Origin of the sequence: Pseudomonas gessardii (assembly GCF_001983165.1) — a bacterium.
Lineage (GTDB): Bacteria > Pseudomonadota > Gammaproteobacteria > Pseudomonadales > Pseudomonadaceae > Aquipseudomonas > Aquipseudomonas gessardii.
On the sequence record NZ_MNPU01000037.1, the window covers coordinates 1 to 55,953 of the forward strand.

Here is a 55,953-nt window from a genome sequence, read left to right on the forward strand (position 1 = left end):
CCCTTGCCTCTGGCTAACACTTCCCCTTGCCGGGTGTGTAGAGGACTTTCACCTCCCAGTCACCAGCGTGGCCACCACAGCCAAGCTGGTTGCGCTTGCGCGCAACGCGCCATGCCTGGCGCACCAAAAAAATGGCGCCCCTAGGGGCGCCATTCTTTCGGACCTGAAACGTCGTATTACTTACGTTTCATCGACAGGAAGAACTCGTCGTTGGTCTTGGTGGTTTTCAGCTTGTCGATCAGGAACTCGATGGCAGCGACTTCGTCCATCGGATGCAGCAGCTTGCGCAGGATCCACATGCGCTGCAGCTCGTCGTCGGCCGTCAGCAACTCTTCGCGGCGAGTACCGGAGCGGTTGATGTTGATGGCCGGGAACACACGCTTTTCAGCGATGCGACGGTCCAAAGGCAGCTCCATGTTGCCGGTACCCTTGAACTCTTCGTAGATCACTTCGTCCATCTTCGAGCCGGTTTCAACCAGCGCGGTGGCGATAATGGTCAGCGAGCCGCCTTCTTCGATGTTACGCGCAGCGCCGAAGAAGCGTTTCGGCTTCTCCAGGGCGTGGGCATCGACACCACCGGTCAACACCTTGCCGGAGCTCGGGATCACGGTGTTGTAGGCACGGGCCAGACGGGTGATGGAGTCGAGCAGGATCACCACGTCCTTCTTGTGCTCGACCAGGCGCTTGGCCTTCTCGATCACCATTTCGGCAACCTGCACGTGGCGGGTTGGCGGCTCATCGAACGTCGAGGCAACCACTTCGCCGCGCACGGTGCGCTGCATTTCGGTCACTTCTTCCGGGCGTTCATCGATCAGCAACACGATCAGGTGAACTTCAGGGTTGTTACGCGCGATGTTCGCTGCAATGTTCTGCAGCATGATGGTCTTACCGGCTTTCGGCGGTGCGACGATCAGGCCACGCTGGCCCTTGCCGATCGGGGCGCACAGGTCGATCACACGACCGGTCAGGTCTTCGGTGGAACCGTTGCCGGCTTCCATCTTCATGCGCACGGTCGGGAACAGCGGCGTCAGGTTCTCGAAGAGAATCTTGTTCTTCGCGTTCTCCGGGCGATCGAAGTTGATCGTGTCGACCTTGAGCAGGGCGAAGTAACGCTCGCCTTCCTTCGGAGGGCGGATCTTGCCAACGATGGTGTCACCGGTGCGCAAGTTGAAGCGACGGATCTGGCTCGGCGAGACGTAGATATCGTCTGGGCCGGCGAGATAGGAGGCGTCTGCAGAGCGGAGGAAGCCGAAGCCGTCCTGGAGAATCTCCAGCACGCCATCACCGGAGATTTCCTCGCCGCTTTTCGCGTGCTTTTTCAGCAGGGAGAAAATCACGTCCTGCTTGCGCGAACGGGCCATATTTTCTATGCCCATTTCTTCGGCCAGTTGGAGCAGGTCGGTAATCGGCTTTTGCTTGAGTTCAGTCAGATTCATATAGGAATGACGTAATCATTTATAGAGGGGGGGAATTAAGCTTTTGGCTTAATGAGGCCGCGCCGCAGAGAAGGCGACAGGATCGCGTACTAATCGAAAGGAGTGCGTCGGCGACGGCTTGCAGGGGGCAGTGGAGAAACCAGTGCGGGGCCGAATGTACCACCTGGATTTCAGAGCGTCTAGCCCTGCTTCACGAAAAAGCCCCGCAAATTGCGGGGCTTTTTTACGACACTTAGATATTGGCGTCGAGGAATGCCGCCAGTTGCGACTTCGACAGTGCGCCGACCTTGGTGGCTTCGACGTTGCCGTTCTTGAACAGCATCAGGGTCGGGATACCACGCACGCCGTGCTTGGCCGGGGTTTCCTGGTTCTCGTCGATATTCAGCTTGGCAATGGTCAGCTTGCCTTCGTAGGTGGTAGCGATGTCGTCCAGGACCGGAGCGATCATTTTGCAAGGACCGCACCACTCAGCCCAGTAATCAACCAGCACCGGGCCTTCGGCCTTAAGTACTTCGGCCTCAAAGGTCGCGTCGGTGACGTGCTTGATAAGATCGTTGCTCATGGATGTCTCCGGGTTGTAAGCAAAAAAAACGTTACCCATCATAGCCGCCCTTCCTTCATTCAGGAAGCCGCCGCTGATTGACTCTTGCTATGGGATGCGCTCATTTTGGGTATGGCCCATTGCCGAAGCCGACGGCGAAGACCTCGACGCCGCCCATGCTGACCTGCGGCAGAAAGCCGGCATGGCGCTCCAGCAGTGCCTGACGCAACCGCGCACCGCTGAGCCGGCCAACGTCATTGGCTCGGTGGGGCAACCGGGCTGACGCCAACCCCACGCGGCAACCACTCGACCTGTATCTGCCCTTCGAGCGTTGTTTCACGGCGGACAGAAAAGGCATCGGACGATAGAGAGGGGTCGATCTCCAGTTGCACCGATAACCGACGGCCGGTTACCGGTACACCAGCCGCCCGGGCGATCAGAACCTGCCCGGGCACAAGGCGCTCGCTGGCCTCTGCCGGCGCCGAATCCTCGGCGACCAGGTCCACGGACCGGCCGTCAAGGTGGGCATCCCGGACACTCAGGGCAACGGCACCGGCGCCGCCAAACCGAAAGCCCTGCGCACCTCCTGGCGCCCCGCTGAACCGTAGCGCCATGGGGACCGGGTCGATACACACTACGTTCAACAGCACCGTACGCTTGCCCAGGGACTGCGGGTTGGCGTGCCCGTCAAACACCTGCCCTTGGCGCAATACACCGTAATCAACCCGCGGCTGGCTTAACGCCAACTGACAGCTGGCGGCGCTGACCTCACTGATCAACAACACCATCACGAACAACAGGCATGGATAGACCCTGCCTGGCGATTTACAGCGCACGACAGGTTGCCGAGGCGGTTTCATACAGTTTTTCATTGGAAGGCTCTGGCTCAAGGTTCAGTTGCAACAGGCAGGGTTTCGTGGAGCCCGGCATTTCCACCCTCAGGGTTTGCTGAGGCTGGCTGTCATTCAGGAAGATCAGGCCTTCACCCACCACGCTGGTCAGGAAGGCCTTGTCCTCGCCAAATACCGGGGCGCCCTGGGGTAATGCCCGCCCACTGGCGTCGCGAGCGGTCAACAGCACGCGGCGAGCGCTGATCACCTTGAACTCCACGGTATTGAACGAGCCGCGTGCGGCAGCGAGCGTCTGCGTGCCGTTCTTGAGGTCGACACGCTTGGGCAGGGACTGGGTCTGCACTTCGAGGTGACTGTTGCTGTAGGCCGGCAAGCCAGGAATGACCGCGAAGCCACGGTAATCGGTCCAGACGGGGCCCTGGGGGGTCTCGACTTTGGCGCCTGAGACATTGCCCACCGACAGCAAGCCGAAAGTGTCCTGCACCGCGTAGGGCGAAAAGGTCAGCCCCTGTTCATGGGCCACAATGGCACCCTGCAATTGCCCGGTGTAGCTGGTGCCCGATGCATCCCGGTTGATTCCCGCACCCACACGGGTGTAGCGCGGCATGACATCGACCCGGCCGTGTACCGCTTGCTGGCGATCCGTCAGGTCGCGCTCGGTTCCGACTTCGTAGTCCACATACTCGTTGACCCGTTCCGACAGGGTTGTACCGATATCGGAGCGGCCATTGCGGCGGCTGGCGAAGGAGGTAAGGCGCCGGCTCTCGCCGAAGGGCACGCTGACTTGCAGGCGCACCGACACGCCTTCGGAAGGGCGTTCCTCATTGGCGGTGTAACGACGCTTGCGCCGGCGTGACGGGCCGGTCTGCGAGTCGGCGATCAGGGCCACATCGACATCCCTGAAGCGCTGGTTCCACGACGCAAACACATGCTCGGCACCCTGCCCGTCAAACTGCTCACTGCGCGAATAGCTGAGGGAGAACCCGCCGAACGTCGGCCCACCCCAGCTCAACCCGGCGGTGTACTGGCGATGGAAGCGCCCATCCAGGTCATCCCTGGCCGATGCGCCGGCCTCCAGGACATCGCGATAGCCTCGACTCTGGGTGGTGGCACTCAGGTTGACCTCAACCCCGGCGCCCACTGGGCTGCTCAGCGACAAGGCATTGCGTGTGCCCCCCACGCCACGCACCTGATCCCGGGACACGTTGTGCCGTGCCGCCACCGAAACCCGCTGGAAAAAGACACGACTCAATGTCCCCCCTGCCGCGTGGTATTCATCCGTCCCCAGCAAGCCGAACCCCAGGGCCGTGCCCGCCCCCAGGCCCCAGGTGCCGCTGCCCATCGCCACCACCGGCGGCTCCCGGTCGCTGAGAAGCGTTTCGCGCACCTTGCCCAGGGCAAAGTCAAAGCCTGGCGCAACAGGCACCTGGGCACCGAAGGACGCAGCGGGCACCACGAAACTGCGCTTGCCACCCCGCATGTCGATGACGCTCACGTCCAGGTCACTGGTGCCATTGAGCAGCGGCAGGCCGGTGAGGCTGAACGGCCCTTCAGGCACCAGGGTCGAATAAATCAGCACCCCAGACTGGCGCACCTCGACCCTCGCCTGGCTATGGGCCAAGCCCTCGACCACAACGTCATTGGCGCTCCCCAGGCGTGAAACACCGTCGGGAAAGAGTTGGAAACCCGACAGTTGGAGCCCGCCAAACACCGGGCTCCGGCTGGAGATCTGGCCGACCTGGAAGGTCGATTGCAGGGGCGCGAAATCTCGCTGGGCATAGGCATATACATGCTCGCTGCTGCCCCGGCCATTATCAGAGATATAGAACTGCCGACTGCGCACCACCCAGTTACCAAGGTTGAACCCCGCCTCGGTATAGGCCGAGACAAACCGGCTGGAATCATTGCGCCCCTGGTTATCGAACCCCAGCACATCGTAATTGAGCAGGGCGGCCGTACCGCCCTGGCTGAAATTGCCCGCCTCCCATTGCGGCTCGCGAAACGACTGCGTGGGCACCACCAGGGACACTTCGTCATTGCTGGGACGCAACCTCACCAGCGTCGCCGGGAACTCGCCAAGGAAGTCATGGCACGCCTGGTCGGCCGTAACACCCGCCTGCAGGACCGTCGACGGCACCCGCAAGCCGGCCTTGTCCAGCAACCCGCGGGTAAAGCACAACTGGCCCTGATAGTCGAAACGGGCATCGACCAGCCCCAATGCGACGCCATTGACCCGCAGCCCGACCACCTGGACACCCTCGCGAAAGCGCGCAGCACTGCGGAAATAATCCGAGACCTTTGGGTCAATGCCGTGGGTGGTCAGGGCCGCCAGGTCAAAGCCGTCCCCCAATTCGAGGGCCAACGCCTCGCCATGAAACCCTGAAAGGGTTGCCAGGCCCATAAACAGCCCCGAACAACAGGCTGCACCGGCCCCCTTGCTCACCGCCCGGTCAAATCCCATGATCGGTCACATCAGCTTTGTAGCTGTCAACACTGAAGCCATACACCGTGGCAGGCTGCAAAACCACCGCGGTAACACCGGCCAGGGAACCCTGGGTGTCGACCGCCAGCACTTCACCCGGCAGGACATAGCTGCGCGGCAGGGTCGCCAGCCGTTTTTCCGGCAGCAACTGCAACTCCAGCGCCAGCCGTACCACATACGCACTGTCGTTGTGGACCGTCAGGCGACTGCCTTGGCGCTTCCACTTCAGCAACTCCCACGGTGCCTGGTGCTTGGCCAACCCCTTGGGGTGCAGAATCAGCGGCAGGTTCTGTCGCAGCGTGATCCCAATGGTCGCCCCTCCGGGGGTGCGGGCCTGGGGAATGCCTTCAAAGGACACACGCTTCAGGCGCTGGGTCTTGAGTGGCGCCCCGGCGGTGCTGATAAAACGGACCAACTGGGTTTCGCCGGCCTCGACCCGGGTAATCGGTGGCGTGACTATCAGCAATGGCTCCTGGTCTTCCGGTATGTTTTCGATGACCGAATAAAGCAGTGCGGGCCCCGGGTCTGTGTTCTTGATATTGATCGTTGCTTCACCGTCTTCTTCATTAAGCACGACGACGGTTGTTTCGGGCTGCATACCATCGGCTATCACGATGCCATTTGCGCCAAACAATAAACCTGCACACCACAACAGCGTCACACTTGCTTTCAAAAAACGATTCACCGTGTTTTCTCCGCAACGACCCAAATATTCAGCAAATAAATAATCACCCACGCGAAAGCAGCCGATAAGTTCCGCAAGTGCCATGACAACTTCCGTCCCACTATCGGCTGTTTTCTTCGCTTATATGTAGCTAAGTACTAAGGTCGCACGCCCATCCAGGGTGACATCACGCGACAGGTCCAGGTCCTGTGCCTTGTTGATGACCGCTTTTACAGCAATGACACCTGTTAGCTGAGCGATCGCGGCCGGCGTAATCGTTGCACTATTACGCCATGAGTACTGGCTAGGTGCTTGCGCGACTTTGCCATCGCTGCTCTGCCAGGCGCCTTGGCTGATCCGCACGATCGGATTCAACGTAGCGCCTGAAGACCTCAGGTCGCGTAGCGTGACCGAGTACCCGCCCGTACGCCGGGACGCTGTAGCGCCCAGGCCAAAGTTCTGGGCTTCGGTGTAACCGCTACCGAGGATGCCAGGCACCTTGCTGGCCGACTGCAAGTCGGTCAGGGCCAGGCCGAACTTGGTCGGCGTGGTGCCACAGTTGACAGACAGCGATGTGGTTTTCTCTTCACGGGGGTTGAAGGCGGTCTGGGACAACTCACCGGAGCGGATGGTCCCGTAGTCGATGATCCCACCCCCCCCCAGGCTGAGATTGCAGGCTGCGGGAACGATCGTGCCACGCACCACCAACTGCGCAACGTTTGTTGCTTGAGCGCCAATACTTGCACCCAAGCAGATAATGCCCATCGTCAAACCTAATACTTTTTTCATGATCAACCTGTCGTTTGTAAGTGTCAGGTATTTTTTATTCAAACCGGACAGTTCCACCGCCCACAATGAGTTCCTCCATGAAACAAAAAGCCATAAATAAATAACACCACGGCATCATTGCCGAACGACAGTTTCCCCCTTCGACTCACCCAAGAAATATAAGACTAAACCTTGATCCTTGTGAGACTCGTTAAAAACAATTGTCAACCTCACAAACTTCAGAAGTAGTCCAAAACAAGTTATGAACCTTCACAAGTAGATTCACCATGTAGGAAACAGCATAAAAACTCTAAAAAAACCAACTACCTCTTACTTACCTACAGCCCCTGGAATGATGTCATCCGCCATCCAGGAATTTGCCTTACATTTCTTACAAAATTTGATCGAGAGCATGTGTAAGACAAATCACCAAGCACTGCGCGTTGGCGTCAGCGTTTGATCGTGGCACGATGGCGAGGTTATCGACCGAGATCCCCTACCCATGCCGCAATCCAAAGCCAAGAATCTGTCCCTGATCGCCGCCATCGACCTGGGCTCCAACAGCTTTCACATGGTCGTGGCCAAGGCCCAGAACGGTGAGATCCGCATCCTTGAGCGGCTCGGCGAAAAGGTACAACTGGCGGCCGGGATCGACGACGAGCGCAAGCTCAACGAAGAATCCATGCAGCGCGGGCTCGATTGCCTCAAGCGCTTTGCCCAGTTGATCAACGGCATGCCCCAGGGCGCCGTGCGCATCGTCGGCACCAACGCATTGCGCGAAGCGCGTAACCGGGGCGAATTCATCCGCCGTGCCGAGGAGATCCTCGGGCACCCGGTGGAAGTCATCTCCGGCCGTGAAGAAGCGCGCCTGATCTACCTCGGCGTTTCCCACACCCTGGCCGATACCCCCGGCAAACGCCTGGTGGCCGACATTGGCGGCGGCAGCACCGAGTTCATCATCGGCCAGCGCTTCGAGCCGCTGCTGCGCGAAAGCCTGCAAATGGGTTGCGTCAGCTACACCCAGCGCTATTTCAAGGACGGCAAGATCACCCCGGCCCGCTACGCCCAGGCCTACACGGCGGCGCGGCTGGAGATCATGAGCATCGAGCACGCCCTGCACCGCCTGACCTGGGATGAAGCCATCGGCTCATCCGGCACCATCCGCGCCATCGGCCTGGCCCTGAAGGCCGGCGGCCATGGCACCGGCGAGGTGAATGCCGAAGGCCTGGCCTGGCTCAAGCGCAAGCTGTTCAAGCTCGGCGATGCGGAGAAGATCGACTTCGAGGGCATCAAGCCCGACCGCCGGGCCATCTTCCCGGCCGGCCTGGCGATCCTTGAAGCCATCTTCGACGCCCTCGAACTGCAACGCATGGACCACTGCGATGGCGCCCTGCGTGAAGGCGTGCTCTACGACCTGCTGGGCCGCCATCACCATGAAGACGTGCGTGAGCGCACCCTGGGCTCGCTGATGGAGCGTTACCACGTTGACCTGGAACAGGCGGCACGGGTCGAGCGCAAGGCGCTGCATGCCTTCGACCAGGTGGCTGCGGACTGGGAGCTGGAAGACGGGGTCTGGCGTGAACTGCTGGGCTGGGCGGCCAAGGTCCATGAAGTGGGGCTGGATATCGCCCACTACCATTACCACAAGCACGGTGCGTACCTGATCGAGCACTCCGACCTGGCGGGGTTTTCCCGGGAGGACCAGCAGATGCTGGCGCTGCTGGTACGCGGTCATCGCCGCAATATTCCCAAGGACAAGTTCGCCGAGTTCGGCGCCGAGGGCATCAAGCTGATTCGCCTGTGCGCCCTGCTGCGCTTTGCGATCCTGTTCCATCACATTCGCGGCACCCAACAGATGCCGCAAGTCACCCTGCTCGCCAATGGCGACAGCCTGGATGTGGTGTTCCCCGAAGATTGGCTGGATGAAAACCAGCTGACCCAGGCGGATTTCGCCCAGGAGGCCGAGTGGCTGACGCGGGTGGGTTTCAGCCTGAACGTGCACTGACCCCCTAGGCGTTCTCGGACGACACCGGCGTGCCAGGCAGGAACGCCGGCTCGCGGATGGCCTGCGAGGCCTGTTCATAGCCATGGGCGACCGAGAGCAGCGTGGCTTCACTGTTGCCCGCACCCGAAAAATGCAGCGCCGTCGGCATGCCCTCGTCATCCATGCCCGAGGGCACCGAGATGCCGGGGTAACCGGCAGCGGCAGCAAAGTAGTAACTGTCAGAGCGGAAGTTCGACACGATGGCATCGAGCCTGTGCTCGCTCAGCGGCTTATCGAGGGTGCCCTTGAACACCGGCAGGACGCTCGCCCATAGTTGCTCGCGCTGTTCATCCGTCACCTGCAGGCGGTTGATCTGCTCCAGCAATACCTGGTCCGGCTCCCCGGCCTGCCTGTCACGCTCATTGAAGGCAATCAGTTCAGCCAACGACTTCACGGGCAACCCTTCCCGGCCAGCCAGGTAGCTGTCCAGGTGGTGCTTGATCCCGGCAAGTAGCGCATCGCTGTATTGATCGTAAGCTTCACGGGAGACCTCCGCATCCAGCCTGCCTATCGGCACCATGACGGCGCCCCTGGACGCCAGCAATGCGATCGCGTCCGCGAAGTGCTGACGGTCCGCGCGCAAGGCCGGATCCCCGGCCTCCTCAGGCGACAACACAGGCAGCGGCGTGTAGCCAATGCGCTTGCCCTGCAAGACATCCGGCGTGAGCCCGGCGGTGTAGCCGGTTGTTTCGGTCATGGCATTGAGCGCTTCGCCAGCATCGCGCACGCTGCGCGTAAAGGTGCCCACCGAATCCAACCTTGAACTGGTCATCACCCCCTCGGTACTCACCAGCCCGGCCGTGGTTTTCAGCCCGACCACGCCGTTGTAGGCCGCCGGGGCAATGATCGAGCCATTGGTCTCGATGCCCAGTGCCAGCGGCACCAGGCCCTGGGCGACCGCCACCGCCGACCCCGAACTGGACCCTGCCACCTGCCCTCCCAGTCGATGGGGATTGAGGGTTTGCCCACCACGGGAGCTCCAGCCATCGACCGGTACGCTGGAGCGGAAGTTGGACAGTTCGCTCATATTGGTCTTGCCCACGATCACGGCGCCGGCCTTGAGCAGGTTGTCCACGACCCTGGCGTTTTTGCTCGACGGTGAACCGACCAGCGCCCGGGACCCGGCACTGGTGTGCATTTTCCCGCGGGTTTCAAAGACATCTTTCAGGGCAACCGGCACGCCATGCAAAAAACCGCGCACAGTACCGCCGGCACGCTCCTGGTCACGCATGCGCGCCTGTTCACGCGCATCGGGGTTGACCTGCACAAAGGCATTGCCGCCCTGCAAACCCTGATCGATAGTGGCGATACGCTTCAATGCGTCGCGCACCAGGGACTCGGCAGTGACTGCCGCCCGAGCCATGTCGGACGACATGGCCTGCGCACTGCGGTAGCCCTTTGGCGGCGAAGCCAGCGCTTCGTATAGCCCCGCAGTGCCCAACCCGATACCAACGGATCCCATCATCGAAAATTCCTTAACTGCCCTGTACCGGCTATCGCCTGATAGCCCGAGGTCAGTCTAGGAACCGGAGCCTGGGCTCCCCAACCTGGGAAATCTGACAATCCTGTCCGATTTCCCGGTGGCCGATGTAGGCCTAGTCGATATCAGCGAACCGTCAGCACCGGGCTGCCCAGGCGCTCCAGCAAGGTCGCCTGCGCACTGCGCGGGTTCTGGTTGCCGGTCGGGGTGTTGCGCAGGTAGCGCCCGTCCGATTGCAGGCTCCAGCTGTGGGTGTTATCGGTCAGATAGCTCTCCAGTTCCTTCTTGACCCGCATGATCAGCTTCTTGCCTTCCACCGGGAAACAGGTCTCTACGCGCTTGTCGAGGTTGCGCTCCATCCAGTCGGCACTGGACAGGAACATCTGCTCTTCGCCGCCGTTGAGGAAGTAGAACACCCGCGTGTGCTCCAGGAAGCGGCCGATGATCGAACGCACATGGATATTGTGGGACACACCCGCGATGCCCGGACGCAGGCAGCACATGCCCCGCACCACCAGGTCGATACGCACGCCGGACTGGCTGGCCTTGTACAGCGCGCGAATGATCTTCGGATCAGTCAGGGAGTTGAACTTGGCGATGATGTGCGCCGGCTTGCCATCGAGGGCGAACTGGGTCTCGCGGGCAATCATGTCGAGCATGCCCTTCTTCAGGGTAAACGGCGCATGCAGCAGTTTTTTCATGCGCAGCGTCTTGCCCATGCCGATCAACTGGCTGAACAGTTTGCCGACGTCTTCGCACAGCGCGTCGTCGGAGGTCAGCAGGCTGTAGTCGGTGTAGAGCTTGGCGTTGCCGGCGTGGTAGTTACCGGTGCCCAGGTGCGCGTAACGCACGATCTCACCGGCTTCGCGGCGCAGGATCAACATCATCTTGGCGTGGGTCTTGAAGCCCACCACGCCATAGATCACCACCGCGCCGGCCGCTTGCAGGCGGCTGGCCAGTTGCAGGTTGGACTCTTCGTCGAACCGCGCACGCAGCTCGATCACCGCCGTGACTTCCTTGCCGTTACGCGCAGCGTCGACCAGTGCATCGACGATTTCCGAATTGGCGCCGCTGCGGTACAGGGTCTGGCGCACGGCCAGGACGTGGGGGTCCTTGGCGGCCTGGCGCAGCAGGTCGACCACCGGGGTGAACGACTCGAAGGGGTGCAGCAGCAAGATGTCCTGCTTGCTGACCACGCTGAAGATGTTCTCGCTGTTTTGCAGCAGTTTCGGGATCTGCGGGGTGAACGGCGTGTATTGCAGCTCCGGGTGACTGTCCAGGCTGGTGATACTGAACAGGCGCGTCAGGTTCACCGGGCCGTTGACCTGGTACAGCTCGGTCTCGGCCAGGTTGAACTGCTTGAGCAGGTAGTCCGACAGGTGCTTGGGGCAGGTATCCGCCACTTCCAGGCGCACTGCGTCGCCGTAGCGCCGCGAGAACAGCTCGCCGCGCAGGGCGCGGGCCAGGTCTTCCACATCTTCGGTGTCTACCGCCAAGTCGGCGTTACGGGTCAGGCGGAACTGGTAGCAGCCCTTGACCTTCATGCCCTGGAACAGGTCATCGGCGTGGGCGTGGATCATCGACGAAAGGAATACATAGTTATCGCCAGCCCCCCCGACCTCTTCCGGTACCTTGATAATGCGTGGCAACAGGCGCGGCGCGGGGATGATCGCCAGGCCCGAGTCACGGCCAAAGGCATCGATACCTTCGAGCTCGACAATAAAGTTCAGGCTCTTGTTCACCAGCAGCGGGAACGGGTGCGTCGGGTCCAGGCCAATCGGGGTAATGATCGGCGCGATCTCGTCGCGGAAATAGCGACGGACCCAGGTCTTGAGCTTGACGGTCCAGTTGCGCCGACGGATGAAGCGCACCTGGTGCTTTTCCAGCTCCGGCAACAGGATGTCGTTGAGGATGGCGTATTGGCGGTCCACATGGCCGTGCACCAGCTCGCTGATGCGGGCCAGGGCCTGGTGCGGCTGCAGGCCATCGGCGCCGGCCTGTTCACGGGCGAAGGTGATCTGTTTCTTGAGGCCGGCGACACGGATCTCGAAGAACTCGTCCAGGTTGCTGGAGAAGATCAGCAGGAACTTCAAGCGCTCCAGCAGCGGGTAGGACTCATCCAGCGCCTGTTCCAGCACACGGATATTGAATTGCAGTTGCGACAGCTCGCGATGGATGTACAGGCTGCTGTCGTCCAGGTTCGGAATCACCAGAGGCGGTGCCGCCACCACCGGCTCCGCGATCACGACAGGCTGCTCAGGCACAAGCTCCGGCGGGGTTTCGGCGACCTGTTCAACCACCGGGTGCGCATCTTTTACAGCAACGTCTGTGAGTCCTTCGGTATTCATCGAGTGTTCCTGTGAGGGCTATTGTTGCTCTCTAAGCAATTGGGCGGCACGGGCGGCAAAGTAAGTCAGGATGCCATCGGCACCCGCACGTTTAAAGGCGGTAAGAGATTCCAGGACGACACCTTCACTCAACCAGCCATTTTGAATCGCGGCCATGTGCATCGCATATTCACCACTGACCTGATAGACAAAGGTCGGCACCTTGAATTCCTCCTTGACCCGATAAAGGATGTCCAGGTACGGCATGCCAGGCTTGACCATTACCATATCGGCGCCTTCGGCCAGGTCCGCCGCCACTTCGTGCAAGGCTTCGTGGCTGTTGGCCGGGTCCATCTGGTACGAGGCCTTGTTGGCCTTGCCCAGGTTCAACGCCGAGCCGACCGCATCGCGGAACGGGCCGTAGTAGGCACTGGCATACTTGGCCGAATAGGCCATGATCCGCACATTGACATGCCCGGCCAGCTCCAGCGCCTCGCGGATCGCCTGGATCCGACCATCCATCATGTCCGACGGGGCCACCACCTGGGCGCCCGCGGCGGCATGGGACAGCGCCTGCTTGACCAGTGCGTCAACAGTGATGTCGTTCTGCACATAGCCTTCTTCATCCAGGATGCCATCCTGCCCGTGGGTGGTGAACGGGTCCAGCGCCACGTCGGTGATCACCCCCAACTCCGGGAACCGCTCGCGCAGGGCGCGGGTTGCGCGCTGGGCAATGCCTTCGGGGTTCCAGGCCTCGGCGGCGTCCAGGGACTTGAGCCCGGCCGGCGTGACCGGGAACAGCGCCAGCGCCGGGATCCCCAGCTCGACCCACTGTGCGGCCTCTTCCAGCAGTAGATCGATGGTCAAACGCTCGACACCCGGCATCGACGTCACCGCTTCCCGGCGATTTTCACCGTCCAGCACAAACACCGGCAGGATCAGATCATCCACCGTCAGGACGTTTTCACGCACCAGGCGGCGAGAAAAATCATCACGACGGTTGCGGCGCAGGCGGGTAGCGGGAAACAGGCGTTGGGCGGGGGTAAAGCTCACGGCAGACTCCTGAGCCCGGCTTGACGGGCGAGCGTGACAGTTATAAGCGGCCATTATGACGAAGGAATGACAGTTGTGCTTACTCATCCATCCGGCATACGGCCTGTCGTCGCATTCATGGTTTCTGTAGGAAATGTTCACTTCGTGACACATCTCGATACTTTCATGAATGTTCGCGAAGGCGTAGGCTGCGCGTTCATTTCGCCAGCACCCAGACAATGCTCCAACAATTTCTGAATGACTTTGGCTACTTTGCCCTCTTCCTGGGGACGTTCTTTGAAGGTGAGACCATTCTGGTACTCGCAGGCTTCCTGGCGTTCCGCGGATACATGGATATCAACGTGGTGGTGGTGGTCGCGTTCTTCGGCAGCTACGCCGGCGACCAGCTCTGGTACTTCATGGGCCGCAAGCATGGGCGCAAATTGTTGGCGCGCAAGCCACGCTGGCAACTGCTGGGCGATCGGGCGCTGGAGCATATCCGCCGGCACCCGGATATCTGGGTATTGAGCTTCCGTTTTGTCTATGGCCTGCGCACGGTCATGCCCGTGGCCATTGGCCTGTCGGGCTACCCGCCGGGACGCTACCTGTTGCTCAACGGCATTGGCGCGGCGATCTGGGCGGCAGCGCTGGGCGCGGCGGCCTATCACTTTGGCGCCGTGCTCGAAGGCATGCTGGGCAGCGTCAAGAAGTACGAGCTGTGGGTCCTGGGCGCCTTGCTGGTGCTCGGCCTGGGCTTGTGGCTGCGCCGGCGCATCCGCAACGCCCGCCTGGCCCGGGAAAACTGCGCCGCCGAGCAAGCCCAACTGGCGCAGGCGCAACTGGCCGAGCCGAAAAAGCCCGAGCCTACGACACCCACCGAGTAAGCCGGCCCCGACAACAGTAGAGGCCGATGACACTGAGCAGGCTGTAGCTGGCCAGCCCCAGCCAGCCCAGCGCGCTGGCCGGCCACAACCCGACCAGCGGCGCCAACCACACCAGCGGCACGTTCAGCAGCAGCCGCAGCAACTCAGCCTTCAAGGCCCATGGGCGGTTCTCCAGTGCCACGCCCAAGGTAAACAGCCCCAACGCCATCACACTCCAGCCCAGCACCAACGCGGCGGTCGGCATACCTTCGCCAAAGTTCATCAGGTAGCTGCCAAAGCCCACATACGCGGCAAATTGCAGGGCGATGTAGACCTGCTGGCGTGTATCGAGGGGCACCTCGAATTTGCGGAACTGGCTCAGGTCCGGCTTGGTCAGCGGGTACTTGGCCTTGACGTCCGCCGGGCGCCAGCCGGTGCGCATGAACCAGATACGCAACTTGTCCCACCCACTTTCGGTACGCCGGGCATCACTCCACAGCTGCGCATAGAACTGCAGGTTGGCCCACAGCGGGTTCCAACTGGCCAAAGGCGTGGTCACGCCAAAGATCACCGGCTCGTTTTCGTCTTCTTCCTGGAACGAACCAAACAGGCGGTCCCAAATAATGAACACCCCACCGTAGTTGCGATCCATGTAGAGAGCGTTCTGTGCATGGTGGGCTCGATGATTGGACGGCGTGACAAAAAACCACTCGAACCAGCCAAGCTTGGGCACATGACGGGTATGCACCCAGAATTGATACAGCAGGTTGAGTGACGCCACACTGATAAAGACCACCAGCGGTACACCGGCCACAGCCAGTGGCAGATAGAAGATCCAGCTCAACAGGAAACCCGTGCTGGTCTGGCGCAAGGCCGTGGTGAGGTTATAGTCCTCGCTCTGGTGATGCACCGAGTGCGCCGCCCACAGGATGTTGCGCTCATGCCCGCAGCGGTGCAGCCAGTAGTAGCAGAAGTCATAGAAGACAAAGGCAAACACCCAGGTCCAGACGCTCTGGGTCGCCAGCTCGAACAGTGCCAGGTGCTGGAGGGCAAAGGCGTAGGTCAGCAGGCCCACGCCCTTGGTCAACAGCCCGGTGGTGGTGGACAACACACCGGTGCTCAGGCTGTTGATGGCATCGGCCACCCGGTAGTTGCGCTCGCCGCGCCAACGGTCAGCCAGCAGTTCGAGCACAATCAGGGCAATGAAAAACGGTACCGCGTAAGGGACGAAGTCCATGGGCAAGTCCGATCAATTATTGTTACATCAAGATTAGGTCGAGTGGTCGGATATCCCATTGGCAATGAGTGACAAATCAGTAGACATTTAACGCCATAAATCAGGAGAAATGCCCATGAGCAAAAAGATTGCAGTGATCCTTTCCGGCTGTGGCGTGTACGACGGCGCTGAAATCCATGAAAGCGTGATCACTTTATTGCGCCTGGACCAACGCGGCGCCGAGGTCCAGTGCTTTGCCCCGGATATTGCCCAGCTGCATGTGATCAACCACCTCACGGGTGCAGAAATGCCCGAGTCGCGCAATGTCCTGGTGGAGTCGGCACGCATCGCCCGGGGCGAAGTGAAGGACATTCGCCAGGCCCGCGCGGAAGACTTCGACGCACTGATCGTGCCCGGTGGTTTTGGCGCGGCGAAGAACCTGTCGAACTTTGCCCTTGAGGGCGCCGGCTGCAGCCTCAACCCGGATGTACTGGCGCTGGCCGAAGCCTTTGCCGAAGCGAGCAAGCCCGTGGGGCTGATCTGTATCTCGCCGGCACTGGCGGCGAAGATCTACGGCCCGGGCGTGGTCTGCACCATCGGCAACGACACCGACACGGCTGCGGCCCTGGACAAGATGGGCGCCACCCACCAGGCGTGCGCGGTCGACGAGATCGTCGAAGACAAGGCACGCAAACTGGTGAGCACACCAGCCTATATGCTGGGCAAGAACATCAGCGAAGTGGCCTCCGGCATCAACAAGTTGGTGGACCGGGTGCTGGAACTGACCCACGAGCACGACTGAACGGGCGACACCGATCAAACATATGTGGCCTGTCTAGGGGTGGATTTGTGTGGGAGCTGGCTCCCACACAGCCAGCCCCTACATTTTTATCGTGGCGTGCTCAGGAAGCCACCACCCGGCGCTTCTCGGCCAACCGGCTGCGGCTGTACAGCACCACAATCGCAATGATCGCCAGCGCCTGTGCACTCAACGAATACGCATCGGCATGAATGCCCAACCAGTCAAAATCAAAGAACGCCACCGGCCGGGTGCCGAAGATGCCGGCTTCCTGCAACGCCTTGACACCATGCCCGGCAAACACTACCGACAGCGCACACAGCAGCGCCGCGTTGATTCCGAAGAACAGCGCCAGCGGCAGCTTCGCCGAGCCACGCAGGATGATCCACGCCAGGCCCACCAGCAGCACCAGCGCCGTGGCGCCACCGGCCAATACCGCGTTATGCCCGGCAGGGCCGGCCTGTAGCCACAGGGTTTCGTAGAACAGGATCACTTCAAACAGTTCGCGGTACACCGAGAAGAACGCCAGGATCGCAAACCCAAAACGCCCACCGCCGCCGACCAGGCTGCTCTTGATGTAGTCCTGCCAGGCGGCCGCATGACGGCGGTCGTGCATCCACACCCCCAGCCACAGCACCATCACGCTGGCAAACAGCGCCGTGCAGCCTTCCAGCAACTCGCGCTGGGCACCGCTGACGTCAATCACATAGGCCGCCAGGGCCCAGGTCGCCGCACCGGCCAGCAAGGCCAGGCCCCAACCGATGTTGACGCTGCGCACCGCCGACTGCTGGCCGGTGTTGCGCAGGAAGGCGAGGATCGCCGCCAGCACCAGGATCGCTTCCAGCCCTTCACGCAGCAGAATCAGCAAGCCCGAGATATAGCTCAACGACCAGCTCAGGCCGTCGCCGCCCAACAGGCCGGCCGCTTCAGTGAGCTTGCCCTTGGCCACGTCCAGGCGCTGCTGGACCTGTTCGATCGGCAATCCATCCTGCAACGACTGCCGATACGCCATCAGGGCCTTCTCGGTGTCCTTGCGCACGTTGGCATCGACGTTATCCAGGGAGCTCTCCACCAGCTCGAAACCTTCCAGGTACGCCGCTACCGACAGGTCGTAGGCCTGTTCGTGCTCGCCGCCGCGGAACGCCACCAGGCTTTTATCCAGGGTGGCGGCGGTGTACGCCAGCAACTGCGCCGGGCCACGCTGGACCTGCGGCGGCTGCGCGCGCTGGGCGCGGAACACCCGGACGGCGTCCGGCCCCTCGGCGGCCAGCACTTCTTCCGGGGTCTGGCGGGCCAGGTCGGCCAGGTTGAAGGATTTTTCGCTATTGGCTGCCGCCGGGTCAGCAGTGAAGCCGGCGATATAGGTCGCCAGGTCCCAGCGCTGACGGTCATCCAACTGGTCGGCGAACGACGGCATATCGGTGCCTTCGACGCCCAGGCCCAGGGTGTTGTAGATGCCATACAGGCTCAGGCGGTCCAGGCGCTGCGCATCGCGCAGGTTGGCCGGTGGCGGGGTCATGCCGACACCCGCCGGGCCATCGCCCGCCCCGGCGTCACCGTGGCATACCGAGCAGTGCTGGGCATACAGCGGCGCGCCGCGGGTCGGGTCGGGGGTAATGGCCGGTGCCTGGCTCACTTCATAGGCCGCCGCCAGTTGCGCCCCCAGTTGCCGCGCCTGGCGCGCTACCACGCCGCCATCCTGGTGGGTGGTGACGGCGGCCAACAACTCAGCGACACCTTTGACCAGGCTTGCGCGCTCAGGCTTGTCCGGCAGTTGCGCCACCAGGCCCTGCAACACACCGAGGAATTCCACCTGCTCACGGTACTCGGACTCATCGACCACCTTGCCCGCCTCCACCGTCGGCGGATAGTCAGCGCCAATGTAGTCCAGTAAATGCAGGGCCTGGGGCGCACCGTCTGCAGTGGCCGCCAGCAGGTTGAAGCTGCACAACACCAACGCCGGCAACAACAGCCAGGCGAGAAAACGGGAAGGGGCAGTCATGAATGACTCTCAAATGGAAACAAGAAGTAACATATTGTCGAATGTTAATGGGTTTGACTCAAGATGTTAGTGATTGACGGCTGAAATCAGTGGCCTGCGTAGTGGCACAAACCTTAAAGAATGCAGCTGAAAAGCCATTGTTTTGCCAGTAACGAGGCCTATAATGCGCCGCCTTCGTTATCGCGAAACGGCATTTCGGCTCCTCTTTTTATGAGGAATATGTGGGAAAAGACTTTTCCTGCGCTTGGTTATTCGGCCCGACCAGCCCCTTCGGCCGATTACGCTCAGGGAAGCAGCACCTCAATGGCATCTCGCGTCTTTACCTCCCTTGCCCTCGCGGCGGTTACGCTGCTGTCGGGCTGCTCGATGTTCCGCAGCTACGACACTGAACTGCAAGCCACCAACCAGCAGTTGGCCAGCGGCAATGTGGATGCCGCGCTGACCCTGCTGGAGAAGAACAACAGCAGCGAAGACAAAGACCTTCTCTACTATTTTGAAAAAGGCGAGTTGCTGCGGGCCAAGGGCGACCTGGCCGGCAGCCAGGCGGCCTGGCACCGTGCGGACCTGGTGGTGTACACGTGGGAAGAGTCGGTCAAGTTCGATACCGAGCGCTACCTGGCGCAATTCGGCAGCTTCCTGGTCAATGACAAGGTGCGGCGCTACGAAGGCTATGACTACGAAAAAGTCATGCTCACCACCCAAATGGCGCTGAACCTGCTGGCGGTCAATGACTTCGACGGCGCACGCACCGAAATCAAGAAGACCCACGAACGCGAAGCTGTGATCGCCGAACTGCGGGACAAGGAATACCTCAAGCGCGAAAACGAAGCCGAGCGTCAGGGCGTCGCCACGCAGTTCAAAGACCTGCGCGGCTACCCGGTGGAAAGCCTCGACGCCCCGGACGTGGTGGGCCTGAAGAACAGCTACCAGAGTGCGTTCAGCCATTACCTGGCTGGCTTCGTCTACGAAGCCCTGGGCGAAAAGGACCTGGCCGCGCCGGGCTATCGCAAGGCCGCCGAATTGCGCCCCAACACACCGTTGCTGGAACAGGCCCTGCTCGATCTGGATGCCTCCCCCGTGGCGGCTGACGAAAGCGACGTGCTGATCGTGGTGCAGAGCGGCCTGGCGCCGGCCCGCGACTCGATCCGCCTGCCGCTGCCGATCCCGATCGACGGGCATTGGGTGATCACGCCGCTGTCGTTCCCGGTGATCAAGCCAGACACCTCGACGGCCACCTTTGCGCAGATCGGCGTCGATGGCCGCCAGCAAAACCTCACCGCCCTCAACAGCACCACCGCGATGTCGCGCCGCGCCCTGCGCGACGATATGCCGGGGATCATCCTGCGCACCACCGTGCGCGCCATCAGCCGCGGCGTGACACAAAAGAACCTGAACCAGACCAACCCGATGGCCGGCCTGGTGCTGGGCATCGCCTCCGCCGTCACCGAGGGCGCCGATACCCGCACCTGGCGCACCCTGCCGGACATGACCCAGGTCACGCGCCTGCGCCTCAAGCATGGCGAGCACCAGGTGAGCCTGCCCAATGCCCTGGGCGGCAGCTTGGTGACGGTCAAGGCCGAGCAACGCCATCAGGTGATCACTTTGCGGGTGGTCGGCAACCAGGTGTTCGCCAGCGGCGTGGCGGCCCGTGTGGTCGCGAGCAACCCGGCCCAGGCCGTCGCCAGCCTCAAACAACCTTAAGGAGCACGCTATGCGTCATTTTATCCTCGGCGCCCTGGCGCTGATCGTCCTCGCCGGGTGCGCCACGCCGCCGCCGACACCGGGCAGCGCCGCGAGCAAAGTCGTGGTGATGGGCACGTTCAAGGGCATCGCCGTCGGCGCCATTCGGGTGGCCCGCGAAAACGGCTTCCTGACCGCCAAGGTGCAACTGAGCAACATCACCAGCAGCAACCAGATGATGTATTACCGCTTCGCCTGGCTGGGCGCCGACGGCTTCCCGGTGGGCGACGAAGAACCCTGGAAAGTGCTGAACCTCTACGCCAACCAGGCCACCTTCCTGCCGGCCATCGCCAACCTGCCCCAGGCCGCCGACTTCCGCCTTGAAGTGAAAACGCCTTGAGCCAGCCCCCTATTCAGTTTTCGAGAGACATTCCCATGCTTGCACGCTTTTCGTTCCTCGCCGTGGTCGCCGTGTTGGCCAGCGGCTGCGCCAACACCTCGCCGGTCATCGGCGGCAAAAATATCAGCTACGGCGACACCAAGGCCGTGGAACTGGTGACCAACGAGTTCGGCTCCACCGACCTGCAGATGATCGCCGAAAGCATGACCCGCTCCCTGGCGCAGTCCGGCATCCTCCAGGGCCGCCCGGTGGTGCAGGTGTATGACGTGAAGAACAAGACCAGCGAGTACATCGACACCCGCGAGATCACCACCTCGATCAAGACCCAGCTGATGAAGACCGGCACCGCCCGCTTCGCCAGCGACAACACCGATATGCAAAGCCAGGTCGAGCAGCTCAAGCTGCAAAACCAGAGCGGCCTGTACAAGAAGTCCACCGTCAGCAAGACCGGCAACATGATTGCCGCCAAGTACCGCCTGGAAGGCTCCATCAGTTCCATCGTCAAGCGCAGCGCCGACTACAAGGACGTGTTCTACAAGTTCAGCCTGCAACTGATCGACGTCGAAAGCGGCCTGGCCGAATGGATGGACGAAAAAGAAATCCGCAAGACCACGGAGCGCTAGGCCATGCGCCCATGGATCGGCATCATCGCCCTGCTGTGCAGCGCTGGCGCCTGGGCGGCGCCGAAAATCGCGGTCACGGACCTGGCCTACGAGGCGCGCGTGGAGGAATACATCCACGCCGTCGCGGCCAGCCATAACTTCCAGGCCAGCCCGTACAACGCCAGCGGCGCGTCCAGCTACGCCGAATTCGAGAGCCGCAACAGCTACATCGAACAGAGCGAGCTGCGTAAATTCAGCGGCGATATCAAGGGCGAAATCCTCAAGTCGCGCCAGTTCCAGCTGGTCCAGGGCACGCCCTACACCCGCGAGGCCAAGGGCGACGTGTACGACGTGATCAAGCGGATCAAGGCCGGCCACTTCAAGGGCGCCGACTATGTGCTGTTTGGCACCTTGTCGGATATCGACTTCACCCAGGACATCAACGCCCTGGATCGCACCAACAGCTATTCGGCGGTGCTGGGGCTGGCGGTCGTGGCGGATTTCAGCCTGATCAACACCCGCACCTACGAGATCACCTCGGCGTTTACCGCCATGGGTGAAGGCCAGGACACCAAGCTGGTGAGCAGCCGCGACGTACGCGTGAGCCTGAGCCGGCCACGGGTGGTGAAGGAAGTGTCGAAAACCCTGGGTGAAGATGTGGCGCGCCAGCTACAGGAGCAACTGGGCGGCGGCTACCAGGAGCCTGGGCAGCCGGCATTGCGCAACAACCTGCCAAGGGATGAGGCGCCGAAGATCCTGCACTGAGCTCAATCTCAAAGGCCACACAAAACAAATGTGGGAGCGGGCTTGCTCGCGATGGCGGTGTGTCAGTCAACAGGAATAGTGACTGATCCACCGCCATCGCGAGCAAGCCCGCTCCCACAGTTTTGATTCGGTTTCTTCAGGTAAATCGCCGTCAGGCCGTGGCGCGATGCAGGCTGGCGAGGAACCCCGCAGCGCCCACGAACAACCCGGCAAACGTACGGTTCATGCGCTTCTGCTGCTTGGGTGTGCGCAACAGGCGCAACACTTTCGCCGCCAGCCCGGTGTAGCCGGCCATCACGATCATATCCACGCCAATCATGGTCGCACCGAGGATCAGGTACTGGATCAGCAGCGGCGCCTGTGGGTTCACGAACTGTGGCAGCACCGCCAGCATGAAGACCAGGGCCTTGGGGTTGCTGGCATTGACCAGAAAGCCACGGAACATCATCGCCATCGGCTTGCCGATCGGGCGCACCGGCGCGTCATCGCTCATGTCCATGGGCAGGGCGCGCCATTGCTTGATGGCCAGGTACACCAGGTACGCCACGCCAAACCATTTGATCGCATAGAACGCGGTTGAAGACGTCGCCAGAATGGCGCCCAGGCCGCCCGCTACCACGGCAATCTGCATCGCCAGGCCCAGTTGCAGGCCAATAGCGTTCCAGTAACCGCGCAGGAAACCATATTGCAGGCCGCTGGACATGGAGGCGATGGCGCCCGCGCCGGGGGAGAGACTGATGATCCAGCTGGCCAGGAAGAAGGCCAGCCATGTGTCGAGCGCCATTACACACCTCGTAGCAAATTCGTTGTGAGCACTAAGCTAACGCCAAGGGCCGAGGGCTGGCTAGAGATTTTTCAGGGCAAGGGGCTGATATCGCTACCGCGCCAGCGGCGTACCGAGCGCTGGAAGAACAAGCTGTTGGGCACTTGCACCACGGCACTGTCGGTGCCCGCTTCGGGCACTTCGATCAGCGTGGTGTACAGCAAGTTGATCGCGATCACCCGGCCCTTGACGCCAGGTTTGTCGACGGTGTCCACCAGCTCGACCACATCGCCCAGACGAAACGGCCCGACGGTGAAGATCAGGATCGCGCACAGCAGGTTGGACAGTACCGACCACATGGCAAAGAACGCCACCGCCGCCACCGCCACAAAGCCCGACAGCGCGGTCCACAGCACAATGGCCGACACCCCCAGGCGCTCGAGGACAAAGATCAGCGCACTGCCCATGATCAGCCAGCGCAGGCCGCCGCGCAGGGGCATCAGCAGTTGCGGCGGGAACGGGTAGCGCTCGCCCAGGCGCGTCAGGCCCTTGGCGACGAAGCGCTGCGCCAGGTAACCGGCCAGCAGGATCAGCAGGATTTGCACGCCCATCCATACCGGTTCGATCCATTGCGCCGGCAGCGGCAGTTCCAGGGCTTCCATCAGGACAACGCCTCCAGCTCCGCTTGCAGGCCTTCGAGCAGTTCGAGGGCTTCCATCCAGGTTTCCTCCAATTGCCCTTCGCGCACCTTGAGTTTGGCCTGTTCGGCCAGCAAATCGCGCAGTTCATCCTTGCGGGCCGCTTCGTATACCGCACTGTCGCCGAGGCTGGCCTCGATCTTGGCCAGGCGCTCGTGCACCTTGCCCAGTTCGGCTTCGAGCTTGTCGGCTTCGCGCTTGTGCGGCGCCAACTGCTGACGCAGGGCCGCGGCGGCCTGGCGCTGGGCTTTCTTGTCGGTCTTGTCCGGGTTGACCGGGGTGTTGCTGACCGGCGCGTTGCGCAGGCGATAATCGGTCAACCAACGGGCGTAGTCGTCCAGGTCACCGTCAAACTCTTCGACCTTGCCATCGGCCACCAGCAGGAAATTGTCAGTGGTGCTCTTGAGCAAGTGACGGTCGTGAGACACCACCAGCACTGCGCCACTGAATTCCTGCAGGGCCATGGTCAGTGCCAGGCGCATTTCCAGGTCCAGGTGGTTGGTCGGTTCGTCGAGCAGCAGCAGGTTGGGCCGGTCCCAGGCGATCAGGGCCAGGGCCAGACGGGCTTTTTCGCCGCCGGAGAAGTTCAGCACCGGCTCATCGATGCGCGCGCCACGGAAGTCGAAACCACCGAGGAAGTCGCGCAGGGTCTGTTCGCGCTCGGTCGGCGCCAGGCGTTGCAAGTGCAACAGCGGGCTGGCCTTGGCATCCAGGGAGTCCAACTGATGCTGGGCGAAATAGCCTACCACCAGGTTCTCGCCACGGGTCAGGCGGCCGGCCAGGGGTTGCAGCTCGCCCGACAGGTTCTTGATCAGCGTCGACTTGCCCGCGCCGTTGGGGCCGAGCAAACCGATGCGCGCGCCCGGGGTGAGTTGCAGCTTGACCTTCTCCAGGATGGTTTTGTCGCCATACCCCAGGCGGGCATCCGAGAGATCGAGCAAGGGGCTGGAGATTTTCAGCGATTCGCGGAATACAAAGTCGAACGGCGAATCGACGTGGGCCGCCGACAGTTCTTCCATGCGCTCCAGGGCCTTGATCCGGCTCTGGGCCTGGCGGGCCTTGGTGGCCTGGGCCTTGAACCGGGCGATGTAGCTTTCCATGTGCGCGCGCTGCGCCTGTTGCTTCTCGAAGGCCTGTTGCTGCTGGGCCAGGCGTTCGGCACGGGCCCGCTCGAACGCGGTGTAGCCGCCGCGATAGAGGGTGATTTTCTTCTGTTCGACATGGGCGATGTTATCGACCACGGCGTCGAGGAAATCCCGGTCGTGGGAAATCAGCAACAAGGTGCCTTGGTAACTCTTGAGGAAATCCTCCAGCCACAGGATCGCATCGAGGTCCAAGTGGTTGGTCGGCTCATCGAGCAGCAACAGGTCCGACGGGCACATCAGGGCCTGGGCCAGGTTCAGGCGCATGCGCCAGCCCCCGGAGAAGTCGGCGACCGGGCGGTCCATCTGTTCGTTGGTGAACCCAAGGCCGGCGAGCATCTTGCGCGCACGGGCGTCGGCGGTGTAGCCGTCGGCACTGTCGAGTTCCGAGTGCAGGCGGGCCTGGGCGGCACCGTCCTGGGCTTTCTCGGCCTCGGCCAGGTCGTGTTGCACCTGGCGCAGGCGCAGGTCGCCATCGAGCACGTAGTCGATCGCGATGCGGTCCAGGGTGTCGATCTCCTGGCGCATATGGGCGATACGCCAGTCGGCCGGCAGCAGGCAGTCCCCGGAATCCGGGGTCAGCTCACCGAGCAACAGGGCGAACAACGTGGATTTACCGGCGCCATTGGCACCGATCAGGCCGGCTTTGTGACCGGCGTGCAGGGTCAGCTCGGCGTCCTCAAGAAGACGTTGCGGGCCACGCTGTAATGTTAGGCTTTGAAGTCGGATCATAATGGCGGCGGAGTCTACCAGCTTCGTTGGCCGCTGGCTTGGGTGTGAACATGTGCGCTGACCTGTGGAGCTTTGCCCTCTCGACCTACGCCCGTGCGGGTGCTGAAGATGCCTGCCTGCGCTTGCAGGAGCAAGGGGCGGATGTGTGTCTGTTGTTGTGCGGGTTGTGGCTGGAACAGCGCGGGGTCGCCCCTGAACCTGGACGCCTGCAGGCACTGCGGGCAATCGCCGGGCCTTGGCAGGCAGATGTTGTGGAGCCCTTGCGCAGGCTGCGCAAGCAATGGCGCACCTTGGCGCAGCAGGATGTGGCGCTGGGAGCGTTGCGTGAGCGGGTCAAGGCCCTGGAGCTGGAAGCCGAACGGCAGCTGCTGTTACGTCTGGAGACGCTGGCACAGGCTTGGCCAACGGGGGAGCGCGCCACGAATCAGACATGGCTTGAAGGACTGGCGACCGAAGCCGCCAACCTCGACCACGACGCGCTGCATCAGCTGCGCGCCGCGGCCACCGGCACTTAGGAAGCGCTGGTTGGGGTGGTGCCTGATGCTGCCGGGGCAGGCGTGCTGCTGGCCGGTGCGGTGGTAGCGGCTGGCGCTGCCGGTGCGGCAGGGGTCGCTGGCTTGACAGCTGCTGGAGCTGGCGCTGGTTTGGCGGCTGGCTTTGCAGCAGCGGGTTTGGCAGCCGGCTTTGCAGCAGTTGGTTTGGCAACTGGCTTGGCGGCCGGCTTTGCAGCAGCTGGTTTGGCAACTGGCTTGGCGGCCGGCTTTGCAGCAGCTGGTTTGGCAACTGGCTTGGCGGCCGGCTTTGCAGCAGCTGGTTTGGCAGCGGGCTTGGCGGCTGGTTTTGCAGCAGTAGCTTTAGCAGCTGGCTTGGCGGCTGGTTTTGCAGCAGTAACTTTAGCCACTGGTTTGGCGGCCGGTTTTGCAGCAGCAGCTTTAGCAGCTGGCTTGGCGGCTGGTTTTGCAGCAGCGGTTTTAGCAGCTGGCTTGGTAGCTGGTTTTGCAGCAGCCGTTTTGGCAACTGGCTTGGCAGCTGGTTTTGCAGCAGCAGCTTTAGCAACTGGCTTGGCAGCTGGTTTTGCAGCAGCGGTTTTAGCAGCTGGCTTGGCAGCTGGTTTTGCAGCAGCCGTTTTGGCAACTGGCTTGGCGGCTGGTTTTGCAGCAGCGGTTTTGGCAACTGGCTTGGCGGCCGGTTTTGCAGCAGCAGCTTTAGCAACTGGCTTGGCGGCCGGTTTCGCCGGCGCTTTTTTAGCGGCAGGCTTGGCTGCAACTTTGGCGGGTGCCTTGGCAGCAACGGCCTTGGCTGGTGTACGAGCGCTCAATACTTTGGCCACCGCTTCTTTCACCCGACCAACACCCTGTGCCAGTTTCAGGCTCTCTTGGGCATCGCGCTTGAGTTGAAGGATGTAGGTGCGGGTTTCGGATTGACGATCCTTGAGGGCATCGAGCAAGTCCTCAAGTTCTTTGACGGCGCCCTTGGCTTTGGTCTGCGCCTTGGCTTTGCCGGCAGTCGCGGCGTCTTGCAGTTTGATGCGGGATTTATGCAGTTTTTCTTGCGCCTTGCCCCGTTGTTTTTCCAGCTTGGCGAGCAGTTTCTCTGCATCAGCCAAGGCTTGGGAGCAAGCACTTTCCAAATGTTCGAGCAGGCTGCCCGAGAGTTGTTGGAGCAAGTGCAATGGGGTATTAACAGGCTTCTGTTTGGCCGACATGGTTTACCTCCTGGCTGACGTGGGTGCGGCTCATACTAGCCCTCTGCTCTTACCGCCGCTAGGGCATGTTGACAGTATCGAATGCGTTGCGTTGCACCGCACAAAAATTCTTATTGATATAACGAAAAACCACTGCGTTTTTTACCCCACCACGCTGGCATAATTCACCGCACTTTCGGCTGGAGAATACCCATGTCGCGTTACCTTTTTTTCATCCTGGGCTTATCGTTTTCAGTGGCCAACGCAAGTGAGCCGACGACGTCCAAAGACAGCCATGACCTGGCCTACAGCCTGGGTGCCAGCCTGGGTGAACGCCTGCGCCAGGAAGTCCCCGACCTGCAGATCCAGGCCTTGCTCGAAGGTCTCAAGCAAGCCTATCAAGGCAAGCCCCTGGCCCTGGACGACGCACGCATCGCACAGCTTCTTGCCCAACACGAAGCGCAGGCCAGCACCGGGCCCCAAGTGCCGCAAAGCGAACAGGCTCTTGCCGCCGAACAACAGTTTATGACCACGGAAAAAGCCAAACCCGGTGTGCGCGAATTGGCAGACGGTATCTTGCTCACAGAGTTGGCTCCCGGCCGCGGGGAAAAACCAGGCGCCTACGATCGGGTTCAAGTGAAGTACGTGGGGCGATTGCCCGATGGGACGATTTTCGACCAGAGTGCACAGCCCCAGTGGTTCCGCCTGGACAGTGTGATCAGCGGCTGGCAAAGCGCGTTGCAGCAGATGCCGGTGGGCGCGAAGTGGCGCTTGGTGATTCCATCGGCACAGGCCTATGGCGCAGACGGTGCAGGTGAACTGATCGCGCCTTACACTCCGCTGGTTTTCGAGATTGAATTGCTCGCGACCGACGTCTGACCCCAACGAAAAACGGTGCGCCATGCGCACCGTTTTTTTGTCTTGCCGCTAAGAATCAAGCCTGGGTTGCAGGCTCTTCCTTATGGGCGTTGTGCAGCACTTCGATCAGGCAGTCTTCCAGCTCGAAACGCTCATGGAGCAGGCCGCCCAGCTCTTTGAATTTTGCGGCCACACACTCGCCCTTGTCGCAAAGGTCGTTAAAGGCCAGGAGTTTTTCGGTGATGTCTTTGATTCGTGGATAAAGCGTCTTGGCCAAGTCCAGGCCGCGCTGGTCGTCGAAGGCCTCGGCCTCCTTGGTCAATTGTTCATAGATACCGAAGTGCCCTGCCGAGACGTAATCCACCAAGACACCACAGAAGTCCTGCAAAGGCTCACGGTTCTCAGCCAGCGCTTCGGGTTTCTCGCCCAGAGCATCAAAGGCTTGAACCAATTCGTGACGCGCCTTCAACCAGCTGTCGATCAGCTTATGCACACCACCCCAGCGTTCCTGAGCATTCTGACAACGTTCCAACATGATGATCTCTTCCCTTATGGGCGGTGCCGCTTTTGCCCGCGCAACACGTCGAGGATAAGGCGGCAACCGGACAACGCCGCATCGAACAAATTGTTTCAATAACGCGTGCGGGCCAGATTATGCCCGCGTGACTGTGGCTTCAAGGTACGCAGACCAGAAAGTTCATACAAGTGTTTAATCCCATCCTACGGGCCAACACCGCTAATCAGTGCTTCACGAAGCGCAAACCCTGACCGGACAACACGCGCGAAAACTGGGTTGCCCCCAGGATAAGCATGGCCACGAAGAACAGCAGGCTCCACTCCGGGATGCTCAAGTCGAACAACGTCCAGTTGATTTCCACACAGTCGACCGTGCCCTTGAATGCCAATTGCAGGGCTTGCCCCAACGACAGGTTTTCGATCATGTATTCCAGGCTTGGCCAACAGTGGGGCATCTGGTCAGGCGGGATGTTCTGCAACAGCACCTGGCGCACCGCTGTCACTGCGCCGAGCAACGCACACCCCATACTCGCCGCCCAGTACAGGTAAATACCTGCGCGCCTGGGGCCATGGAGTGTCGCGATCAGGTTGACCAGGGTGAACAGCGCCAGCAGGCTGCGCTGGATCAGGCACAGGAAACAAGGTCGCAGAAGAGCCCCGTATTCCAGATAAAAAGACGCGCCCAACGTCAATGCACCGGCCATGAACGCCAGGAAGAACAAGGAGCGTGAAGGGGCCAAAGACATTGTTTATCCGCAACACAAGAGATAGGTCGTTACGGTAGAGGAAAGACCTTACCCCTTTCAATACGCGTTGGAGCAGACGCTTCCGTGAGATCGCAGGGATATTCCGTCAATAGGTAGGTAACTTTACGTGGCCCCCTGTGGGAAACCACTTCAAGCCCCTGAAATCCGCAAAACCGAGAGGTTTTGAAGGGTTGGTCTGAACCAACCCTTCAAGACTTCCTACGCTAGACCCGGGCAGGCACCGGCAGCGGCGAAGCCAGCAGACGGCTGTCCAACAGCCCCAGGCCCTCCTGGAACAGCTGGTTACTGCGCTCGGTGTCACCCAACTGCGCCAGCAGCCGCGCCAACTCGGCACAGGCCTCGGGGTTGCGCTGCACTTGCAGGCTGTTTTCCAGATAGTCCCGCGCCTTGCCCCACAAACTGTTTTGCAGGCACAGCCGGCCCAATGTCAGTAACAGGCTGGCATCCCCCGGATGGTCCTTGAGCCAGCCTTCGGCGAATTTCAGCTGGCGTGCCGGATCGCCACCACGCAACAGGCCATACAACCGGATCAGGTGACTGTCGTAACCGCGCTTGAGCGCAACACGCAATGCCTCTTCGGCCTTGGCATCGGCACCCAACTGGCGCAACTGCTCGGCATAGGCCAGCACCAGCTGAGGCTCCTGGCGCTGGGCCGAGGTCAGTTGCTGCCAGGCCCGTTCAAGGGATTGCAGGCCGGCTTCACCGTGCTCTTCGCGCTGGACCGCCAGGCTCAGGTTTTCACCCCAGGCCCGGCGCTCCAGATCTGCCAGCTCGGTAGCCGGCAGCACCTTGTCCTTGCGCAATTGCGGCAATAGGCGGATCACCGAGGACCAGTCACCGCGCTGCTGGTGCAAACGCTGAAGCTGGCGCAGGACCTGGGCGTTGTGCGGATGGCGTTCATACATGGCCTGCAGCGTCACAAGGGCCGCTTCCGTGTCACCACGGTCCATCTGCAGCTGTGCGTGGCTCAAGGCGATGGCCAGCTCGGCCTGGGGCTGACGCTCCAGGGCCCGCTCCAGCAGGCTGTCGGACTCTTCATAACGCCCCTGCTCGTTGGCCGCCCGCGCCGCGCCGAGGTAATACAGCAATGGCTGGCGCTCGGCTTCCGCCGCACGGTGCAGGTGCCGCTCGGCACTGGCCCAGCGGCCTTCCGCCAGGTCCATCTGCCCCTGCTCGATCGCCACCTGCACCCGGCGGCTGCGATTGCGCCGTGACCAGGGATTGACCACGCCACCGGAGGTGGTCACCAGGCCCAGCAGCACCCGCAACAGATAGATCGCCAGGCCGACGACAAACACGGCCACCAGGGTCGACCATAGGCCGGACTCGTAATGCAGTACATGGGGATAACTGATCAGCACATAGCCGGTGTGTTTCGAGATGCCCACCGCCAGCGCCAGGGCGAGAGCAATCGCCAGCACCAGGATCACATAGAAACGCTTCATCGGCTTTACTCCTGGGTCGCCGGCTTACCGGCGGAAGCCTTGGCTTCATCGGCAGACAGATGGCGGCGTTCAAGGTAAGCCTGCACCGCAGACAAGCTCGCGGCGAGGTCCGGGGTCACCACCGAGACGGCCTTGGGCTCAAGCTCGGCGATACGCGCCAGCATGGCCTGGCTTTGCGGGTTGTCCTGGTTGAAGTTGTCTTGCAAGACGCTGCGCGCCTCGCCCAACGCACGGGCGTACACCGCCGGCTCGCCATTGAGGGCGGCCCATTGCGCCTGCTCCAGCGCCAGGCTCAGGGCCAGGCGCACCTGGTTCAGGCCTTGACCTGCCAGCAGTGGGCGGATGTTGTCATCGGGGTTGAAGTCGATACGGAAGTAGCGGGAAATCTGCTCCCACCATTGGCTCCAGCGGCTGTCGGTGTCGGTAGTCGGCCGGCCCTGCGGGCTCTCTTGCAGCTGATATTCCGGGGACACGGCCGCCAGTTGCACCACCTGGTCACGCAGCGCCGCCAGTTGCAGGTACAGCCCGGTGCGGTCGGGTTGCTCAACGCTGCGCAAGGCCGCCAGGCTCTTGGCCAACTGCTCGCGGGCGGCGTAGGAGCCGGGATCGCTCTGCTCACGCAGGATCTCATCGGCGCCCTGCACCAGCGCCTGGGCACTGTTGATATCCTGCAAGGCCGACAGGCGCAGGCTGGCCAGGCGCAGCAGGTGCTCGGCCTCGGCCAGGCGCCAGTCCTTGCGGCTGGCACCCAGCACGGTTTCCAATCGCTGGTTCAGGCGTTGCTGGTCGCCCTGCAACTGCGCCACCAACCGGCGGCGTTCTTCCAGTTCATCAGCGCCCGGCAATTGCGCCAGGCGCGCGGCCAACTGCTGTTGTGCCTGCGCGATGCCCTGGGATTGTTCATCCAGGGTGCGCACCTGCCCCAGCTGTTGCTGGCTGCTCGCTTGCAGGGCCCGGACCTGCCAGAGCCCCCAGCCGCCGGCCGCAACACCGGCGGCACCCAGCAGCAAAGCAAAGACCGCCAGGCCGTTGCCACGGCGAGGCGTAGTGACCGGGGTCTCAACGGGCGCATCAAGCGCGGGCTGAGCTTCATCTTTAGGCAAGGCTGTTTCGCTCACGTGTCCATCCTTTGCGTTATTAGAGAGTGGGAACGGGCTGGCTCCGTAACGCCACTAGCAAAGCCGCGGCACTGGCACCGCGGCAATCCACAACTTTTTCCGCGCCCGCCGCCCGGGCCATTTCGGCGACTCGCGGGCTGGGCACGAACAACGGCAACTGTGCCACGCGTGGCCACTGGGCGCCGGCGAGGCCTTGCAGATGCAAAAAACCCTGCCCACTGCTGACCACCAGGCCGTTCAAGCGTTCCACTGCAATGCGCTGGGCGAGCACATCCGGGTCGTAGGCCGGCAGAAACCGACGATACAACTCCAGGTAATCGACACTAGCACCTTGGCCGCGTAAACGCTCAGCCAGCAGCTCTCGCCCACCCTGCCCACGCAGGATCAAGACCCGGGCATCGTCAACGGCGATAGCCTCGCGCAACCGGGGCAATTCAAGCAAGGCCTCGCTGTCATCCCCAAGCTCGGGGTAACTCACGTTAAGGCCACGCTCGGCCAGGACCTGGGCCGTGGCCGCGCCGACGCTGAACCACGGCAAGCCCGGCACCGCTGGCGCGTGCTGATCGAGCAATTGCAGCGCCAGGCGCGCGGCCGGCTTGCTCACCACGATCACCGCACAATAGCGATCCAGGCTCTGGAATACCGCCTGGTGTTCGCCCGTGACGGGCAAGGGTGCGGTTTCCAGCAACGGCAGGCTGCTACTGAAGATACCCGCGTCGGACAACGAGGCCGCCAGGGCTGCCGATTCCTCGGCAGGCCGCGTCAGCAGCACACGCCAGCCGGTCACTGCGGACCGGCCTCGCCATAGACTTTCTGCAGAATGGCGCCGGCGCCTTTGGCCAGGAGTTCTTCAGCGACCTGCACGCCCAGGCTCGCAGCCTCGGCCTGTGGCCCGCGGATTTGCGCAGTAAGCAGCAAACCACCGTCGGGGTCGCCCACCAGGCCACGCAGCCACAGGTTGTCACCTTCAAGTACCGCGTAACAGGCAATCGGCACCTGGCAGCCACCGTTAAGGTGCTTGTTCAGGGCGCGTTCGGCAGTGACGCGGATTTCGGTTTGCGGGTGATCGAGGGGCTTGAGCAGCGCCTGGATTTCACGGTCTGCGGTGCGGCATTCGATACCGACTGCCCCCTGGCCACCGGCCGGCAAGCTGTCTTCGACACTGATGGCCGAGGTGATACGGTCTTCAAAGCCCAGGCGGATCAGGCCGGCTGCCGCCAGGATGATCGCGTCGTACTCACCGGCATCCAGCTTGGCCAGGCGGGTATTGACGTTGCCCCGCAGGAAGCGGATCTGCAAGTCCGGGCGACGGGTCAGCAACTGCGCCTGGCGACGCAGGCTGGAGGTGCCGACGATGCTGCCCTGCGGCAAGTCATCCAGGGAGGCGTAGGTGTTGGACACGAAGGCATCGCGGGGATCTTCACGCTCGCAGATGCAATACAGGCCCAACCCCTCGGGAAAGTCCATCGGTACGTCTTTCATCGAGTGCACAGCGATGTCGGCTTCATTCTCCAAGAGAGCGGTTTCCAGCTCCTTGACGAACAGACCCTTGCCGCCGATTTTCGACAGTGGCGAGTCGAGCAGCTTGTCGCCACGGCTGACCATGGGCACCAGAGACACCGTGAGGCCCGGATGGGCTTGCTCAAGGCGGGCTTTGACGTATTCGGCCTGCCACAAGGCCAGGGCGCTTTTACGGGTGGCGATGCGGATTTCGCGAGAGGACATGGATCGATCCGTACTGAATAGATACGGCAGATAATAACAGCTCAGGCAGAACCGCCTTGATTTGAATCAGCAAGTGCAGGGCCTCCCTGGCCGCTGCGCACCGGGATACGGGGCATGCAGGTCGCTACAGCCCTCGGGCTAAAGCTGCTGCATCATTTTGCGCACGCCTGCGACATGGCGCCGGCTGACGATCAACGCGTCGCCGTTGAGCCCTTTGAGGAACAACTGGAAATGCCCCAGGGGCGTGCGCTGCAGGCGCTCGATGCGTTCGCGGGCCACCAGCGCATTGCGGTGGATACGCACGAAACGTTCGCCAAATTCGTCTTCCAGGGCCTTGAGTGGCTCATCGAGCAGCACTTCACCGACCTCGTGGCGCAAGGTCACGTACTTGTGGTCGGCGATAAAGTAAATCACCTGGTCCACCGGAATCAGTTCGATGCCCTTGCGGGTCCGGGCACTGATATGGCTGCGGGGGCCGTTGCCACTTTGCGCTGCGGGCTGGGTCAGGGCGGCAAGCTGCACGCGATTGGGCCGCTCAGCCCTCTTCAAGGCCTTGAGCAGCGCATCGGCCGATACCGGTTTGGTCAGGAAGCTGACACCGCTGGCCTCCAGGGCCTCGGAGGAAAATTCCTCTTCGCTGGCGCATAGCACCAGCGCTGGCGGCGACTCGCGTTCGCTCAAGCGGGCAGCAACCTGCAGGCCATCAAGGCCCGGCATGCGGATATCGAGCAGCACCACATCCGGCTTCAGGCTTTCGATCAAGGCCAACGCCTCGTCGCCACTGCAAGCGCTGGGTTCAAGGACACTGTATCCCTCGAGTTCACTGACCATACGGCTCAGTCGCTCGCGGGCTTGGGGTTCGTCATCAACGATCAGGACATTCATATTGCGCTGGATTCCTGCGTGAGTCTCGCACAAGGATAGCGTAGACAGGTGCGGTGACTTCCGTCACGGCGATCCACGCTAAGACTAGCGCGAGCGGCAAAAAGTGCCCCGAGAGCGACACCAATATTTACCCGGACCTGTTCAATACCGCCCATACCCCGATACCGCAGGGCATCTTCATAGGGTTTGCTGATACACAATATGAACACCCCCTCTACTTAAAGGTTAGCCTGGAGTTCGACCTCATCGCCTGGCATTGGTGCACTGCACCCCTGTCAGTGCAACTGTAGACGCTCATGAAGACGACATTGCTCAATCGTCAAATATCGTTTCAATAAACATCCTTTGTTTACCTCAGGATCCGGTCGGGTGAAACCCCCTTTCACTCCCGCCTCCAGTCTCATCCCGGACGCGGCCAACGGCAAGGCACTTTGCCACCCGGCAAACAAATAAAAATGCCGACGCGGCGTATCAACGCCTCCACGGGCAACCCTGTTATTATCGGCGGCACACTTTCATGCCTCTTTTAAGCAGATCACGAGCGAATCCATGAGCACCGACAAGACCAACCAGTCCTGGGGCGGCCGCTTCAGTGAGCCCGTCGACGCCTTCGTCGCGCGCTTCACCGCCTCCGTCAATTTCGACCAGCGCCTCTATCGCCACGACATCATGGGCTCGATCGCCCACGCCACCATGCTGGCCAAGGTCGGCGTGCTGACCGACGCCGAGCGCGACAGCATCATCGATGGCCTGACCATCATCCGTGGCGAAATCGAGGCCGGCACCTTTGACTGGCGCGTGGACCTTGAAGACGTGCACATGAATATCGAGGCGCGCCTGACCGACCGCATCGGCGTGACCGGCAAGAAGCTGCACACCGGGCGTAGCCGCAACGACCAGGTGGCCACCGATATCCGCCTGTGGCTGCGTGATGAAATCGACCTGATCCTGGCCGAAATCACCCGCCTGCAAACAGGCCTGCTGGAGCAGGCCGAGCGTGAATCGGGCACCATCATGCCCGGCTTCACCCACCTGCAGACCGCGCAGCCCGTGACCTTCGGCCACCACCTGCTGGCCTGGTTCGAAATGCTCAGCCGCGACTACGAGCGCCTGGTCGATTGCCGCAAGCGCGCCAACCGCATGCCCCTGGGCAGCGCCGCCCTGGCCGGCACCACCTACCCGATCGACCGCGAATACACCGCGCAACTGCTGGGCTTCGACGCCGTGGGCGGCAACTCCCTGGACGGCGTGTCGGATCGCGACTTCGCCATCGAGTTCTGTGCCGCGGCCAGCATTGCGATGATGCACTTGTCGCGCTTCTCCGAAGAGCTGGTGCTGTGGACCAGCGCGCAGTTCCAGTTCATCGACCTGCCGGATCGCTTCTGCACCGGCAGCTCGATCATGCCGCAAAAGAAAAACCCCGACGTGCCAGAGCTAGTGCGCGGCAAGAGCGGCCGCGTATTCGGCGCGCTGATGGGCCTGCTGACCCTGATGAAAGGCCAGCCCCTGGCCTACAACAAGGACAACCAGGAAGACAAGGAACCGCTGTTCGACGCCGCCGACACCCTGCGCGATTCGCTGCGCGCGTTTGCCGACATGATCCCGGCAATCAAGCCCAAGCACGCCATCATGCGCGAAGCGGCCCTGCGCGGTTTCTCCACCGCCACTGACCTGGCGGACTACCTGGTGCGCCGTGGCCTGCCGTTCCGCGACTGCCATGAAATCGTCGGGCATGCGGTGAAATACGGTGTGGATACCGGCAAGGACCTGGCGGAAATGAGCCTGGAAGAGCTGCGCCAGTTCAGCGACCAGATCGAGCAGGACGTGTTCGCGGTGCTGACCCTGGAAGGCTCGGTGAATGCCCGCAACCATATCGGCGGCACGGCTCCGGCCCAGGTCAAGGCCGCAGTGGTGCGCGGCCAGGCACTGCTCGCCAGCCGCTAACAGCATCGCGGGCAAGCCCTAATGCCAGTCAGTTAAGCGGATTCTGCTTTCTGTAGGAGCGAGCTTGCTCGCGAAGGACGTCAACGATAACGCGTGTTTGCTAGGTAAACGCGGCGCTCTCAAGTTCTTCGCGAGCAAGCTCGCTCCTACAAAAAGGCTTAACTGACTGGCATTAGGGCAAGCCCGCTCCCACCTTTGACCGGGGCCTTCAATCCACCTCGGTCAAAATGTGGGAGCTGGCTTGCCTGCGATAGCATCACCTTAGTGTCACTGACACACCGAGGTGCCTGCATCGCGGGCAAGCCCAGCTCCCACACAAGCCCGCTCCCACATTTATCACTTCTTCGCCGCGATCATCGCCATGAAGGCCGGCATCGCCGCCTCCTTGTCCGCCGCCACTCGCTGGGCGTTGGGCAGGTCTTGCAGCGTCTTCAGCAAGGCCTTGGCCTGCGGCAACTCAGCCAGCAGATCCAGGCCAAACAGCTTCCCACCGACGGCACATGCCAAGTCCACGCTGTACATGAAGTACAGGTCGGCCAGGGTAAAACTCTCCCCCGCCACATACGGCGCAAACTTGCCGTGCCGGCCCAGCGAAGCAACCCCCAACAGCAACTCGGCCCTGGCCTTGTCCTTGATCGCTTCCGGCACCGTCATGCCAAAGAACGCCTCGGCATAGCAGGTCCGGGCCGGCAGCTCGATGTACAACTCGATTTCCCTGCACAACGCCAACACCTGGGCACGCTGGAATGCATCGCCTGGCAGCAGGGCCGGGCCCGACTGGGTCTGTTCGAGGTATTCGAGAATCACGCCGGTTTCGTTGATAAAGCCTTTTTCGACCTTGAGCACCGGCACCTTGCCACGTGGGCTCACCGCCAGTGCTTCAGGGGTTTGCCCGGCATAAAACGGCACCTCCTCAAAGGGCAGGCCCTTTTCCAGGAGCGCCAGCTTGACCATGTTGTAGTAGTTACTGACCGAAAATCCGTAGAGCTTAAGCATCACAAAGCCTCCAGGCCGTGCAGAGGGTTGGCTGGGTAGGTTATAGAACGAGATGAGCCGCCTGGCTAGCAGCATCACCTGGCTGAATGGGGGTAGACTGGCGCCCTTTCCTGACAGGAGGCTGCCATGAGCGAGCCAACCGATATCGACAACGACGAAGAAGAGTTCGCCGAATCCACCTTGACCCAAGCGATCGAAAACCAGATCGAAAGCGACAACCCGCCGGCGGCCAAGGCCACGTTCAACAAGCTGACCCTGGTGGGCTACGAGCGCGAAGACATCCTGAACCTGATGGCTCATGTGCTGGCCGTGGAAATCGACGCAATGCTGGAAGAAGACCGGCCGTTCAATACCGACTGGTATGAAACCGCCCTGCGCGCCCTGCCAGAGCTGCCGCCAGAAAACCAGTAACTGCCCGGTATCGCCATCGCCGGCAAGCCGGCTCCTGCAGGAGTGCGGCTTGCCCCCCCTGTGTCCATATCGCACTGGACAGTTCGCCCAAGTACGTTCACCTTAGGGGCTGCTAGCGTCTGACAATTCCTAGAACGTCTGGAGTCCTTATGTCGTATACCCCTGAGTTGGTTGCCGAACTGGAAATCCTTGCACTTTTCAACCTGGGCAGCTCCCAGGAAGGCCTGAAAGTCCATCAGACCGCCGCTCCCACTGCCATTGCTGCTGCCAAGCGCCTGTTCGAGAAAAAACTGATCGACCAGCCAGATGGCGGCTACCTGACCAGCCTGGGCCGCGACGCAGCAGAACAAGCGCAAACATTGCTGACTATCCTGACCACCGCCACCACCAAAGAAGCCGCCTGACACTCTGTATCGCCCACGGGATCCTCGGTTCACGGATTCCGCGGGCACGCCTGCGCACGCGATAGAATTCTGGCGCCAAAAACAAATTCCCCTTAAGCCTCCTACGATTCTGTCTGTAAACTCCTACACGGCGGCCCACGCCGGGCCTGTGAGCCGTTGAGTTCGACATGACCAGTACCCATGAAATCCGCCCTGACTTGGATGAAGGCATTGACCGCAAGGTACTGGCCCAACTGCGCTCGCGTTTCCTGACCCTCAATGCCGGCCGCATGGCCCGGGCTGTCGAAGGCCTGACACCGCGCCAGCAAAGCGTGCTGGCGCTGCTGCCGCTGTTTTTCCACGTCAATCACCCGCTGCTGCCGGGCTATGTCTCGGGCAGTACCCCGGCCGGGTTGTCGAATTTTGAACCGGACGCCCAGGTCCTGGCCGAAGCCCAGCGCCTGACCCGCTCGTTCTCCTACAAGCCACGCCATGGCAACCCGCCCACCCCGATCCACGGCCTGTTCCTGATGGGCAGCCTCGGCACGCTGGCCCAGGCCGACCAGAGCGATATGGACGTGTGGGTGTGCCACGCCGACAACCTGAGCGAGGCCGAGCTGGGCGAGTTGCGCAAAAAGTGCCAGTTGCTGGAGGCCTGGGCCCTGACCATGGGCGCCGAGGCGCACTTTTTCCTGGTCGAACCGAGCCGTTTTGCACTGGGTGATCGCGATACCCTGCTCAGTTCGGATGACTGCGGCACCAGCCAGCACTATCTGTTGCTCGACGAGTTCTACCGCACCGCTATCTGGCTGGCCGGGCGCACACCGATCTGGTGGCTGGTGCCGGTCTACGAAGAGGCGCGCTACGCCGAATTTACCCACACGCTGATCTCCAAACGCTTTATCCGCGCCGACGAAACCCTCGACCTCGGGCACCTGGCCCACATCCCACCGGGAGAATTTATCGGCGCCGGCCTGTGGCAGTTGTTCAAGGGCATCGAGTCACCCTATAAGTCGGTGCTCAAGCTGTTGCTCACCGAGGTGTATGCCAGCGAACACCCCAGGGTGCAGTGCCTGAGCCTGCGCTTCAAACGGGCGGTATTCGCCAACCAGCTGGATCTGGATGAGCTGGACCCGTACATCGTGGTCTACCGCCGCATCGAGGAATACCTGCGCGGGCGCAACGAGCCCGAACGCCTGGAACTGGTGCGGCGCAGCCTGTACCTGAAGGTCAACCGCAAGCTCACCACCGGCCAGCGCACCGCCGGTTGGCAACGCGCACTGCTGGAGCGTCTGGCCAATGAATGGGGCTGGGACCCACGGCAACTGGCCCTGCTCGACAGCCGCAGCCAATGGAAAGTGCGCCAGGTTGCGTCCGAACGCCGGGCCCTGGTCAACGAGCTCAATTACAGCTATCGCTTCCTGACCCAGTTCGCCCGCACCGAACAGACCGTGAGCCTGATCAACAAGCGCGACCTCAATGTGCTGGGCCGACGCCTGTATGCCGCCTTTGAACGCAAGGCCGGCAAGGTCGAGTTCATCAACCCCGGGATTGCCCCGGACCTGGCCGAAGACACCCTCACCCTGGTCCACTCACCCAACCGCAAAGAGCCGGGCCAGTCCCATTGGGGCCTGTATAACGGCAGCCTGACCGCCCTGGAATGGGAGCACTTTGCACCGATCAAACGCAGCCGCGACCTGCTGGAGATGCTCACCTGGTGCCATCGCAACGGCGTGATCGACAGCAGCACGCGCCTGGCCCTGCATCCGGGCACCAGCGACTTGAGCGAGTTCGAGCTGTTCAACCTGCTGGGCAGCCTGCAACAGACCCTCGCCCTGCCCCTGGCCATGGTCGATGAGGAGTGCTTGCTGCGCACGGCGATACCCGATGAAGTGCTGTTGCTGATCAACGTCGGGGTCGACCCGCTCAAGCATCACCGCGACTTGAATATCCTGATGACCACCGAGCGCACCGACTCCCTGAGTTACGCAGGCGTGCGGGAAAACCTGGTCCTGACCCTGGACCAGGTGACACTCAACAGCTGGAACGAGGTGATGGTCAGCCGCTACGACGGCCCCCACGCCCTGCTCGACTGCCTGCGCGACTACCTGAACCAATTGCCGCGCAACCAACTGCCACGGCTGCGGGTGCGCTGCTTTTGTCATAACCGCGCACAGTTTATCGCCCAGCGTGTGGAAGAGATTTTCGACACCGCGCAACACCTGATGCTCAGCCAGCTCAACCACCGCTACCTGATCCAGGTGCAGCAGCACTATCACGTCATGGAGCTGGCGCCAGGGCAAGCCAATCATGTGTCACTGGCCAGCCAGCAGGCGCTGGTGGACTACCTCAGTGAAGAACTGGCCAGCTACAGCCCGCTGCACCTGGACGCCATGGCCCTGGAAGACCACGACCTGGCGATCTTGCTGCCCATGGGCCAGGCGGACTGTGTGCAGGTGTTCTATCGCATCAACGACGGCTTCGCCGAGCTCTATGTGCTCGACGAGTTCAACGCCCTCTGGCAACAGCGCCTGCCGTTTCATGATGAGCAGAGCTTGCTCGCCCCGTTGCAGCGCTTCCTGCAATCGATCATCTATCGTCGGGACGCCCTGTCACCGCTGGACCCGCAGCAGCCACTAGGGGCCGTGCAGACGTTGTATTACCAACTGTTGCCATCGGCAGGCGGCCGCGCCCGTCGGGTCGAGCCACGACCTGCCCCCCAGGTCCCGGCCAACAAACCGTTCTACGATGTGCAGGCGATTATCGGCAAGGGCGCGCCAGGCCAGGTGGGGATTACCCTGTACTGCAATCAGCGGGAGTTTTGCGAACTGGAATTTGGCGACCAGCTGTTTGCGGTGGTCGCCCAGGAGATCGTCGGGCAGCGCCGGGAAACCGAACGCTATCGTTGCTACATCACCGATCTGGACCTATCCGGCCTGCTTGGCGATGTTCAAGGCCCGAGCAATCTGTACCTGCGCTACAAAGCCGAATTGGAGCAGGCGCTCAACCAGGCCTTGAATCAGATTTAAAGTGTAAACGCGCCGCCGTCCTTGGGCTGGCCTTCGACACTCAGCAGCTCAAGCTTGAGGGTCTTGCCGCCCGGAGCCGGCCAATCGATATGCTGGCCAACCTGCAGGCCCAGCAACGCACTGCCCACCGGGGCCAGGATCGAGATCTTGCCTTCGTCGGCATTCGCATCCTTGGGGTAGACCAGGGTCAGGTGATAGTCCTTGCCGCTGCTTTGCTCACGGCAATGCACGCTAGAGTTCATGGTCACGACGCCCGCAGGCACTTCATCGTGGCCAACCACGTCTTCGGCACGGTCAAGTTCGGCTTGCAGGGCGATGACGCCTGGCAATTTGTCGTCCATACGGTCGATCAGTTGCTCAAGACGTTGCACATCGAGACGGGTGAGGATGATGGAAGGTGCAGTCATGATTGCGGCAGACTCCTTTTTTTTCTGCACAAAAAAGCAAAACCCCGCCAATAAACGGCGGGGTTCTCACGGACCTCGATGAGTTGAGGTATACCCGGACACTACCACAGCACAACAAATAAACAAGATGGACCGGTCTGAAGCTCAGGCGCCAGCCTTGCGTTGCTCGGCCTGGGCGACAATCACCCGGCGCCGTTGATCGTCGGCAGAGCGCCATTCCCGGATATCTTCCACGTGCCGGAAGCAGCCGAGGCAGACTTTTTGCTCATCCAGCCGACACAAACTGATACAAGGTGACGGCACCGCCGGGCTGACATTGCTGAACAGCGGCTTGGGCGCACGGGCGGGAGCGGGCTGGGTCACGATCAAATCTCGTCGAAGTCCAGCTCGACGCCGGCCTGTTCCAGGGTGAGGCGTGCAAGCATTTCGCTCAACAGCTCGTCACTGGTGTCATGCGACCAGCGTTTTTCTTCTTCGTCATAGTCAAAGTGAAAACCGCCAGAGCGCGCCGCCAGCCACAACTGACGCAGCGGCTCCTGGCGGCTGAAGATCAATTGGCTGCCGTTCTCGAACTTGACGGTCAACACGCCTGCAGAATTTTCCAGATCCACGTCCAGGCCACTCTCGTCGAAAATATCCTCCAGCGCTTGCTGGGTCGCATCGACCAGGTCGTGAAAGCGGGCTTCGGTCAAACTCATGGTGGGAACCTCAAAAAGTGTCTACTCACGCTCAAGCGCCGCACGATACGGAGGCGCCATGATGATTGCAAAGGATACCGATTTCATTCCCACCAGCCGCGTGAAATATCCCAGAGTGATGTAGGCCACTTCACGACATACTCGGCAAAGCCCCGCCGGACGGGTGTCCCGGCGCATAGGCAAGCTGGCGGGTGGTCGGTATACTCGGGCGCAATTAATGCATATTCAAGGATTTAGCCATGAAGCGCCTGATCTCTTCCCTTGCTGCGCTCGTCGCGGTCGCTTGCCTCGTCAGTGCCTGTGGTCAAAAAGGCCCGCTGTACCTGCCCGATGACAGCAAAGACCCGAATGAACAGGCAAAAACCTCGCAATCCAAAGCGCACAAGCACGACACCTACTAAGGGATCACCATGGACGCTTTTAACTACCGGGACGGCGAGCTGTTCGCGGAAGGTGTCGCGCTGTCTGCCATTGCCGAGCGCTTTGGTACCCCGACCTACGTGTACTCCCGCGCCCATATCGAAGCGCAATACCGCACCTTCGCCGATGCGCTGGAAGGCACGCCAAGCCTGGTGTGCTACGCCGTAAAAGCCAACTCCAACCTGGGTGTACTCAATGTCCTGGCGCGCCTGGGCGCTGGTTTTGACATTGTGTCCCGGGGCGAGCTGGAGCGTGTGCTGGCCGCTGGCGGCCAGGCCGACAAAATCGTGTTCTCCGGTGTCGGCAAGAGCCGCGAAGACATGCGCCGCGCCCTGGAAGTGGGCGTGCATTGCTTCAACGTCGAATCCACCGACGAGCTGGAGCGCCTGCAAGGGGTGGCCGCCGAGATGGGCGTGCGTGCGCCGATCTCCCTGCGCGTCAACCCGGATGTGGATGCCGGTACCCACCCGTACATTTCCACCGGTCTCAAAGAGAACAAGTTCGGCATCGCCATTGCCGACGCCGAAGACGTGTACATCCGCGCCGCCCAACTGCCGAACCTGGAAGTGCTGGGCGTGGACTGCCATATCGGTTCGCAACTGACCAGCCTGCCACCGTTCCTCGATGCCCTCGACCGCCTGCTGGCGCTGATCGACCGCCTCGGCGAGTGCGGCATCTACCTGCACCACATCGACCTCGGTGGTGGCGTGGGCGTGCGTTATCGCGACGAAGAGCCGCCACTGGTGGCCGACTACATCAAGGCCGTACGCCAGCGCACCGAAGGCCGCGACCTGACGCTGATGTTCGAGCCGGGCCGCTATATCGTCGCCAATGCCGGCGTACTGCTGACCCAGGTCGAGTACCTCAAGCACACCGAATACAAGGATTTCGCCATCGTCGATGCGGCGATGAACGATTTGATCCGCCCGGCGCTGTACCAGGCCTGGATGAACGTCACCGCCGTGACACCGCGTAACAGCGAAGCACGCGCCTACGACATCGTCGGCCCGATCTGCGAAACCGGCGACTTCCTGGCCAAGGACCGTGAACTGGCCCTGGCAGAAGGCGACCTGCTGGCCGTGCATTCGGCCGGCGCCTATGGGTTTGTCATGAGTTCCAACTACAACACCCGCGGGCGTACCGCCGAAGTGTTGGTGGACGGTGATCAAGCGTTTGAAGTGCGTCGCCGCGAGACGGTAGCCGAGTTGTTTGCTGGCGAAAGCCTGCTGCCGGAGTAAGCCATGCTGCTGCGTTTTACCAAGATGCACGGGCTGGGCAATGACTTCATGGTCCTTGACCTGGTCAGCCAGCATGCGCACATCCTGCCCAAGCACGCCAAGCTGTGGGGCGATCGCCATACCGGTATCGGCTTCGACCAGTTGCTGATCGTCGAGGCGCCGAGCAACCCGGAGGTGGACTTCCGCTACCGGATCTTTAACTCCGACGGCTCCGAAGTGGAGCAATGCGGCAACGGCGCACGCTGCTTCGCCCGTTTTGTGCTGGACAAGCGCCTGACCGCCAAACGGCAGATTCGCGTCGAGACCAAAAGCGGCATTATCGAGCTGGATATCCGCAGCGACGGCCAGATCAGCGTCAACATGGGCGCCCCGCGCCTGGTGCCGGCCGACATTCCGTTCCAGGCCGATGCCCAGGCCTTGAGCTATCCGCTGGATGTCGACGGCACCGTGGTCGAGGTGGCCGCCGTGTCCATGGGCAACCCCCATGCGGTGCTGCGGGTCAACGACATCAACAATGCGCCGGTGCATGAGCTGGGGCCGAAGATCGAACATCACCCGCGCTTTCCGGCACGGGTCAATGTCGGCTTCCTGCAGGTCATCGACCGCTCCCGTGCGCAATTGCGGGTGTGGGAGCGCGGCGCCGGGGAAACCCAGGCCTGTGGCACCGGTGCGTGCGCCGCCGCCGTGGCCGCGATCAGCCAGGGCTGGATGGACTCGCCCCTGTTGATCGACCTGCCCGGCGGACGCCTGTCCATCGAATGGGCAGGCCCCGGCCACCCGGTAAAAATGACCGGCCCGGCATCCCGTGTATACGAAGGACAGGTCCGTCTATGAGAGCGACTCGCCAATGACCGATAAGCCCCAGGCACCCGCCAAGCAGCCCGAAGCATCCCCTTGCGCAAGCCTGGAGGCAGCGGCCGTCGCCGCTTACCTGGAGGCTAACCCGGACTTCTTCGTCGAACACGACGAGTTGCTGCCGGCCTTGCGCATTCCCCATCAGCGTGGCGATACCGTGTCGCTGGTGGAACGGCAGATGAAAATCCTGCGCGAGCGCAATATTGAAATGCGCCATCGACTCTCGCAGTTGATGGACGTGGCCCGCGACAACGACCGCCTGTTCGACAAGACCCGCCGCCTGATCCTCGCGCTGCTGGATGCTGGCAGCCTGGAAGACCTGACCATTGCCGTCGAAGACAGCCTGCGCCAGGACTTCCAGGTGCCGTTTGTCAGCCTGATCCTGTTCAGCGACAACCCGATGCCGGTCGGGCGCTGGGTCAAGGGCAGCGAGGCGCAGACCGCCATTGGCGGCCTGTTGTCGGAAGGCAAGACCATCAGCGGCACCCTGCGCGAGCATGAGCTGGACTTCCTGTTTGGCGAAGACCAGCGCGTGCAGATCGGCTCGACGGCCGTGGTCGCCCTCAGCCATCAAGGCTTGCACGGCGTGCTGGCCATCGCCAGCCGTGATCCGCAGCACTACAAGAGCACGGTCGGTACGCTGTTTTTGACCTACATTGCCGAAGTGCTGAGCCGCAGCCTGCCGCGCTTTACCAGCGCCCTGCGCGCGGTGCGCTAGCCATGGAACGGCAACTGGACGCCTACTGCGCTCACCTGCGCAGCGAGCGCCAGGTGTCTGCCCATACGCTGGAAGCCTATCGACGGGACTTGAACAAGGTCCTGGCGTTCTGCCAGAAACAACAGATCGGCAGCTGGAAGGCCCTTGATATCCAGGGCCTGCGCAGCCTGATTGCACGCCTGCACCAGCAGGGCCAATCCTCCCGCAGCCTGGCGCGCCTGCTGTCGGCGGTGCGCGGCCTGTATCACTACCTCAACCGCGAAGGCCTGTGCGACCACGACCCGGCCAACGGCCTGGCGCCGCCCAAGGGTGAGCGCCGCCTGCCCAAGACCCTGGATGCCGACCGCACTCTGCAATTGCTCGACGGCGCGGTCGAGGATGATTTCCTGGCGCACCGCGACCAGGCGATCCTGGAGCTGTTCTACTCCTCGGGCCTGCGCCTGTCGGAGCTGACCAGCCTCAACCTCGAACAACTGGACCTGGCCGATGGCCTGGTGCAAGTGCACGGCAAAGGCAGCAAGACCCGCGTGCTGCCCATCGGTAAAAAGGCCCGGGACGCCCTGCTGGTATGGCTGCCCCTGCGAGCCCTGGCCAACCCACCGGACGATGCGGTGTTTGTCAGCCAGCAAGGCCGACGCCTCGGGCCACGGGCCATTCAGTTGCGGGTCAAGGCGGCGGGCGAGCGGGAGCTGGGGCAAAACCTGCATCCGCACATGCTGCGCCACTCCTTTGCCAGCCACCTGCTGGAATCGTCACAAGACTTGCGCGCCGTGCAGGAACTGCTCGGCCACTCGGATATCAAGACCACCCAGATCTACACCCACCTGGACTTCCAGCACCTGGCGACGGTGTACGACAGCGCCCACCCTCGGGCCAAACGCGTTAAAGGCGGCGACTCATGAGCATCAAACTAATCACCTTCGACCTGGACGATACCCTGTGGGACAACGTCCCCGTCATCATCAGTGCCGAAGCATCGATGCGCCAATGGCTGGCGACCCATGCGTCCAAGGTCGGCGAGTTGCCCCTGGAGCATTTCGCCAGCTTGCGCCAGCAGGTGCTGCAACGTCATCCAGAGCTCAAGCACCGGATCAGCGTGCTGCGCCAACGGGTGCTGATGCACGCCTTTGAAGAGGCCGGCTACCCACAACCGCAGGCCACGGAAATGGCCGATGTATGCTTTGAAGCGTTCATTCATGCACGGCACCAGCTCACCGTCTTCCCGGAAGCCGAGCCGATGCTGCAAGCCCTGCGCCAGCACTTTTTGCTGGGGGTGATCACCAATGGCAATGCCGATGTGCAGCGCGTAGGCCTGGCGGATTACTTCCACTTCGCCCTGAGGGCCGAGGATATTGGCATCGCCAAGCCGGATGCACGCTTGTTCCAGGAGGCGCTGCAACGTGGCGGGGTGGATGCCGCTGCGGCGGTGCACATTGGCGACCATCCTGGCGATGACATCGCCGGGGCACAGCAGGCGGGGTTGCGAGCGGTGTGGTTCAACCCGACGGGCAAGGCTTGGGAAGGTGAAACGTTGCCGGATGCGCAGATTCGTAGCCTGGCCGAGTTGCCGGAGCTGCTGACCCGCTGGAAATGACACAAAACCCAATGTGGGAGCTGGCTTGCCTGCTCCCACATGGGTTTCGGCAGTGGCCATTTATTTCAGGCATGAAAAAACCCGCAGCGACGGCGGGCTTTTTCAGCAAGCAAGTAACCGGCCTCAGATAGGCCGACTGCCGTACTTGTTATCCGGCTTCTTCGGTGGGTCGGCCACCACGTTAGCCTCGACTTCCTGCACTTTGCCGCCTTTGGCGAGGAATTCTTCCATCGCGCGGGCCAGCGCATCGCGCTCTTTGTTCTTGGCTTCAACGCTCGGCAACTCGTCTACCGACACAGCCGCCTTGGCCTTACCCTTGGCGGTAGGGGCCGGTGCGTCCTCGCCACCATCGTCGTCAGCTACGTCTTCGGCTACCGCTTCCAGACCTTCTTCGGTTTCATCGTCACCTACTTCAAGGTCATCGTTTTCCAGATCATCGTCGCTCATGTTCTACCTCATGACTTGCGAAAAGCAGATTAGTTATAGCCCAGCTTCACCATCTGTCGAAGGCTGCCGGAAAAAAATCAACGTCCACCGGATAACCAGTGGCTTATGCCCCGTCACCGTGCAAGGTGCCGAGGGTTTTGCGAGCACCGTCATGATCACGCTGCTCGCCCAGATAAACGCTTTGCCATGTGCCCATTGCCAAGTGGCCGGCCTTGACCGGCAAACTCGGTTGGCGACCCGATAGGCTGCCCTTGAAATGACCCGGGGCCTGGCCCGCTGAGTAATCAGGGTCTGTCGCCATATACAGTTCTGCGCCCATCGGCGCGCATTCTAGCGCGCTCTGGGAAAAAACAAAGTGCCGAATACGCCTACATGCCTGTAAGACATTCGCACAGTGAAAACTGCCTTGTGGATCCGATCACAAACTCGACACAAAAAATCTCACAAGCCTTCACCACAGGCAAATACCAGACAAAAAAATGCCCGGCAAGCCGGGCATGTTTTTTTTCATACGTTCTTACAAGTTGTAGCCACGCTCGTTGTGCTCCGCCAGGTCCAGGCCCACGGCCTCTTCCTCTTCGGTTACACGCAAGCCAATGGTCAAGTCCAGCACCTTGAGAATCACAAAGGTCACGATACCGGTATAGATCACGGTGAAACCAACGCCCTTGGCCTGGATCCAGACCTGTGCGGCAATATCGGTCACCGTGCCGAAGCCACCCAGGATCGGCGCCGCGAATACGCCGGTCAGAATCGCCCCGACAATCCCGCCGACACCGTGTACACCGAAGGCATCCAGGGAGTCATCGTAGCCCAGCTTGCGCTTGAGGCTGGTGGCACAGAAGAAGCAGATCACGCCAGACGCCAGGCCGATCACCAGGGCCCCCATTGGGCCCACGGTACCGGCGGCCGGTGTAACAGCCACCAGGCCGGCCACCACACCCGAGGCGATACCCAGCGCGCTTGGCTTGCCGTGGGTAATCCACTCGGCGAACATCCAGCCCAAGGCCGCAGCAGCGGTGGCGATCTGGGTCACCAGCATCGCCATGCCGGCCGTGCCGTTGGCCGCTGCGGCGGAGCCGGCGTTGAAGCCGAACCAGCCGATCCACAGCATCGCCGCGCCGATCAGGGTGTAGCCCAGGTTATGCGGGGCCATTGGGGTGGTCGGGTAGCCTTTACGCTTGCCGAGCACGATGCACGCCACCAGGCCAGCCACACCGGCGTTGATATGCACCACGGTGCCGCCAGCGAAGTCCAGCACGCCCCAGTCCCACATCAGGCCGCCATTGCCGCTCCAGACCATGTGCGCGATCGGCGCATAGACCAGGGTGAACCAGATGGCCATGAACAGCAGCATCGCAGAGAACTTCATGCGCTCGGCGAACGCACCGACGATCAGCGCCGGGGTGATGATCGCGAAGGTCATCTGGAAGGTGATGAACACCGCTTCCGGGAACAGTGCCGCCGGGCCCGTGATGCTGGACGGGGTGACACCCGCCAGGAACGCCTTGCCCATGCCGCCGAAGAACGAGTTGAAGTTGACGACGCCCTGCTCCATGCCCGTGGTGTCGAACGCAATGCTGTAGCCGTAGACGACCCACAGGATGCTGATCAGACCGGTAATGGCAAAGCACTGCATCATCACGGAAAGAATGTTTTTGGAGCGGACCATGCCGCCGTAGAACAGCGCCAGGCCAGGGATGGTCATGAACAGCACCAATGCAGTGGCTGTCAGCATCCAGGCGGTGTCGCCGGAGTTGAGGACTGGCGCCGCCACTTCGTCTGCCGCCAAGGCCAGGCTGGGTATTACGATGGACAACAGGGCTCCTAGCCCTGCGAATTTACGCAGAGTCATATTGTTTTCTCCTGGGGCGTTGGGGTTTGGCGGCTTAGATTGCGTCGGTATCGGTTTCGCCGGTACGGATGCGGATAGCCTGTTCCAGATTGACCACGAAGATCTTGCCGTCACCGATCTTGCCGGTGTTGGCCGCCTTGGTTATCGCCTCGATAACCCGGTCAAGATCCTTGTCGTCAATGGCGACATCAATCTTCACCTTCGGCAGGAAATCGACCACGTATTCCGCACCGCGATACAGCTCGGTATGACCCTTCTGCCGACCGAAGCCCTTGACCTCGGTAACGGTAATGCCCTGCACGCCGATCTCGGACAGCGACTCGCGTACATCGTCCAACTTGAACGGCTTGATGATGGCAGTGACTAGCTTCATGAAAACTCTCTCCCGAATTGGTGGACTTGCCCCAGGAAAACAAACCCGTCTCAAGTCTAAGCGCAGTGCCTGGCTTTGTAACGCATCGTCGCCTCGGCAATTGCCATTGCGACGCCAGCCAACCGTTGGTAACGAAACATGTACCCTGATCCGTCAGCGCACTGCATTCGTCACAGCGACTGCATCAGTGCATGGGTCATGATCACCTAAGCAGAAACCTTGCCAGCTCCGTAAAAACAAACGAAATCAGCCCCTTGCCCGCTCCTGCCGGCCCATCGGGCTGTGTGGCGGCCTGGATACGCACAAAAACAGTGCAAACCTATTCCGCTCAATGCGCGAAAAACGTGCAGTTGCCAGCATGAAAAAGACTATAGCCACTGCGTGATACACTGCCGGCCAACTGTTTTCCGGAATGTTTCCCATGCTCGCGCCCAAAGACCTCCTCGACGCCCTGAGCGGCCACGCCTCTCGCCTGTTTAGCGGCGAAACCCCGCTGCCCCGCACTGAAATCGAAAGCCAGTTCAAGGCGTTGCTGCAAAGCGGGTTCAGCAAGCTGGACCTGGTCAGCCGTGAAGAATTCGACAGCCAGATGGTGGTCCTGGCCCGCACCCGTGCGCGGCTGGAGAGCCTGGAGGCGAAGGTGGCGGAGCTGGAAGCGCGGTTGAATCCCAGCGAGCAATAACACGCCGTACTTGTAGGAGCGAGCTTGCTCGCGAAAAACCTGAAAACGCCGCGTGCATCCAGAAGCCCCGCGTTATTGTTGACGTTTTTCGCGAGCAAGCTCGCTCCTACAGTAGGTTTCCTGCTGCCTTGGATACGTTCTGTAAAACCTCCACACGGCGCCTCCCCCGCCCTCGTCTACCCTTGAAAAACCGCAAAGCGGCCCTCCCTTTCAAGGAACGAGCATGTCCCTCGCCATCGTCCACAGCCGTGCCCAGATCGGCGTTGAAGCCCCCGCCGTCACGGTCGAAGTGCATATGGCCAATGGTTTGCCATCGCTGACGCTGGTGGGCCTGCCGGAGGCGGCGGTCAAGGAGAGCAAGGACCGGGTGCGCAGCGCCATTCTCAATAGCGCGCTGCAATACCCCGCGCGCCGCATCACCCTTAACCTGGCGCCCGCCGACCTGCCCAAGGACGGTGGGCGTTTTGACTTGGCGATTGCCCTGGGGATTCTCGCGGCCAGCGTGCAGGTGCCCGCGCTGGCGCTGGATGACGTGGAATGCCTTGGCGAACTGGCCCTGTCTGGCGAGGTGCGCGCGGTCAAAGGGGTGTTGCCGGCCGCGCTGGCGGCACGCAAGGCCGGGCGCAGCATGATCGTGCCCAGGGCCAATGCCGAGGAGGCGTGCCTGGCCTGCGGGTTGAAGGTGATTGCGGTGGATCATCTGCTGCAAGTGGTGGCGCACCTCAATGGCCTGGTGCCGATCGAGCCTTACACGTCCGACGGGTTGCTGTACCTGAACAAGCCTTACCCGGACCTGAGCGAGGTGCAGGGCCAGCTTGCCGCCAAGCGCGCCCTGCTGATTGCGGCAGCGGGTGCCCACAACTTATTGTTCAGCGGGCCACCCGGCACCGGCAAGACCTTGCTCGCCAGCCGCCTGCCCGGGCTGCTGCCGCCCTTGAGCGAACAGGAGGCACTGGAAGTGGCGGCGATCCAGTCGGTGGTCAGCCTCGCCCCCTTGAGCCACTGGCCCCAGCGGCCCTTTCGCCAGCCGCACCATTCGGCATCCGGGCCGGCGCTGGTGGGTGGCGGCTCGAAACCACAGCCAGGGGAAATCACCCTGGCCCATCACGGGGTGCTGTTTCTCGATGAGCTGAAGCTTAGGGCTACATGTCAACATGTGTACCCCAGAATTTCTGACCTTGAGTCGCGTTTCCTCACGTTTGGACCGCGCATCCCCCGGCCTACTCACGACTGCGTTGTGTAGTGGCTAACAGATAGCAAATCACCCTGCCCTTATGCCATGATCGGAATCGATTTATTGCGTTCGACGGTGCCATTAAAGGCAAACTGAAAACTCTGCCTCGAATGTCTAATTATAAATCGGTAGGAAATACCTATAGGCAGGGAGCGAGTAATGCTGAATCAACATTTTTCTTCTAAAAATTTCATGCGGCTTTTAACTAGGCAGGATATTTTCAGATATGACATGGGCACTGGTACCGACGACTACAGAGCAAAATTAACTACAGTTGAAGAAACTATAGGAAAAGACAGCTACGCCTTTTCAAGTTTTAAAAGAAAGAAGATGACGCATGGCGAAGTCATATCACCGGCATGCATTGTTGACGACTTCGCGTTAAGAAAGCTGAACGACAACATAAAACGTGTGTTCAGCATAAAGACCACGGACAGAAATAGTATATTGCCACAAATTAAAGTCCTTTTGAACGAAGGTGGCGAGTTTTGGTTGCGGAAATATGACATAGCCAAATTTTTTGAATCGATACCAGTAGGAAAAGTTCTTGATCTTGTCAGAAACGACTATCGGTTGTCATACGAATCAAAGAAGATCTTAAATAATCTATTTTGCAATCCAACAATAACAAAATCTGCAGGCCTACCACGCGGAATATCACTTAGCTCAACATTGTCCGAGCTGTATATGCGAGAATTTGACGCATTCTGCAGAAAACTTCCAAACTGCTATTTTTACACTCGATATGTTGATGACATTTTCATGCTTTTTCATGAGGACCCCGGGGATATCACGCCGAAACTTATCCTTCCGGATGGGCTTTTTTTCCAGCCGATAAAAACTCTAGAACTACACCATCAGCATAAAGGCCCGGTGAAGACAAGCGATGGCGGCTCAAGCGTAACGTACCTCGGATACGAATTTGACTTTAAATCTAACAGCAAGGATAAAGCTACAAAACTACAAGTAGGAATTGCCTCAAAAAAGATCAAGAAAATAAAAACGAGAATAATGCTTGCACTGTTTGACTACTGCCAAACTAAAAATTATCTCTTGCTCAAATCCAGACTTACGTTCCTTGCAAGCAACTACAATATCGGCAAAGACTCTGCGCGAGGAAAACTGTATGCAGGCGTCCATTTTAATCATCTGCTCGTAGATAAAGAGCGTTATGGCGATCTTACGGATATTGACAGTTTTTTGCGTAAAGCTATCTGCAGCGCGAAAGGTTCTTTAGGCCGAAAGCTTTCCCCTCTCCTGTCTGCGCCTGAGCGCCGAGAGCTTATGAAGATCTCCCTAATGCAGGGCTTCCAAAAGCAGATAGTAAGGGCATTTGCACCTGATCATCTCTTGGAAATAAAACGGATTTGGGCACATGTATAAACAGCCAAGCAACAAAGTTCGCATTAGAAAGAACGACGAATATAGGGCTATGTTGACGGAAACACTCCCTTATGAAGTCCCGATGCTTTTCTCCAATGAAGGTTTATATCTTGCCGCAAAAGACAAATTACTCTCCAAACTTAAGGAAGAACACGGTTTAGATATCTTCAACAACCAACCAACGATTCCATACAAATACAAAATACGTAAGAACTCATACGAATCGCGCGGCCTAGCTATAATGCACCCTGCTCAACAACTGGAGACGGGGTTATTCTATTCTCGTTATGATCACTTGATTGTCGGGCTATGCCAAAGAAGCCCCTTCTCCCTAAGGGCACCATGCTCGATTGCGAGCTACTATGTAGAGCGAGCGCTTTCTAGCAGCAATAATACTGGGAAAGATAATCATGTTGAAGAGGCAGCAGATGGGTTTGGGGTAGTACCCAACACAGGAACATCTTACTTTGCGTACAAAAAATTTCCTTTTCTTTTCCGTTATTACGATTCTTTGGAGTTTCTGCGATTAGAAAAGAAATTCAAACAACTAACGAAGATGGATATATCAGATTGTTTTAACCGAATTTACACCCATACCATTGCGTGGGCTGTAAAAAGCAAAGAGCATGCAAAGCGCAACAAGCAGCAGTCTTCTTTTGAAGCTAGCTTTGACAAACTAATCCAGAATGCTAACCACGGAGAAACCGCAGGCATTCTAATTGGTCCAGAAGTATCCCGCATATTCGCGGAGATAATACTTCAGAGAGTAGATCTTGACATAATTTCTAGAGCATCAAAACTCGGACTGCAATTGGATACCGACTACACCATCAGACGTTATGTAGATGATTACTTCATTTACACAAACACTTCTACGGCGCAAGATGCTTTAAAGAAACTTATTCCTGGCGCGCTTGCAGAATTCAAACTCGCTATCAACAATGGTAAGACTTCTGACCAGGTCAGACCGTACATCACCAGTACGTCAATATCGCGGCATAATATATCCATTAATATCGCTTCTTTTTTTAACAAGTACGTCGATTTCAAATCAGAACTAAATGAAGAGTCCGGCAAAAATTCAACCGTAATATTTCTGAAAGGAATTGATAACGTCACCGCTGCGGTTGTTCAGACAATAACTGCGGTTAAACGGTCGATCGGTGAGATGGGATCGTATGACGCAACAGCAAACTATTTCTTGGGAATGTTCAAAAAATTCTTATCTAGGATGATAGGCAAGAAGATAAAATCTGAAAACGATACCGCGCATAATGCACTATATTTTTTCTTAACAGCCATCATTGATATTGTTTTCTTCTATTACTCAATGACGCTACGCGTCAGACAGACGTACCAAATTTCGGAAATAATACTCATGATCGCCAAGATCATGAAGCCTCTTCCCGCAGATTTAAAAGATACACTCATTAGAAAAATTGTCGACGAAGGCCGATTAATTATTAACCAAGCGAATAACGACCTTCCCGAGCACAAAATAGAGGTGATGAACTTACTCATCGTGCTGCGAACATTTGGAGTTGAGTACGTTTTTGATATGCCGTTGTTATCAAGAACTTTCGAGTTTGATATCGGACCTGAACAGGAAATATCTATAAAGGAGAACTTTGACTATTTTCAGTTAGTTTTTTTACTATCTTATATAGGGGGTATACCAGCATTCGATAATTTAGTATCAACCGCTGTCGAGTTCTCCTCTGTTCGATTCCTCAGCAAAGGCTGGGCCGACGAAGCAGAAAATGTATTCATGTTTTTTGATCTGCTATCGTGCCCATATGTTTCACCCGCTGAGAAGCAAAAGATAGCGAAGCTAGCTTTGAGGCATATTTCAGAAAAAAACTTGAACGAACGTGCAAACAAATTAATTCAAGATGTTAGTTTGAGGACATGGTTTTTCGGGTGGACACAAACTGTAGATCTAGGTCTGGTTTTGAAGAAAAAAGAATTGCGCACGCCCTATTAACTATATAAGATAATTTTTGAGGACACGCAGGTCAGCTTGACCCAGGCCAGAGCTGTAATTTGGCGAATACGTGGAGTAGGAATTGGCAAAATTCGTAAGGATTAGTCGAAACCGAAAAACGCACCTAGACCATTCAAGCAGCCGATATGGGGCTCAGCACCATAGAAACTGCTGGTCGAAGGACACACGATGGGCCGTGCGTGCTCTCCCCTTCGGGGCCTCTTAATTATCTATTTCCTTATGAATGTTGGACTGCCCCCGGCATCGTAGACATTTTCCAGCCTCAAAGTGAGGCACTTTCAAAGGCCTCAGGACTGACGCCGCCCAGGTGACTGTGACGACGCGCTCGGTTGTAAAACGCCTCAATGTAATCGAATACGTCGGCACGGGCCATGTCCCGGGTTTTGTAGATCCTCTTGCGGATGCGTTCTTTTTTCAGGCTACTGAAAAAAGACTCAGCCACGGCATTGTCCCAGCAGTTTCCTCGGCGGCTCATACTCGGCTCGAGGTGGTTGGCCAGACAAAAACGTTTCCAGTCATCGCTACCATATTGGCTACCCTGGTCCGAATGCACGATGACTCTGGTTTTGGGTTTACGGCGCCATACCGCCATGAGCAGCGCGTCCAGCGCCAGCTCCTTGCCTAGCGTTGGCTTCATTGACCAGCCGACCACCTTGCGAGCGTAGAGATCCAGTACGACAGCCAGATATAGCCATCCCTGCCATGTTCGGATGTAAGTGATATCGGTCACCCAAGCCTTATTAGGGGCATCGACAGTGAAGGCCCGGTTAAGTCGATTGGGGGCAATGATCGATGGTCTGCCTTTGATTGCGCGCGGGGCTTTATATCCTCTGAGCGCCTTGATTTTATTGGTGCGCATCAGTGCCGCGACACGGTGCTTGCCGCAACTTTCTCCAGCCTCGCGCAAATCAGCAAACACCCTCCGTGCGCCATACACACCTCGACTGGCCGCATAGGAGTCGCGGATCAGCCCTAACAGCCGACCATTCTCTTTTT

53 protein-coding genes and 3 pseudogenes (1 of these 56 only partly in view) are annotated in these 55,953 nt (G+C 60.3%); 24 read left to right on the top strand and 32 right to left on the bottom strand.

Going from position 1 to position 55,953, the window contains the following annotated elements; all coding sequences use genetic code 11:
- Positions 1-176: 176 nt before the first annotated feature.
- Both rho and trxA read right to left on the bottom strand, forming a co-directional pair.
- Entirely contained in the window at positions 177-1,436 is a 1,260-nt protein-coding gene (rho, locus tag BLL38_RS21370; RefSeq protein ID WP_003176825.1) for a transcription termination factor Rho, read from the bottom strand.
- Between the two features lie 232 nt (positions 1,437-1,668).
- Positions 1,669-1,998 carry a thioredoxin TrxA gene (gene trxA, locus BLL38_RS21375; protein WP_076964277.1) on the bottom strand — a complete coding sequence of 110 codons (330 nt, stop codon included), beginning with the start codon at positions 1,996-1,998 and terminating at the stop codon, positions 1,669-1,671.
- 94 nt (positions 1,999-2,092) lie between these two features.
- On the opposite strand from trxA, the gene BLL38_RS31135 reads away from it, so the two are divergent.
- Positions 2,093-2,260 (top strand): hypothetical protein, encoded by a 168-nt coding sequence (locus BLL38_RS31135; RefSeq protein WP_154220615.1) that lies wholly within the window; start codon positions 2,093-2,095, stop codon positions 2,258-2,260.
- Here the strand turns inward: BLL38_RS31135 and BLL38_RS21380 are convergent.
- The 4 genes from BLL38_RS21380 to BLL38_RS21395 form a co-directional block, all read right to left on the bottom strand.
- Entirely contained in the window at positions 2,232-2,837 is a 606-nt protein-coding gene (locus BLL38_RS21380) for a DUF1120 domain-containing protein (protein ID WP_083743091.1), read from the bottom strand. The genes BLL38_RS31135 and BLL38_RS21380 overlap by 29 nt on opposite strands.
- A complete protein-coding gene (locus tag BLL38_RS21385) occupies positions 2,803-5,289 on the bottom strand; it encodes a fimbria/pilus outer membrane usher protein (protein ID WP_415640248.1) in 2,487 nt (828 codons plus the stop codon). Before BLL38_RS21385 ends, BLL38_RS21380 begins: the two co-directional genes overlap by 35 nt.
- Positions 5,279-5,971, bottom strand: coding sequence for a fimbria/pilus chaperone family protein (locus tag BLL38_RS21390; protein WP_076964278.1), 693 nt, complete (start codon positions 5,969-5,971; stop codon positions 5,279-5,281). Before BLL38_RS21390 ends, BLL38_RS21385 begins: the two co-directional genes overlap by 11 nt.
- Positions 5,972-6,115: 144 nt before the next feature.
- Entirely contained in the window at positions 6,116-6,763 is a 648-nt protein-coding gene (locus BLL38_RS21395; RefSeq protein ID WP_076964279.1) for a DUF1120 domain-containing protein, read from the bottom strand.
- Positions 6,764-7,244: 481 nt separating this feature from the next.
- Here BLL38_RS21395 and ppx point away from each other — a divergent pair, with 481 nt between their 5' ends.
- On the top strand, positions 7,245-8,747 hold the full coding sequence (ppx, locus tag BLL38_RS21400; protein ID WP_076964235.1) for an exopolyphosphatase: 1,503 nt from the start codon (positions 7,245-7,247) through the stop codon (positions 8,745-8,747).
- A gap of 4 nt (positions 8,748-8,751) precedes the next feature.
- On the opposite strand, the gene BLL38_RS21405 is transcribed toward ppx, so the two are convergent.
- From BLL38_RS21405 to hemB, 3 genes are all read right to left on the bottom strand, one after another.
- Positions 8,752-10,161 (bottom strand): amidase family protein, encoded by a 1,410-nt coding sequence (locus BLL38_RS21405; RefSeq protein WP_076964280.1) that lies wholly within the window; start codon positions 10,159-10,161, stop codon positions 8,752-8,754.
- 230 nt (positions 10,162-10,391) lie between these two features.
- Positions 10,392-12,614: a polyphosphate kinase 1 gene (gene ppk1, locus BLL38_RS21410; protein WP_076964236.1), complete on the bottom strand. Its 2,223-nt coding sequence runs from the start codon at positions 12,612-12,614 to the stop codon at positions 10,392-10,394.
- An 18-nt stretch (positions 12,615-12,632) separates the two neighbouring features.
- Complete coding sequence (gene hemB / locus BLL38_RS21415; RefSeq protein ID WP_076964237.1) at positions 12,633-13,646, bottom strand: porphobilinogen synthase; 1,014 nt, start codon at positions 13,644-13,646, stop codon at positions 12,633-12,635.
- 218 nt (positions 13,647-13,864) lie between these two features.
- Between hemB and BLL38_RS21420 the strand changes: the two genes are divergently transcribed.
- Positions 13,865-14,509, top strand: a complete 645-nt coding sequence (locus tag BLL38_RS21420) for a DedA family protein (RefSeq protein WP_076964238.1) — start codon at positions 13,865-13,867, stop codon at positions 14,507-14,509.
- Here the strand turns inward: BLL38_RS21420 and BLL38_RS21425 are convergent.
- Complete coding sequence (locus tag BLL38_RS21425; RefSeq protein WP_076964239.1) at positions 14,490-15,725, bottom strand: sterol desaturase family protein; 1,236 nt, start codon at positions 15,723-15,725, stop codon at positions 14,490-14,492. The two genes, BLL38_RS21420 and BLL38_RS21425, sit on opposite strands and share 20 nt — an antisense overlap.
- Positions 15,726-15,840: 115 nt before the next feature.
- Between BLL38_RS21425 and elbB the strand changes: the two genes are divergently transcribed.
- Positions 15,841-16,506, top strand: coding sequence for an isoprenoid biosynthesis glyoxalase ElbB (gene elbB, locus BLL38_RS21430; protein WP_076964240.1), 666 nt, complete (start codon positions 15,841-15,843; stop codon positions 16,504-16,506).
- A gap of 100 nt (positions 16,507-16,606) precedes the next feature.
- Here elbB and BLL38_RS21435 read toward each other — a convergent pair whose 3' ends face one another.
- Complete coding sequence (locus tag BLL38_RS21435) at positions 16,607-18,505, bottom strand: FTR1 family protein (protein ID WP_076964241.1); 1,899 nt, start codon at positions 18,503-18,505, stop codon at positions 16,607-16,609.
- Between the two features lie 303 nt (positions 18,506-18,808).
- Between BLL38_RS21435 and BLL38_RS21440 the strand changes: the two genes are divergently transcribed.
- The 4 genes from BLL38_RS21440 to BLL38_RS21455 are packed head-to-tail and all read left to right on the top strand — an operon-like array spanning position 18,809 to position 21,952.
- A complete protein-coding gene (locus BLL38_RS21440; protein WP_076964242.1) occupies positions 18,809-20,206 on the top strand; it encodes a COG3014 family protein in 1,398 nt (465 codons plus the stop codon).
- 10 nt (positions 20,207-20,216) lie between these two features.
- Positions 20,217-20,585 (top strand): YcfL family putative periplasmic lipoprotein, encoded by a 369-nt coding sequence (locus tag BLL38_RS21445; RefSeq protein WP_076964243.1) that lies wholly within the window; start codon positions 20,217-20,219, stop codon positions 20,583-20,585.
- A gap of 35 nt (positions 20,586-20,620) precedes the next feature.
- Positions 20,621-21,208 carry a penicillin-binding protein activator LpoB gene (gene lpoB / locus BLL38_RS21450; protein WP_076964244.1) on the top strand — a complete coding sequence of 196 codons (588 nt, stop codon included), beginning with the start codon at positions 20,621-20,623 and terminating at the stop codon, positions 21,206-21,208.
- Positions 21,209-21,211: 3 nt separating this feature from the next.
- Positions 21,212-21,952 carry a penicillin-binding protein activator LpoB gene (locus BLL38_RS21455; protein WP_076964245.1) on the top strand — a complete coding sequence of 247 codons (741 nt, stop codon included), beginning with the start codon at positions 21,212-21,214 and terminating at the stop codon, positions 21,950-21,952.
- A gap of 151 nt (positions 21,953-22,103) precedes the next feature.
- Here the strand turns inward: BLL38_RS21455 and BLL38_RS21460 are convergent, their stop codons facing one another.
- From BLL38_RS21460 to BLL38_RS21470, 3 genes are all read right to left on the bottom strand, one after another.
- On the bottom strand, positions 22,104-22,736 hold the full coding sequence (locus BLL38_RS21460) for a LysE family transporter (RefSeq protein WP_076964246.1): 633 nt from the start codon (positions 22,734-22,736) through the stop codon (positions 22,104-22,106).
- A 71-nt stretch (positions 22,737-22,807) separates the two neighbouring features.
- Positions 22,808-23,377, bottom strand: a complete 570-nt coding sequence (locus BLL38_RS21465) for a mechanosensitive ion channel family protein (RefSeq protein ID WP_076964247.1) — start codon at positions 23,375-23,377, stop codon at positions 22,808-22,810.
- Positions 23,377-25,287 carry an ATP-binding cassette domain-containing protein gene (locus BLL38_RS21470; RefSeq protein ID WP_076964248.1) on the bottom strand — a complete coding sequence of 637 codons (1,911 nt, stop codon included), beginning with the start codon at positions 25,285-25,287 and terminating at the stop codon, positions 23,377-23,379. The genes BLL38_RS21465 and BLL38_RS21470 overlap by 1 nt, the downstream gene beginning before the upstream one ends.
- Positions 25,288-25,337: 50 nt before the next feature.
- On the opposite strand from BLL38_RS21470, the gene BLL38_RS21475 reads away from it, so the two are divergent.
- The gene (locus tag BLL38_RS21475) at positions 25,338-25,802 is read left to right on the top strand and encodes a TIGR02444 family protein (protein WP_076964249.1); all 465 of its coding nucleotides are present in this window, start codon (positions 25,338-25,340) and stop codon (positions 25,800-25,802) included.
- Here BLL38_RS21475 and BLL38_RS30155 read toward each other — a convergent pair.
- A complete protein-coding gene (locus BLL38_RS30155) occupies positions 25,799-26,992 on the bottom strand; it encodes an AlgP family protein (protein ID WP_083743093.1) in 1,194 nt (397 codons plus the stop codon). The genes BLL38_RS21475 and BLL38_RS30155 overlap by 4 nt on opposite strands.
- A gap of 192 nt (positions 26,993-27,184) precedes the next feature.
- On the opposite strand from BLL38_RS30155, the gene BLL38_RS21490 reads away from it, so the two are divergent.
- The gene (locus BLL38_RS21490) at positions 27,185-27,850 is read left to right on the top strand and encodes an FKBP-type peptidyl-prolyl cis-trans isomerase (protein ID WP_076964251.1); all 666 of its coding nucleotides are present in this window, start codon (positions 27,185-27,187) and stop codon (positions 27,848-27,850) included.
- 55 nt (positions 27,851-27,905) lie between these two features.
- Here BLL38_RS21490 and BLL38_RS21495 read toward each other — a convergent pair whose 3' ends face one another.
- The 8 genes and pseudogenes from BLL38_RS21495 to BLL38_RS31985 all read right to left on the bottom strand — a co-directional run.
- Entirely contained in the window at positions 27,906-28,364 is a 459-nt protein-coding gene (locus tag BLL38_RS21495; RefSeq protein ID WP_076964252.1) for an Rsd/AlgQ family anti-sigma factor, read from the bottom strand.
- A 205-nt stretch (positions 28,365-28,569) separates the two neighbouring features.
- Positions 28,570-29,091 (bottom strand): disulfide bond formation protein B, encoded by a 522-nt coding sequence (locus BLL38_RS21500; RefSeq protein ID WP_076964253.1) that lies wholly within the window; start codon positions 29,089-29,091, stop codon positions 28,570-28,572.
- Between the two features lie 224 nt (positions 29,092-29,315).
- The gene (locus BLL38_RS21505; protein WP_076964254.1) at positions 29,316-30,557 is read right to left on the bottom strand and encodes a heme biosynthesis protein HemY; all 1,242 of its coding nucleotides are present in this window, start codon (positions 30,555-30,557) and stop codon (positions 29,316-29,318) included.
- Positions 30,558-30,562: 5 nt separating this feature from the next.
- The gene (locus tag BLL38_RS21510; RefSeq protein ID WP_076964255.1) at positions 30,563-31,675 is read right to left on the bottom strand and encodes a uroporphyrinogen-III C-methyltransferase; all 1,113 of its coding nucleotides are present in this window, start codon (positions 31,673-31,675) and stop codon (positions 30,563-30,565) included.
- 19 nt (positions 31,676-31,694) lie between these two features.
- Positions 31,695-32,462: a uroporphyrinogen-III synthase gene (locus tag BLL38_RS21515; protein ID WP_076964256.1), complete on the bottom strand. Its 768-nt coding sequence runs from the start codon at positions 32,460-32,462 to the stop codon at positions 31,695-31,697.
- Entirely contained in the window at positions 32,459-33,400 is a 942-nt protein-coding gene (hemC, locus tag BLL38_RS21520; protein WP_076964257.1) for a hydroxymethylbilane synthase, read from the bottom strand. The genes BLL38_RS21515 and hemC overlap by 4 nt, the downstream gene beginning before the upstream one ends.
- Positions 33,401-33,538: 138 nt before the next feature.
- Positions 33,539-34,285, bottom strand: a complete 747-nt coding sequence (locus tag BLL38_RS21525; RefSeq protein ID WP_076964258.1) for a LytR/AlgR family response regulator transcription factor — start codon at positions 34,283-34,285, stop codon at positions 33,539-33,541.
- Positions 34,282-34,500 (bottom strand): annotated as a pseudogene (locus tag BLL38_RS31985) (sensor histidine kinase); the annotation flags it as partial. The gene BLL38_RS21525 and the pseudogene BLL38_RS31985, both read right to left, overlap by 4 nt.
- 334 nt (positions 34,501-34,834) lie before the next feature.
- Between BLL38_RS31985 and argH the strand changes: the two are divergent.
- Positions 34,835-36,229, top strand: coding sequence for an argininosuccinate lyase (argH, locus tag BLL38_RS21535; RefSeq protein WP_076964260.1), 1,395 nt, complete (start codon positions 34,835-34,837; stop codon positions 36,227-36,229).
- A 336-nt stretch (positions 36,230-36,565) separates the two neighbouring features.
- Here argH and BLL38_RS21540 read toward each other — a convergent pair whose 3' ends face one another.
- The gene (locus tag BLL38_RS21540; protein ID WP_076964261.1) at positions 36,566-37,225 is read right to left on the bottom strand and encodes a glutathione S-transferase family protein; all 660 of its coding nucleotides are present in this window, start codon (positions 37,223-37,225) and stop codon (positions 36,566-36,568) included.
- A gap of 126 nt (positions 37,226-37,351) precedes the next feature.
- Between BLL38_RS21540 and BLL38_RS21545 the strand changes: the two genes are divergently transcribed.
- From BLL38_RS21545 to BLL38_RS21555, 3 genes are all read left to right on the top strand, one after another.
- Positions 37,352-37,636, top strand: coding sequence for a hypothetical protein (locus tag BLL38_RS21545; protein ID WP_032856903.1), 285 nt, complete (start codon positions 37,352-37,354; stop codon positions 37,634-37,636).
- A gap of 149 nt (positions 37,637-37,785) precedes the next feature.
- On the top strand, positions 37,786-38,040 hold the full coding sequence (locus BLL38_RS21550) for a TIGR02647 family protein (protein ID WP_057440483.1): 255 nt from the start codon (positions 37,786-37,788) through the stop codon (positions 38,038-38,040).
- Between the two features lie 167 nt (positions 38,041-38,207).
- On the top strand, positions 38,208-41,048 hold the full coding sequence (locus BLL38_RS21555; RefSeq protein ID WP_076964262.1) for a class I adenylate cyclase: 2,841 nt from the start codon (positions 38,208-38,210) through the stop codon (positions 41,046-41,048).
- On the opposite strand, the gene rnk is transcribed toward BLL38_RS21555, so the two are convergent.
- From rnk to cyaY, 3 genes are all read right to left on the bottom strand, one after another.
- Positions 41,045-41,455, bottom strand: coding sequence for a nucleoside diphosphate kinase regulator (rnk, locus tag BLL38_RS21560; RefSeq protein WP_057444204.1), 411 nt, complete (start codon positions 41,453-41,455; stop codon positions 41,045-41,047). The two genes, BLL38_RS21555 and rnk, sit on opposite strands and share 4 nt — an antisense overlap.
- Positions 41,456-41,599: 144 nt before the next feature.
- Positions 41,600-41,818, bottom strand: a complete 219-nt coding sequence (locus BLL38_RS21565; protein WP_032856898.1) for a DUF1289 domain-containing protein — start codon at positions 41,816-41,818, stop codon at positions 41,600-41,602.
- A gap of 2 nt (positions 41,819-41,820) precedes the next feature.
- On the bottom strand, positions 41,821-42,153 hold the full coding sequence (cyaY, locus tag BLL38_RS21570) for an iron donor protein CyaY (protein WP_076964263.1): 333 nt from the start codon (positions 42,151-42,153) through the stop codon (positions 41,821-41,823).
- Positions 42,154-42,392: 239 nt separating this feature from the next.
- On the opposite strand from cyaY, the gene lptM reads away from it, so the two are divergent.
- Genes lptM through BLL38_RS21600 form a run of 6 tightly spaced genes read left to right on the top strand, consistent with a single transcriptional unit; the run spans position 42,393 to position 46,978 of the window.
- A complete protein-coding gene (gene lptM, locus BLL38_RS21575) occupies positions 42,393-42,554 on the top strand; it encodes an LPS translocon maturation chaperone LptM (protein ID WP_076964264.1) in 162 nt (53 codons plus the stop codon).
- 9 nt (positions 42,555-42,563) lie between these two features.
- Complete coding sequence (gene lysA / locus BLL38_RS21580; RefSeq protein ID WP_076964265.1) at positions 42,564-43,811, top strand: diaminopimelate decarboxylase; 1,248 nt, start codon at positions 42,564-42,566, stop codon at positions 43,809-43,811.
- Positions 43,812-43,814: 3 nt separating this feature from the next.
- Entirely contained in the window at positions 43,815-44,645 is an 831-nt protein-coding gene (gene dapF, locus BLL38_RS21585; RefSeq protein ID WP_076964266.1) for a diaminopimelate epimerase, read from the top strand.
- Positions 44,646-44,658: 13 nt separating this feature from the next.
- Positions 44,659-45,384: a DUF484 family protein gene (locus BLL38_RS21590; protein ID WP_076964267.1), complete on the top strand. Its 726-nt coding sequence runs from the start codon at positions 44,659-44,661 to the stop codon at positions 45,382-45,384.
- Between the two features lie 2 nt (positions 45,385-45,386).
- A complete protein-coding gene (gene xerC / locus BLL38_RS21595; protein WP_076964268.1) occupies positions 45,387-46,286 on the top strand; it encodes a tyrosine recombinase XerC in 900 nt (299 codons plus the stop codon).
- Complete coding sequence (locus tag BLL38_RS21600) at positions 46,283-46,978, top strand: HAD family hydrolase (RefSeq protein ID WP_076964269.1); 696 nt, start codon at positions 46,283-46,285, stop codon at positions 46,976-46,978. Before xerC ends, BLL38_RS21600 begins: the two co-directional genes overlap by 4 nt.
- Positions 46,979-47,101: 123 nt before the next feature.
- On the opposite strand, the gene sutA is transcribed toward BLL38_RS21600, so the two are convergent.
- The 4 genes and pseudogenes from sutA to glnK form a co-directional block, all read right to left on the bottom strand.
- A complete protein-coding gene (gene sutA / locus BLL38_RS21605) occupies positions 47,102-47,425 on the bottom strand; it encodes a transcriptional regulator SutA (RefSeq protein ID WP_076964270.1) in 324 nt (107 codons plus the stop codon).
- Positions 47,426-47,528: 103 nt separating this feature from the next.
- Positions 47,529-47,690: pseudogene (locus tag BLL38_RS21610) on the bottom strand (YjbQ family protein); the annotation flags it as partial.
- 252 nt (positions 47,691-47,942) lie between these two features.
- The gene (locus tag BLL38_RS21615; protein WP_076964271.1) at positions 47,943-49,280 is read right to left on the bottom strand and encodes an ammonium transporter; all 1,338 of its coding nucleotides are present in this window, start codon (positions 49,278-49,280) and stop codon (positions 47,943-47,945) included.
- Between the two features lie 34 nt (positions 49,281-49,314).
- The gene (glnK, locus tag BLL38_RS21620) at positions 49,315-49,653 is read right to left on the bottom strand and encodes a P-II family nitrogen regulator (RefSeq protein WP_002555808.1); all 339 of its coding nucleotides are present in this window, start codon (positions 49,651-49,653) and stop codon (positions 49,315-49,317) included.
- Between the two features lie 421 nt (positions 49,654-50,074).
- Here glnK and BLL38_RS21625 point away from each other — a divergent pair, with 421 nt between their 5' ends.
- The 4 genes and pseudogenes from BLL38_RS21625 to drt3b all read left to right on the top strand — a co-directional run bounded on the left by BLL38_RS21625 (position 50,075) and on the right by drt3b (position 54,936).
- Positions 50,075-50,335 carry an accessory factor UbiK family protein gene (locus BLL38_RS21625; RefSeq protein ID WP_076964272.1) on the top strand — a complete coding sequence of 87 codons (261 nt, stop codon included), beginning with the start codon at positions 50,075-50,077 and terminating at the stop codon, positions 50,333-50,335.
- A gap of 223 nt (positions 50,336-50,558) precedes the next feature.
- A pseudogene (locus BLL38_RS21630) lies at positions 50,559-51,467 on the top strand (YifB family Mg chelatase-like AAA ATPase); the annotation flags it as partial.
- A gap of 261 nt (positions 51,468-51,728) precedes the next feature.
- On the top strand, positions 51,729-52,952 hold the full coding sequence (drt3a, locus tag BLL38_RS21635; RefSeq protein WP_076964273.1) for an antiviral reverse transcriptase Drt3a: 1,224 nt from the start codon (positions 51,729-51,731) through the stop codon (positions 52,950-52,952).
- Entirely contained in the window at positions 52,945-54,936 is a 1,992-nt protein-coding gene (gene drt3b, locus BLL38_RS21640; RefSeq protein WP_076964274.1) for an antiviral reverse transcriptase Drt3b, read from the top strand. Before drt3a ends, drt3b begins: the two co-directional genes overlap by 8 nt.
- 283 nt (positions 54,937-55,219) lie before the next feature.
- Here drt3b and BLL38_RS21645 read toward each other — a convergent pair.
- The gene (locus BLL38_RS21645; protein ID WP_207303160.1) for an IS3 family transposase occupies positions 55,220-55,953 on the bottom strand; it runs 402 nt beyond the window's last position. Within the gene, positions 55,220-55,953 belong to an annotated coding region that runs on past the window's edge; the region does not span the whole gene.

What these genes read in the sequence shown, in the direction of transcription:
- rho (WP_003176825.1), bottom strand. Translation starts at nt 1,436, where the DNA reads ATGAATCTGACTGAACTCAAGCAAAAGCCGATTACCGACCTGCTCCAA.
- trxA (WP_076964277.1), bottom strand. Translation starts at nt 1,998, where the DNA reads ATGAGCAACGATCTTATCAAGCACGTCACCGACGCGACCTTTGAGGCC.
- BLL38_RS31135 (WP_154220615.1), top strand. Translation starts at nt 2,093, where the DNA reads ATGCGCTCATTTTGGGTATGGCCCATTGCCGAAGCCGACGGCGAAGAC.
- BLL38_RS21380 (WP_083743091.1), bottom strand. Translation starts at nt 2,837, where the DNA reads ATGAAACCGCCTCGGCAACCTGTCGTGCGCTGTAAATCGCCAGGCAGG.
- BLL38_RS21385 (WP_415640248.1), bottom strand. Translation starts at nt 5,289, where the DNA reads ATGGGATTTGACCGGGCGGTGAGCAAGGGGGCCGGTGCAGCCTGTTGT.
- BLL38_RS21395 (WP_076964279.1), bottom strand. Translation starts at nt 6,763, where the DNA reads ATGAAAAAAGTATTAGGTTTGACGATGGGCATTATCTGCTTGGGTGCA.
- ppx (WP_076964235.1), top strand. Translation starts at nt 7,245, where the DNA reads ATGCCGCAATCCAAAGCCAAGAATCTGTCCCTGATCGCCGCCATCGAC.
- BLL38_RS21405 (WP_076964280.1), bottom strand. Translation starts at nt 10,161, where the DNA reads ATGTCGTCCGACATGGCTCGGGCGGCAGTCACTGCCGAGTCCCTGGTG.
- ppk1 (WP_076964236.1), bottom strand. Translation starts at nt 12,614, where the DNA reads ATGAATACCGAAGGACTCACAGACGTTGCTGTAAAAGATGCGCACCCG.
- BLL38_RS21420 (WP_076964238.1), top strand. Translation starts at nt 13,865, where the DNA reads ATGCTCCAACAATTTCTGAATGACTTTGGCTACTTTGCCCTCTTCCTG.
- BLL38_RS21425 (WP_076964239.1), bottom strand. Translation starts at nt 15,725, where the DNA reads ATGGACTTCGTCCCTTACGCGGTACCGTTTTTCATTGCCCTGATTGTG.
- elbB (WP_076964240.1), top strand. Translation starts at nt 15,841, where the DNA reads ATGAGCAAAAAGATTGCAGTGATCCTTTCCGGCTGTGGCGTGTACGAC.
- BLL38_RS21435 (WP_076964241.1), bottom strand. Translation starts at nt 18,505, where the DNA reads ATGACTGCCCCTTCCCGTTTTCTCGCCTGGCTGTTGTTGCCGGCGTTG.
- BLL38_RS21440 (WP_076964242.1), top strand. Translation starts at nt 18,809, where the DNA reads ATGGCATCTCGCGTCTTTACCTCCCTTGCCCTCGCGGCGGTTACGCTG.
- BLL38_RS21445 (WP_076964243.1), top strand. Translation starts at nt 20,217, where the DNA reads ATGCGTCATTTTATCCTCGGCGCCCTGGCGCTGATCGTCCTCGCCGGG.
- lpoB (WP_076964244.1), top strand. Translation starts at nt 20,621, where the DNA reads ATGCTTGCACGCTTTTCGTTCCTCGCCGTGGTCGCCGTGTTGGCCAGC.
- BLL38_RS21455 (WP_076964245.1), top strand. Translation starts at nt 21,212, where the DNA reads ATGCGCCCATGGATCGGCATCATCGCCCTGCTGTGCAGCGCTGGCGCC.
- BLL38_RS21460 (WP_076964246.1), bottom strand. Translation starts at nt 22,736, where the DNA reads ATGGCGCTCGACACATGGCTGGCCTTCTTCCTGGCCAGCTGGATCATC.
- BLL38_RS21465 (WP_076964247.1), bottom strand. Translation starts at nt 23,377, where the DNA reads ATGGAAGCCCTGGAACTGCCGCTGCCGGCGCAATGGATCGAACCGGTA.
- BLL38_RS21470 (WP_076964248.1), bottom strand. Translation starts at nt 25,287, where the DNA reads ATGATCCGACTTCAAAGCCTAACATTACAGCGTGGCCCGCAACGTCTT.
- BLL38_RS21475 (WP_076964249.1), top strand. Translation starts at nt 25,338, where the DNA reads ATGTGCGCTGACCTGTGGAGCTTTGCCCTCTCGACCTACGCCCGTGCG.
- BLL38_RS30155 (WP_083743093.1), bottom strand. Translation starts at nt 26,992, where the DNA reads ATGTCGGCCAAACAGAAGCCTGTTAATACCCCATTGCACTTGCTCCAA.
- BLL38_RS21490 (WP_076964251.1), top strand. Translation starts at nt 27,185, where the DNA reads ATGTCGCGTTACCTTTTTTTCATCCTGGGCTTATCGTTTTCAGTGGCC.
- BLL38_RS21495 (WP_076964252.1), bottom strand. Translation starts at nt 28,364, where the DNA reads ATGTTGGAACGTTGTCAGAATGCTCAGGAACGCTGGGGTGGTGTGCAT.
- BLL38_RS21500 (WP_076964253.1), bottom strand. Translation starts at nt 29,091, where the DNA reads ATGTCTTTGGCCCCTTCACGCTCCTTGTTCTTCCTGGCGTTCATGGCC.
- BLL38_RS21505 (WP_076964254.1), bottom strand. Translation starts at nt 30,557, where the DNA reads ATGAAGCGTTTCTATGTGATCCTGGTGCTGGCGATTGCTCTCGCCCTG.
- hemC (WP_076964257.1), bottom strand. Translation starts at nt 33,400, where the DNA reads ATGTCCTCTCGCGAAATCCGCATCGCCACCCGTAAAAGCGCCCTGGCC.
- BLL38_RS21525 (WP_076964258.1), bottom strand. Translation starts at nt 34,285, where the DNA reads ATGAATGTCCTGATCGTTGATGACGAACCCCAAGCCCGCGAGCGACTG.
- argH (WP_076964260.1), top strand. Translation starts at nt 34,835, where the DNA reads ATGAGCACCGACAAGACCAACCAGTCCTGGGGCGGCCGCTTCAGTGAG.
- BLL38_RS21540 (WP_076964261.1), bottom strand. Translation starts at nt 37,225, where the DNA reads ATGCTTAAGCTCTACGGATTTTCGGTCAGTAACTACTACAACATGGTC.
- BLL38_RS21545 (WP_032856903.1), top strand. Translation starts at nt 37,352, where the DNA reads ATGAGCGAGCCAACCGATATCGACAACGACGAAGAAGAGTTCGCCGAA.
- BLL38_RS21550 (WP_057440483.1), top strand. Translation starts at nt 37,786, where the DNA reads ATGTCGTATACCCCTGAGTTGGTTGCCGAACTGGAAATCCTTGCACTT.
- BLL38_RS21555 (WP_076964262.1), top strand. Translation starts at nt 38,208, where the DNA reads ATGACCAGTACCCATGAAATCCGCCCTGACTTGGATGAAGGCATTGAC.
- rnk (WP_057444204.1), bottom strand. Translation starts at nt 41,455, where the DNA reads ATGACTGCACCTTCCATCATCCTCACCCGTCTCGATGTGCAACGTCTT.
- cyaY (WP_076964263.1), bottom strand. Translation starts at nt 42,153, where the DNA reads ATGAGTTTGACCGAAGCCCGCTTTCACGACCTGGTCGATGCGACCCAG.
- lptM (WP_076964264.1), top strand. Translation starts at nt 42,393, where the DNA reads ATGAAGCGCCTGATCTCTTCCCTTGCTGCGCTCGTCGCGGTCGCTTGC.
- lysA (WP_076964265.1), top strand. Translation starts at nt 42,564, where the DNA reads ATGGACGCTTTTAACTACCGGGACGGCGAGCTGTTCGCGGAAGGTGTC.
- dapF (WP_076964266.1), top strand. Translation starts at nt 43,815, where the DNA reads ATGCTGCTGCGTTTTACCAAGATGCACGGGCTGGGCAATGACTTCATG.
- BLL38_RS21590 (WP_076964267.1), top strand. Translation starts at nt 44,659, where the DNA reads ATGACCGATAAGCCCCAGGCACCCGCCAAGCAGCCCGAAGCATCCCCT.
- xerC (WP_076964268.1), top strand. Translation starts at nt 45,387, where the DNA reads ATGGAACGGCAACTGGACGCCTACTGCGCTCACCTGCGCAGCGAGCGC.
- BLL38_RS21600 (WP_076964269.1), top strand. Translation starts at nt 46,283, where the DNA reads ATGAGCATCAAACTAATCACCTTCGACCTGGACGATACCCTGTGGGAC.
- sutA (WP_076964270.1), bottom strand. Translation starts at nt 47,425, where the DNA reads ATGAGCGACGATGATCTGGAAAACGATGACCTTGAAGTAGGTGACGAT.
- BLL38_RS21615 (WP_076964271.1), bottom strand. Translation starts at nt 49,280, where the DNA reads ATGACTCTGCGTAAATTCGCAGGGCTAGGAGCCCTGTTGTCCATCGTA.
- glnK (WP_002555808.1), bottom strand. Translation starts at nt 49,653, where the DNA reads ATGAAGCTAGTCACTGCCATCATCAAGCCGTTCAAGTTGGACGATGTA.
- BLL38_RS21625 (WP_076964272.1), top strand. Translation starts at nt 50,075, where the DNA reads ATGCTCGCGCCCAAAGACCTCCTCGACGCCCTGAGCGGCCACGCCTCT.
- drt3a (WP_076964273.1), top strand. Translation starts at nt 51,729, where the DNA reads ATGCTGAATCAACATTTTTCTTCTAAAAATTTCATGCGGCTTTTAACT.
- drt3b (WP_076964274.1), top strand. Translation starts at nt 52,945, where the DNA reads ATGTATAAACAGCCAAGCAACAAAGTTCGCATTAGAAAGAACGACGAA.